Origin of the sequence: Roseivivax isoporae LMG 25204, from assembly GCF_000521865.1 — a bacterium.
In the GTDB taxonomy this organism is placed as follows: domain Bacteria; phylum Pseudomonadota; class Alphaproteobacteria; order Rhodobacterales; family Rhodobacteraceae; genus Roseivivax; species Roseivivax isoporae.
This window is the reverse complement of sequence record NZ_JAME01000012.1, coordinates 55,357-111,189: the sequence shown is the minus strand read 5'-3', so window position 1 is coordinate 111,189 and position 55,833 is coordinate 55,357. Positions and strand designations below refer to the sequence as shown.

Genomic DNA, 55,833 nt, shown 5'->3' with positions numbered 1-55,833 from the left:
GGATGGCCGAGTTCCGCACGCCGTTCTTCCGCTCGTTCCTCGTGAACCAGCCCGACCTCGTGCGCACCGTCCTGCGGGAGCGCCCGGCGGATTTCCCGAAATCCAACCGGATCGGTGAAGGCCTGCGGCCGCTTCTCGGGGACAGCGTGTTCCTGACCAACGGCGCGACGTGGGAGCGTCAGCGCCGCATCATCGACCCGGCCTTCGAGGGCGGGCGGCTGCGCGACACCTGGGCGCCCATGTGGGCCGCGGGCACCGCAGCCGCCGCGCGGCTCGGCGCCCGGGCCGGCCGCGCGGTCGAGATCGAGGCCGAGACGAGCCACGCCGCCGCCGACGTGATCTTCCGCACGCTCTTTTCGCTGCCGATCGAGGACAGTCTCGCGCAGGCCGTCTTTCGCGAGTTCCGCGCCTACCAGCGCAGCCAGCCGATCCTGAACATCGCGGCCTTCGTCCGTCTGCCGCGGATCTTCCCGCGCTTCTTCCGCCGCGACACGCGCGCGGCGGCCCGGCGGATCCGCGCGCTCATCACCGACCTGACCGAACGTCGGCGGGCCGAGATCGCGGCGGGCACAGCGCCCGACGACCTCGCCACCAAGATCATGACCACGGCTGATCCCGAGACCGGCGAGACGTTCTCGACCGCCGAGATGGTGGACCAGGTGGCGATCTTCTTCCTCGCCGGGCACGAGACCTCGGCCTCGGCGCTGGCCTGGGCGCTCTACCTGCTGGCCACGCGGCCCGACTGGCAGGGCCGCGTGGCGGCCGAGGCGCAGGACCTGACCGGCGCGGCGACGGACATGTCGCGGCTCAAGGTGGCGCGCGACGTGTTCCGCGAGGCGCTGCGCCTCTACCCGCCGGTGCCCATGATGGTGCGCGAGACGACGCGCCCCGAAAGGTTCCGCGACCGCGACCTGCCGTGCGGCGCGCAGGTGGTGCTGAGCCCCTGGCACCTGCACCGGCACGAACGTCTCTGGCACGACCCCGACGGCTTCGACCCCGGGCGCTGGGGCACCGAGGCGGGCCGCGCCTGCGCGCGCGACGCCTTCATCCCGTTCTCGGCCGGGGCGCGGGTCTGCCCGGGCGCCGGATTCGCCATGGTCGAGGGACCGCTTCTCCTCGCGCTGATCCTGCGCGACCTGCGGGTGGCGCCGGTCGCCGGGCGTGTGCCGCATCCGGTCGCGCACCTGACGGTTCGGGCGCGGGACGGCATCTGGCTGGAGCTCTCCCGCCGTTAGCGGAAACGGCGCATGCCGTTAGCGATAAACCTCGGGCAGCGATCTATCTTCGCTCCGCGCTCTCGACTAGAGCTTTGGCGCACAGGAAATCTGCCGGGAAGGGAGCGCAGTCATGGCCAAGGATACCGCCGCATTCGCCGAGATGGCCCGCCGCATGGAAACCGGCGCGGGCTTCATCGCCGCCCTCGACCAGTCCGGGGGGTCGACCCCCAAGGCGCTGCGCCTCTACGGTGTCGAAGAGAGCGAATATGACGGCGAGGAGGCCATGTTCGCCGAGATACACGCCATGCGCGCGCGCATCGTGACCGCGCCGGTCTTCACCAGCGAGAAGGTGCTGGGCGCGATCCTCTTCGAGCGCACCATGCGCGGCACGATCGAGGGCAAGCCCGTGGCCGAACTGCTCTGGCAGGACCGCGGCATCGTGCCCTTCCTCAAGATCGACAAGGGGCTCGAGGACAAGGTGAACGGCGTCCAGCTGATGAAGCCCATTCCGGGGCTCGAGGCGCTGCTCGAGGAGGCCGCGGGTTTCGGCGTCTTCGGCACCAAGGAACGCTCGGTCATCCACGAGGCCAATGCGGAGGGCGTCCGCGCCATCGTCGCGCAGCAATTCGAAGTGGCCAAGACGGTGACGAACGCCGGTCTCGTGCCGATCATCGAGCCCGAGGTCGACATCCATTCCGCCACCAAGGGCGAGGCGGAGGAGATGCTGCGTGACGTGATCCTCGAGCATCTCGACGCGCTTCCCGAGGACGAGACCGTGATGCTGAAGCTCACGATCCCGAGCGTCGACAACCTCTACGATCCGCTCGCCGATCATCCGCGCGTCCTGCGCGTGGTGGCGCTGTCGGGCGGCTATTCCACAGACGACGCCTGCGCGCGCCTCGCCCGCAACGGCAAGATGATCGCCTCGTTCAGCCGCGCGCTGACCGAGGGCCTGTCGAAGCAGCAATCGGACGCCGAGTTCAACACCGCTCTGGGTTCGAACATCGACAAGATCTACGCGGCCTCGGCCTGACAGCCCGCCCCGGGCGATCCGCCATGGCGCGGGCCGCCCGGGGCGCGCGGGGCACGTCCCTGGTCCGGGGATGTGTCCTCCCGTCGGCTCATGGCGGATGGTGCGCGTCGCCCGATCCCTTCAGCCGGCCCGCTTCACGCGGCCGGCCGCGTGGCCACCGGCGGTGACGCCACGGGCCGGAGCGAGCAGAACGTAGACCAGGACCGTCAGCAGGCCCATCATGACGGCGGCGGTGGTCAGCAGCACCGAGTGGGTCACAGAGAACGCCGCCTTGCCGGCAGCGATCACTGCTGCCCCCTGGTCGGCCGCGAGGTTCCGGCCTACGACGTAGACGTCCCCGATCGAGCGCGACGCCTGCTCGGCCAGACCGTCCGACAGCCCTTCGGGCGGGACGAGATGGTGACCGAACACCACCGACATGAAGACGCCGAAGAGGGTGATGCCGAGCCCCGTGCCAAGCTCGTATCCCGTCGCCTCGAGCGAGCCCGCGGCGCCCGCTTCGCTCGGATCCGCTGCGCCCATGATGGCGATGGACGAGGCGGTGAGCCCGATGCTGAGGGCAAGCCCGAGGACCGCGAGGAGCACCGGCACGATCGGGCCCGGATCGTGGAACTCCGTCACGGCAAGCCCGGCCAGCGCAGCCGCCGAGATGGCGAGCGACAGGCAGGCCACCGGCCTCAGTCCGAAGCGGGTGGAGAGCCAGCCCGCTACCGGTCCGCCAAGGGCGGCCGCGGCCATGATCGGGATCATGAAGATCCCGGCCTCGAGGGGCGTCTTGCCCAGCACGTATTGCAGTTCCTGCGCCAGCGTCAGCTCGACCCCGGCCAGCGATCCGCTCGCCACGATGGCCATGACGATCCCCGCGACGATCGCGGGGCGCGCGAACAGCGCGAGGTTGAGCATCGGCGCGGGACTGCGCAGCTGCAGGCGGACAAAGAGCGACAGGAGGCCCACGCCGATGGTCAGGACCAGCACGACGACGGCCGGCGACTGCTTCGCGGCGAAGCCGGCCTTGATCGCGTAGACCGCGGAGATCATGCCGAGGATCAGCAGCACCGCCTGCCCGATGGGCCAATGCCCGTGCGTGATCTCCTCTTTCCGGGGCAGCAGGAGCCAGCAGGCGGGCAGCACGACCAGCATCACCGGGACGTTGATCAGGAAGACCGACCCCCACCAGAAATGCGCGAGGAGCGCGCCGCCGATCAGCGGTCCCACGGCCGCACCCGCCGCGCCGACGGTGCCCCAGAGCCCGAGCGCCAGTCCGCGCTCGGCCTCGTCCTCGAAGCTGCGGCGGATGATGCCCAGCACGCAGGGCAGGATCATCGCGCCGCCGAGCGCCAGCAGCATCCGTGCAACGATCAGCAGGGGCGCGGTCGGCGCAAGCCCCGCGAGCGCCGAGGCGATGCCGAAGACCGCCAGCCCGGTCAGAAGGATGCGCCGGTTGCCGACCCTGTCGGCGAGGGTGCCCATCGGTACCAGAAGGCCGGCCATGAGCAGCGGATAGATGTCGATGATCCACAGCACCTGCGTGTTCGATGCCGCGAGCGCCTGGGTGAGCGTCGGCACCGCCACGTGCAGGATCGTCATGTCCAGCACGACCGGCAGGAACGCGAGCATCACCGCCAGCAGCACCAGCCAGCGCTTCGGATCGGGTGGACGGGCGGACATGTTTCACCTTGGGTCTCGTTGCAGGTCCGGATATAAATACATACGTATGGATTTCAACATCCGGATGACCGGACCGGGAGACCCCATGGGAAGAAAGCCGACGATTTCGCGCGAGGCCCTTCTGGATGTCGCCGAGGACATCGTGCGCACAGGCGGGGGCGCGGCCCTGACGATCGGGGCGCTCGCGGAGGCTGCCGGGGTGTCGAAGGGCGGGGTGCAGTACTCCTTCGCCAGCAAGGACGACCTCGTGCGCGGCCTGGTCGACCGCTGGACCGGCCAGTTCGATGCCATGCTGGGCGATCCGGCGGGTGACGATCCCGTGGCCTATGTCAGGCGTTACATCGCGGCGACGCGGGCCTCGCAGCCGGCTATGAAAGCCAAGATGGCAGGGCTGATGGTCAGCTATCTTGAGAACCCGGCCAACCGGCGGGAGACGCGGGAGTGGTATCGCGGCATCTTCGATCGGCTCGGCGGCAGCTCGGCTTCGGCGCAGGCGGCGCGCGTGGCCTTCCTGGCGGTCGAGGGGCTCTTTCTCATGCACATGAACGGGATCGACGAGGACGGCGAGTGGACCGCATTCCTCGACGATGTGGAGGCGGTCCTGGCGCGCCTGACCTCCTGAGGACGCGCGGCGCCGACGCGTCCTGCGCGCCGTTGCCGGTCGCACTCCTTCCGCGTCGGGCGGTCGAGGGGGTCAGAGAAAGGCGGTCGAGACCGCGGGAATCCAGACGACGATCAGGAGCACCGCGAGCATCACTGCGATGAAAGGCAGCGTGGCAAGGAAGATCTGTTCGACCGTGGTGTTCGGGTCATTCAACGTGTTGTGTACCGTGAAGACCGATATCCCGAAGGGCGGTGTGAGCAGGCCGATCTCGACCGCGATCACCGTGATGATCCCGAACTGGCTGAGGTCGATCCCGAGGCCCGCGGCGATGGGCGCGGCGATGGGCACCATGATGAGCAGGATCGACGTCGAATCGAGGATCATGCCCATGAGCAGCACGATCCCGGCATAGAACAGCACGAAGCCGACCGGCCCGAACCCGGACTCGGTGACAAGCCCCGAGATGGCGTTGGGCAACCCCGCGATCGAGAGCATGCGGCTGTAATAACTCGCGGCGACGAGCAGAAGCAGGATCGAGACCGAGATCACGCCGGTCTGCTTCATCACCTGCCACAGCCGGTGACGGTCGAGGCTGCGGCGCGCCAGCGCGAGCACGAAGGCCCCGAACGCGCCGATGCCGCCGGCCTCGGTGGGGGTGAAGAAGCCGGAATAGAGACCGCCGAGGACGAGGATCACCAGCAGGACGATGGGCGTCATCTTCGCCGCGATGACCGAGAGCGGCATCTGCAGGCCGGTTTCGCGGCGCCGGTCGCGGGCGGCGTCCGGATCCGTGAACACGAGGCGCGGCGCGAGCACGGACAGCACCATCAGCATGACGATGAATCCGCCCGCAAGCAGGAGCCCCGGGATGATGCCCGCCAGGAACATGCCCCCGATCGAGACCTCGGCCAGGACGCCGTAGATGATGAGCAGCAGCGACGGCGGGATCAGCATCCCGAGTACCGAGGATCCCGCGACCGTGCCGCTGGCAAAGGATGCGCGGTAGCCGTGGCGCTCCATCTCGGGCACCGCGACGCGGGTGAAGACCGCGGCCGAGGCGATGGAAACGCCGGTGACGGCGGCGAAGATCGTGTTCGCGGCGACGGTGGCGACGCCGAGACCGCAGAGCACGCGGTGCAGCAGCGCCTCCGCCACCTCGAACGTGTCGCGCCCGACATTCGAGACGCTCACGAGGAGCCCCATCAGCACGAAGAGCGGGATCGTCGCGAAGAGGTAGTCGGAGATGCCGCTATAGGCGGTCAGTTCCAGCATCCGCAGCGACAGCTCGAAATTGTCGCGGATGAGCCAGATGCCGAGGAAGGCCACGCCGAAGAGCGCGTAGGCGATCTGCATTCCGAGGATGACCAGCACGACGAGCAGGCCGATGAGCAGGAAGCCGATGGCGAGGGAGGTCATGCGGCGTCACCGTGAGGCAGGGGGGTGCGGTTCACGGCGCGGTAGAGCGCCGCGGCCGTCGCGAGCAGGGCGCCGATCACGATGATCAGCCGGAAGGGGAAGGTCGGGATGGTGAACACGCCCTGCACGCCGAAGAATTCGCCCGTCATCCAGGCGTCGATCATCTTGGGCCAGGAGGCGTAGGCGATCAGCGCGAAGACTGCAGCGCCCGCGAGGCAGAAGAGCGATTCGATGGCGCCGGCGACGCGGGCGCTGCCGCGGGCGATGCGGCGGAACAGGAAATCCGCGCGGGTGAGACGGCCCTGCATGATGGCGGCGGCAGTCTGCAGGAAGACGATCGCCACCACCGAATGGCCGGCGATCTCGGCCACGCCGGTGATCGGCGCATCGAAGAAGTTGCGGCCGATCACGTCGGCCACGATCAGCAGCATGAGGAGCCCGATCCAGACCACCCCGACCGAGGACAGGACGGCGCAGGTGGCGCCGAGCACGGCGCCCACCGGCGCGGTCGCGAACGGGGGAACGGCCTCGGGCGTGGCCCTCCGCCCGACGGGATCCGTGTCGCTGTCACTCATCTGGCCTCACCTTTCCATCGCGCCCGGGCCGCCGCGTCACCGCGGCGGCCCGGGTCGAGTCAAAGGCGGTCGCGCGCGGGCGCGACCGCGTGCCTCAGCGGCCCTCGTCCCAGGCGCGCAGCGGCTCCGCGCCACGCTCGCGCAGCGCGTCGAAATAGGCGGACAGGACACGCGTGCCCGCCTCGCCGGTCTGGTCGAGCCAGGGCTGGACGATGTCGGGCAGGCCCTCGACCCAGGCGGTCTTTTCGGCCTCGGGCAGCTCGTGGACCGTGAGGCCCGCCTCCTGCATCTCGGTCATCGCGCGCTCGGCCAGTTCGGCCACGTAGTCGCCGTGGGCGACGGAGGTGGCCGCCGAGGCGTCCTTCATGGCCTCCTGCACGGGGGCGGGCAGGCCGTCGAAGAAGTCCTTGTTCGCGGCGATGGAACCGAAATACATCGAGCCGATGCCGACCCGCGTGAGTTCGGGCGCGACCTCGTAGACCCGCGTCGGCAGGATGCCCGACGCGAAGGACAGGGTGCCTTCCGTCACGCCGGTCTGGATGTTGGTGTAGTAGGTGGTCAGTGCGCCGTCGACGGGCGTGGCCCCGGTGCCCTGAAGCCAGTTCGCGGAAGTGCCCGGCGCGTTCAGGCGACGGTTCTGCAGGTCCCCGAGCGTGCTGATCGGGAACGTCGCGTAGACGTCGTAGCTGTCGGTGATCAGCGACGAGAGCGGGACCATGTTCATGTCGGCCCAGCTCTGCGCCAGGTCCTCCTGGGTCACGTTCAGGTCGTCGAAGATCTCGATCAGCATCCGGTGGTCGGCGGTGGCGAAAGGCGTGAAGTAGGTCACGTTCTGCAGCGGCATGGTCGAGCCCTCCCAGACCGTGCCGACCATGCCGATGTCCACGATGCCGTCCTGGACCGCCTCGGCGGTGTCGGTGAACTTGTAGAGCGTGCCGGCATAGGCCTCGTTCCAGCTCACTTCGTATTCGCCGCCGGCCTCCTCGAGGATGCGGTTCACCTCCGGCTGAAAGGTGTTCTTCATCGCGTAGACCCAGATGTTCTGTTCCGGGTGCGAGGAACCGATATTGACGGTGATCGTTTGCTGCGCCTGCGCCGCGCCGGCCGTGATGGCGGCCGCGGCGACAAGCGTGAAGGTCGTGTAGGTCATGTCTCTCCTCCCGTTATCCGGGCGCTTCATGTCGCGGCGCCCGTCGCGTGTCTCAGTCCCTGATCCGGCCAAGCGCGCGCAGGATGCGCTCGGGCGTGAACGGCATCGCCGTGACCTCGCCGCCCAGGGGGCGGATGGCGTCGTTGATCGCGTTCATGATGGCGGCCGGGGCGCCGGCCGTCCCTGCCTCGCCTGCGCCCTTGGCCCCGAGAGCGCCTTCCTCCGTCGGCGTCTCGATGTGGCGAATGACCATGTCCGGCATCTCGCCCGACATGGGCACGAGGTAGTCGGCCATGGAGCCGTTGAGCATCTGCCCCTCCGCGTCGTAGCAGACCTCCTCGAACAGCGCGCCGCCGATCCCCTGCACGATGCCGCCGCGGATCTGCTCGTCCACCAGCTGCGGGTTGATGATCCGCCCACAATCCTCGACGCACCAGTGCTTGAGCAGCTTCACGAATCCGGTGTCCGGGTCGACCTCGACGAGGCTCGCCTGCACGCCGTTGGTGAAGGCGTAGGGGTAGTTCGACGTGATGTAATGGCGCGTCTGCATGAGCTCGCGCGGCAGGTCCGGAGGCAGCGTGTCGCCGCGGAAATAGACGATCCGGCCGACCTCCTCGATCGGCAGGCGGTCCTCCCCGGTCTCGGCGTCGACGATGACGCCGTCGCGGATGTCGAGCGCCGCGGCCTTGCCCTGCAGCATCGAGGCGGCGACCTCGAGGATCTGGTCGCGGAGCGCGCGGCCCGCCCGCAGCGCGGCCTCGCCGCCGATCCCGGCCCCGCGCGAGGCCCAGGTTCCGCCGCCGAAGGGCGTGACACGGGTGTCGCCGGTCACGACGCGGACCATGTGCGGCCGGATGCCCACGGCCTCGGCCACGATCTGGGCCATGATCGCCTCGGTTCCCTGGCCCTGCTCGGTCACGCCGGTCAGCGCCACCACCGAGCCGTCGGGGTCCATGCGCACCGTGCAGCCGTCCTGCGCCGAGATGCGTGCGCCGCCGATGCCGTACATGAAGGGCGAGGGGTTGGTGAGCTCGATGAAGCTCGCGATTCCGATGCCGCGATGGATGCCCTTGGCGCGCAGCTCCGCCTGCTCGGCGCGGAGCGCGTCGTAGTCCATCGCCTCGACCAGCGCATCGAGCGACTTCTCGTGGCTCAGGCCCTCGAGCTTCAGCCCCGCGACGGTCGACACCGGGTAGGCGTCGTCGCGGATCACGTTGCGGCGGCGGAACTCGACCGGGTCGATCCCCATCTCGTGCGCGGCCTTGTCCACGAGCCCCTCGGTGATCGCCACCGCGACCGGGTGGCCGACCGCGCGGTACTGCGCGCAGATGCCCTTGTTCTGGAACACCGTGCTGGAGCGCACCCGGTAGTGGTCGAAGGCGTAGGGCCCGCCGATCAGGTTGGTGACCTGAAGCCCCTCGACCGCCGAGGTGCGGGGATAGATCGAGTAGGGCCCGATCGCCGCCCAGTCGTCGACGTCGAAGCCGAGGATGCGCCCGTCGGCATCGAGCGCGATCCGGCCCGTCGCCTCGTGGTCGCGGGCGTGGATGTCGGAGAGGAAGCTCTCGAGCCGGTCGGCGGTGAACTTGACCGGGCGGCCCAGCATCTTGGACAGGGCGGCGGTCGCCACCTCGTCGGGATAGACGTGCACCTTGACCCCGAAGGAGCCGCCCACGTCGCCGCAGACCACGCGCACCCGGCTCTCGGGCAGGTCGAGATGCTTGGCGAGCAGCACCTGCAGCATGTGCGGCGCCTGGTTCGAGACATGGGCGGTCAGCTCGGCCTCGCCCGCCTTCCAGTCGGCGACGATCGCACGCGGCTCGAGCGTGACGCCGGTATGGCGGCCCGACTTGAACCAGCCTTCCACGACCTTGTGCGCGCCGGCAAAGGTGCCGTCCACGTCGCCGGCCTCGTTCGTGCGGCGAAAGCAGAGGTTGTCCTCGTAGCCCTCGTGGATGATCGGCGTGTCCGCGTCGAGGGCGGTCATCAGGTCGGTCACGGCAGGCAGCGGATCGTAGTCCACGACCACGAGATCGGCGGCGTCCTCCGCCTCGGCGCGGGTCCGGGCGACCACGGCCACGACGGGCTCGCCCAGATACCGGACCCGGTCGACGGCAAGCGCGTGCTGCGGCGGCGTCTTCATCCCCTGCAGGTGGGCGAGCTTGCCCTCCCACGGGGTGCAGATCGTGGCCATCTCGGTCCCGTCCACGATGCGCACCACGCCCTTCGCCGCCTGCGCGTCGCCAACATCGATCGAGACGATGCGGGCATGGGCATGGGGCGAGCGGACGAAGGCCACGTGGACCATGCGGGGCAGGGTGATGTCGTCGACATAGCGCCCCTGTCCGGCCACCAGCTTGCCCGCGTTGGGGCGGGGGACGGTGCGGCCGATATAGCTGTTCGGGCGGTTGGGATCGTCGAAGCGGATGGTCATTCTGTGGCCTCCCCGGCGCGGGCGCGAGCCGCGGTCTCGATCGCGTCCACGATCGCCTCGTAGCCGGTGCAGCGGCAGTAATTGCCCGACATGTGCTCGCGGATCTCGGCGCGGCTCGGCACCGTCTCGCGCTCGACGAGCGCCTTGGCGGCGACCAGCATCCCCGGCGTGCAGTAGCCGCATTGCAGCGCGTTGCGCGCCACGAAGGCCGCCTGCAGGTCGGCCACGGCACCGGTGTCGGTCAGGCCCTCGACGGTCCAGACCTCGGCCGCCTGCACCTGCGCGGCGAGCGTCAGGCAGCCGCGCACCGGCGCGCCGTCGACCAGCACCGTGCAGGCGCCGCAGACCCCGTGCTCGCAGCCCGCATGGCTGCCGGTCAGTCCGAGGTCGAGGCGCAGCACGTCGATCAGGTGCCGGCCTGCCGGGACGGTCGCCTCCACCTGTTCGCCGTTCACGGTGAAGGTCAGGTCGATGCGGTTGCGGAACGCGTCGGTCATGATGGGTCTCCCAGTTGGGCAGCGAGCCGTCCGAGCAGCACGCCCGCGAGGTGGCGGCGATAGGCGGCGGAGCCCTGCGTGTCCGAGGGCGGGTCGAGCTCGCCCCCGATGGCGGCGCACGCCGCGTCGAGATCGCCCGCGTCCAGCGCAGCCATGGCCGCGCCGCAGAGCATCGGGCGCGGCCCGGCGCCGAAGGCGACGATCCGGTGGCCCGCGGCGCGGCGCACGCCGGCCAGGCCCACGATGGCGTAGTCCCCGGCCCGGCGGGTCGCCTCCTCGATCCCGTGCCGCTCGTCTGCCGCGATGCACGGGACGGCGATGCCGGTGAGGATGTCGCCCTCGTCCAGCGCTGTCTCGAAGACATCGACGAAGAAGTCCGCCGCCGGCACCTCGCGGCGGCCGGCGGGACCCTCGACGATCAGGGTGGCGCCGAGGGCGAGGATGCAGGCGGGGAATTCCGCCGCAGGATCCGCGTGGGCGAGGGAGCCGCCGATCGTGCCGCGGTTGCGGATCGCGTCGTGGGCGATCAGCGGGACCGCCCGGGCAAGCAGCGGCGCATGTTCGGCGACGAGGGGATCGGAGCCGATGTCGACGTGGCGGGTCAGCGCGCCGATCAGCAGGTGGTCCCCCTCGACGCGGACGCCGCGCAGATCCGTGATTCCGGTGATGTCCACCAGCAGGTCACCCGCGGTCAGGCCGAGGTTCAGCGCCGCCACGAGGCTCTGTCCGCCCGCGATCACCCGTCCCATGCCGTTCGCCGCGGCGAGCAGGTCGAACGCGTGCGCAAGGTCGCGCGCCCGCGCATATCCCCCGACCGAAGCCTTCATCGATGTTCCTCCCCTGTGCCGAAGCACTGTTGAGCATGTGATCTTGATGATCTAATGCTCATTTAAAGGCTTAACTTACGATCGGGATTCGGATCAACTAAAAAGCGCTCGCCCGACCGGAGGACCGCCATGCCATCCCTTCCCGAGGACAGTCCCGACGCCGCAGCCGAGGCCGACGGGCCCCGGAGACGCCTTCCGCCAGAGGAACGGCGCGAACAGATCATCGATGCGGCGGTGCGGTTCTTCGCGGATGTCGGGCTCGACGGGAACACGCGCGACCTCGCGAAGCGGCTCGGCGTCACCCAGTCGCTGATCTTCCGCTATTTCGACAGCAAGCAGGACCTGATCGAGGCGGTCTACGGCCGGGTCTACCTCGACCGGATCTCGCCCGGCTGGGCCGCGCTGCTGCGGGACCGCTCGCGTCCCGTGAAGGAGCGCATGACGACTTTCTACCGGGAGTACGGCGAGCGCATCTTCGACCACGACTGGATGCGGATCTTCATGTTCTCGGGGCTTGCCGGGGCGGACCTGAACCGGCGCTACCTCGACCATCTCGGGCGGACGCTGCTCCTGCCGATGCTGGACGAGATCGAGGCGGAGCTTGGCTTCGCCCCGTCACCCGAGGATCTGTGGAACCTGCACGGCGGCATCGTCTACATCGGCATCCGAAAGCACATCTATCAGATGCCCGTTCCCGACGACCCGTATCCCGGGATCGAGAGGGCCATCGACAGGTTCCTCCGCGTCTGACCTTCCCACGGGCGACCGGCACCTGCGGTGGCGAGCTGCAGGTCGGTCGCGGGACGCGGCCCGGCGCAGGCTCTGCACGGTCGGGAAAATCGCAGCGCCCGGCCCGCCACAGCGCCGCGGCGGGCGCGAACCCTAGAGCGGGAACATGCAGCGGTGGCCGCGATCCCCTTCGGGAACCCAGTCCGGGACCGTTTTGCCGCATTCGGGGCGGGACCATGGGCAGCGGGGGTGGAAATCGCAGCCGGAGGGCCGGTTGACCGGGCTCGGCACTTCGCCCGACAGCGTCACCCGCGCGCCCCGGGCATCGGGGTCGGGTTCCGGGTTCGCCGACAGCAGCGCCGCGGTATAGGGATGATGCGAGTGGTCGAAGATCCGATCGGTCGGCCCTTCTTCGACGAACCGGCCCAGGTACATGATCGCCATGCGGTCGGTCACGTGGCGCACGAGGTTGAGGTTGTGCGTGATGACCAGCACCGCCACACCCGTGCGCTTCTGCACCTCGTTGAGCAGGTTCAGGACCTCGCCCTGCACCGACATGTCGAGCCCCGCCGTCGGCTCGTCGGCGATCAGGAGTTTCGGGTCGAGCGCGAGGGCGCGCGCCACGCCGACCCGCCGCGCCTGTCCGCCCGAAAGCTGGTGCGGATAGCGCGAGATGTATTCCGCGGGCAGACCCACGAGGCCCAGAAGCCGCTCGGCCTCGGCCCTGTCGCCGGTCATGCCGTGGATGCGCAAGGGTTCGGTCACCAGCGACCCGACCGTCAGCCGGGGCGAAAGCGATCCGACCGGGTCCTGCCACATCATCGACATCTGGCGCCTCAGCCGGGCCCAGTCGCGGCGCGACGCGGCCGAGATCTCCTGGCCGTCGAACCGGATGCTGCCGGAGGCCGGTTTCTTCAACCCGATCAGCGTGCGGGCGATGGTCGACTTGCCCGATCCGCTTTCGCCGACAAGTCCCAGCGTCTGCCCGGCGTCGATGCGGAACGACACGCCGCTGACCGCCTCGAAATCGTGCGGCTCGCGGCGAAGCGCGGCACGCACTCGGCCCTGCCGGGCATAGCGGATGCGCAGGTCGGTGACCTCGAGCAGGCTCATGCCGCGTCCTCCGCCGGGTCGGACAGGTGGCAGCGCACCCGCTGCCCGGCCGCTCCGGGATAGAGCGGCGGATGATCCCGCTCGCAGCGCCCCCAGGAGCGCGGGCAGCGCGCGCGGAAGGCGCAGCCGGCGGGCGGCTGACGCAGGTCGGGCAGCGTGCCGGGGATCGTCGGCAGGGTGCGGGTTGCGACCTTGATCCGGGCCGGGTCGCAATCCAGCAGCGCCTGCGTGTAGGGGTGCTGCGGATCGTGGAACAGGGCCCGCGCCGTTCCGCGCTCGACCACTTCCCCCGCATACATCACCGCCACGTCGTCACAGAGTTCCGCCACCGTGCCGAGGTGGTGCGAGACGAAGACGACCGAACAGCCGAATTTCCGTTGCAGGTCGCGCAGCAGCGCGACGATCTGCATCTCGAGCGTCGCGTCGAGCGCGGTCGTCGGTTCATCCGCGATCAGCAGATCGGGCTGCGTCAGCAGCGCCATGGCGATGCACACCCGCTGGCGCATCCCGCCCGACAGCTGGTGGGGATACGCGGCGAGCTTTGACGCGGCATCGGGGATCTGGACCTGTTCCAGGAACTCGATCGCCCGCGCGCGCTTGGCGTTGCGCCCGATACGGTCGCGGTACTGGATGTCCAGCATCTGCTGGCCGATCGTGGTCACGGGGTTCAGGGCCGTCATCGGGTCCTGGAAGATCATCGCGATCCGCGTTCCGCGGAGATCCCGCCAAGCCGAGGGCGCGAGCCGCGCGAGGTCGTGGTCCCCCATCCGGATCGCACCGCTTGCGACGCGCGCGTTTTCTGCCAGGAGCCCGATCAGCGAATAGGCGAGCGTCGATTTCCCGCAGCCGGATTCCCCGACGATCCCCAGCACCTTGCCCTTCGGCACGGTCAGGTCGATGTCGCGCAGCGCATGGATCGTGCCGCGCGGCGTCTCGAAATCCACCGACAGCCCTTCGACGGCCAGCAGCGTGTCGTCGGCCGGGGCGGCTGTTGATTGCGTGGACATCAGCCGCCCTTCCTGAGCTTGGGATCGAAGATGTCGCGCAGGGCCTCGCCCATGAAGGTGAACCCGAGCGTGACGAGGATGATCGGCACCGAGCCGCCGATCACCGGCCAGGGCGAGTTGCGGATGAAATTGTAGCCGTCGTTCAGGATCACGCCCCAGGAGGGCGTGGGCGGCCGCACCCCCATGCCGAGGAAACTCAAGCCGGCTTCGGTCGCGATCACCAACGGCACGTCCATCGAGGCGAGGATCAGCAGCGGGCCCAGCACGTTGGGCAGCACATGGACGAACAGCAGCCGCGGCATGCCGACCCCCATGGCGCGTTCGGCGAGGATGAACTCCGCGTTCTTCAGCGCCAGGGTCTGTGTCCGCACGATCCTGGCGTAGATGGGGACCGAGGTGATGGTGACCACCAGCACGACGGTGAACAGGCTGGGCCCGATGATCGTGTCGACCGCGAGGCCGAACACGATGACGGGAAACGACCGCACCGCGTCGAGGACGAGCAGCAGCAGGTTGTCCAGCCACCGCGGCCCCAGTCCCGCGATCAGTCCCAGCGCCAACCCCGCCGTCAGGGCCGCCGAAAGCGATGCGGCGGCCACGAGCATGGCGATCCGCCCGCCCGCGATGACCCGGCTGAAGATGTCGCGGCCGATATTGTCCGTGCCCAGCCAGTGGTCCGCCGACGGTGGCGCCATGCGCGGGCCAACCATGATCGCCGCCGGGTCGTAGGGCACGATCCACGGGGCGAGCAGGGCCGATCCGACGATCAGCGCGACCAGCACGACGCCGATCGCGCCGGTGCGGTTGCCCGACAGCACGCGCAGGCTGCGCGCGAGCAGCGTGGGCTCGGGGAGTGCCGCGTCGCTCATGTCAGATATCCTCGCGTTGACGCGGATCGAGCAGCGCGACCACCAGGTCCGAGATCAGCGTCGCCAGCACGATGATGCAGGTGGTGATCAGCACGGCGCCCAGAACGATGGGGTAGTTGCGTTCGTTCACCGCCCCCACCAGCAGCGCACCGATGCCGGGGCGGGCAAAGATCACCTCGACGAAGACCGCCGCCGAGAACAGGTGCGCCACGCCGGTGCCAATCAGCGTCACGGCGGGCAGGACCGCGATCTTCAGGATGTGCGACCGGGTGATGCGCCGGTCCGGCAGGCCGAAGGCGCGCGCCATGCGGACATGCGGCTGGGTCATGACCTCGAGCATCGAGGCCCGCACGATGCGCGCGATGTAGCCCACCCACGCGACGCCGATGGCGAAAGCCGGCAGGATCAGGTGCACGATACCGTCCAGAAAGCCGTCGCCGGCGCCGATCGCGGGCAGCCAACCCAGCCAGACGGCAAAGATCAGCACGGAATAGAGCGCCATCACGAAGGCCGGGATCGAGATCGTCCCGACCGAGACGACGCCCGACAGGGTGTCGAGCCAGGTGTTGCGCCGCAGCGCCGAATAGGCGCCGAGCGCGATGCCGCACGCCGCCGACCAGAGGATCGCCACTGAGATCAGGATCATCGTGTAGGGCAGCTGCTCGAACACGATCTGCGACACGGCCCGGCCGGTAAAGACGTCCTCGCCCAGATCACCGCGCAGGATGTTGGCGAAGAACATCAGGATCTGCACCGGCAGCGGCCGGTCGAGGCCCATCGCCTCGCGCGTGCGCTCGATCAGTTCGGGCGTCGCTCGGGGCCCGAGGATCATCACCGCCGGATCCCCGGGAACCACGTGCAGCATCAATGTCAGGATGGAGACCGCGACCATGACGATCACCACCGACAGGACCAGCCGTTGTGCGGTGTAGAAAAGCACGGTCGCGGTCTCCCTTGCGCTCAGACCGTGCCGTCGAAGTCGATGAACAGCGGGCGTCCGTCCGGGCGCAGCGCCGGTTCCAGCCCTTGCCGGTACATCACCGGGCTGCCTTCGTGGGTGATGAACTTGTAGGCGCCGGTCGCCTCCATGAGGTCCTGCATCTTGCGATACATCTCGGCGCGCGTGTCGGCGTCCGTCTCGCTCAGCGCGAGCTTGTGCAGCTCGTCGAATTCCGCGTTCGAGAACCGCTCCCAGTTCCAGATGCCGACCTGGTCGGACACGAACCAGCTCGACGCGTAATACGGGTCGGGCAGCATCGAGAACCGGTTGAGAACGAGCTGCATGTCCTTCCAGCGCTCGCCTTCGCTTTCCATGCCGAGCGTCCAGAACGATCCGGAATCCTGCACGTTGATCTGCGTCTGGATGCCGATCTGCGCGAGTTGCGCCTGGATCACCTCGGCCATCGTCTTCCAGACGGTGGCGTTCAGCGCGTCGATCGTCAGCGGCTCGGACGGCGGGCCGCCGGCGGCTTCGAGATATTCGCGCGCCTTGTCCAGATCGCCTGTCACGGGCACCGACGGGGTTTCGCGGTGGCCCGGCAGGCCCGGCGCGATCATGCCCGTCGCCGGGGCCGCTTCTCCGAAATACGCCGCGTCGATGATCTGTTCGGAATTGATCGCGTACTGGATCGCCTTGCGCAGGTTCTCGTCCTGCAGCGCGGGATTGTCGAGGTTCATGCCCAGCCACACGTAGTAGAGCGAGGGATACTCCTCGATCACCGTGTTCTCGGGTTCGTTGCCGCGGTAGTCCGCCAGCGAGGACAGCGTGATCTCCGTGTAGTCCAGATCGCCCGCCTCGTAGGCGCGCTCGGCGGTCTTGGTGTCGTCCATCGGCAGGATGCGGATTTCGTCGAATCCGGGCGCCTCGCCGGTCCAGTCCGGGTTCCGGACGAGGTGGACATACTGGTTGGGCCGCCATTCCTGGAGGATGTAGGGGCCGGAAAAGGCGGGGGGCGTCATGCCGAAGTTGCCGCCGTCGCCGGTGGCTTCCATCACGGCCTTTTTCGACACGATGTGCCCGGTGCCATAGGGCAGGGTGATGGTCCAGAGGGGCTGGAACGGCTCGTTCAGGACGATCACGCCCTCGTACTTGCCGGTGACGTCGACCTTGTTCAGCGGACCCCAGTCGCTTTTCACCGGGCTGTCGTGCTCCAGCACGCGCTCGAACGAAAACTTGACGTCCTCGGCGGTCATCTCGCCGTAGCCGCCGGTGAACATCAACCCTTCCTTCAGCTTGAAGCGGATGTGGGTATCGTCGACCTGCTCGATCTCTTCGGCGGCTTCCAGTTCCCAGTCCCATTCGCGGCCCGGCGTGTAGCGTATCAACTTCGAGTAGATGCAGTTCATCACGTCGACGTTGTAGCCGTTCTGGTAGAACCCGGGGTCGAGCGCATCGAGATCGGCGTAGGAGCTGACGCGCAGCACCTTGCCCGACTGCGCCCATATGCGCGAGCCGAGCGGCATCGTGGCGGCAGCAAGACCGGTCGCCGCTGCGGTTTTCAGGAACGCCCGGCGGCCGAGGTCATTTCGGAAGGCGGTGTCGGTCATGGTTGTCTTCTCCCTGCAGGGCCGTCACGCGGCCGCTCTTGTTGTTCTGGGCGCCGCGCCAAGGCGAACAGCGCGTGGCCCTATGATCCGTCCCGGAATCGCTCCGCGCAACTTCGCAAAGACCGCCGAAAGACGCAGTTCATGCGTCACTCTGCGAATGATTACCCGAGGTCACGCGGGATTTCGCAATCCCAGCTGTCCTCGTGGGCGATCCGGTCGCCCTCCTTGGCCACCAGCCGCGCCCTGACGATGAAATGCGTGGCGGTCGCGGTCATCTCGGTTTCGGTGCGGCTGGTCATCCGCCAGTCGCCGCGCGACATCTCGAGATCCCAGACGACGTGTCCCTTGAACGATCGCCAGTCGTCGCCGGTGAAGGAATAGGTCTCGACGCCGGCCGCGCCGGTGGTGATGCCGTTGTCTGCGATGCGGATGCGGCCCGAATCGTCGGTGACCGTGATGCGGGTCTCGCCCGTGGCAAGGCTCTCGGTCACCACCCAGTCCGCGCGGGCCGGCGACAGGGTCTCCGCCTGCATCGGCGGGGCGCCCCTGGGCGTGCCGAGGTCGCGCGGCGTCGGATCGTCGGTCGCCTTGCGCACCGGCAGGATCAGACGGGTATTCGCGGTGTCCACCGTCAGTTCGACGGGTTCCGGTGCGGGCCAGGCGACGGGGAAATAGCTGGTCGAGAGGGACAGCCGTAGGCGATGGCCGGCGCGGAAGGTCTGCGCCACGTGCTTGAACGGTACGGTCGCGGTATAGGTCTCGCCCGGAACCAGCGCCTCGGGCGTCTCGTGGCTGTCACGATGTGTCAGGTTCAGCAGGCCGTAGCTGACGCGCGTGGCCGCGCCGTGCGGCGCCACGTCGACCAGACGCGCAGCCACCTGCGCCACCGGTCGGTCCACGCTGAACGTGAGCTCGAGAGCCGCATCGCCCGCGATGTCCAGCGGTGCATCGAGGGGCGCGGTCTCGAACACGAGGCTGCCGGCATCGTCGCGTCGCTGGTCGACCGGCTGATCGCCGGGCATCGCATAGGAGCACCATTTGCCGCCCGCGATCCCTGTCCCCAGCGGCGACAGGATCCGTCGCGTGCCTGCGGGCCCGGCATCGAGCCCGAGCGACCCGTCGGCACCGAGGGCATACGCCGTCCGCTCGACGTTTGGCGATGGCCAGGACGGCTCCTCGATCCAGCGCCCGTCGCGGTGGGCGTAGTGGCTGGCCGGCTCCGCGTGATCCTGCAGGTACAGCCGCAACTGGGGCTCATCCATGATGCCGGTATCGATCCCCTTCAGCCAATGGTCCCACCAGCGCAGCTCCTCGGCCGCCCAGTCGATCGCGGGACCGGGCACGCCGATATGCGGGTACTTGTGCGACCATGGACCCACGAGGCCCTTCTTCGGCCCCTGCAGCGTTTCCATCAGGCGAAAGACGGTGCGGCAGTAGCCGTCTGCCCAGCCCGAGACCGCGTAGACCGGCACCTCGATGCGGGAGATGTCCTCGCAGACCGAACCGTGCTTCCAGAAGGCATCGCGGCGCTGGTGCTCGAGCCAGTTCTTCAGCCACAGGCCCGAGCCCCGGAGGCGCTGCATCCACATCTCGCGCCACTTGCCGCCGACAAGGTCGGGGTCCGGCGGCAAGGTGTTGATCGCGAACATGTTCGACGCCCACGAGATCTGATCGACCACCATCGTCCCGCCCATGTAATGGACGTCGTCCGCGTACCGGTCGTCGGTCGAGGCGATGGACACCACCGCCTTGAGTGCCGGCGGCTGAAGCGCGGCGATCTGAAGGCCGTTGAAGCCACCCCACGAGATACCGACCATGCCGACCTTGCCGTCGCACCAGTCCTGCGCGGCGATCCAGTCGATCACGTCGCAGCCGTCCTGAAGCTCCTGCGCGGTGTATTCGTCGACCATCAGCCCTTCGGACTCACCGGTGCCGCGCAGGTCGACGCGGACATAGGCATAGCCGTGCGCGGCCAGGTGGGGCGCGCGTACCGCGTCCCGCGCCAGCGTGCCGTCACCCTTGCGGTAGGGGAGGTATTCGAGGATCCCCGGGACCGGCGCCGCATCCGCGGGGCGCCATATGCGCGCGGCAAGGACGCAGCCATCGGGCAGCGTGATTTCGACATGCCGCTCTTCGATGACGTCGTGATGGCTGGTCGGTCGCTGGTCCATGCAGAGGCGCTCCCTTGACGGTGTCGGCGCCAACCTGTCATGCGCCTGCTTGCGTCACAACTTCGCGGCGCGACGCAGGTTGACATGAAAAGTGCGTCGGATAGCGTCAGATCATGATATCCGATCCGCTTCCTGCCAACCTGTCCTATGCCTGCAGCCTGTTTCCCTCGATCGCGCATGTCTGCCGTCGGATCGGGATCAACCGGCAGCAATTCAACAAGTACCTGGCTGGCGCGGTGCGTCCGTCGCGGCACAACACGCGCAAGATCTGCGATTTTTTCGGCGTCACGGAAGCGGAACTGCTGATGGAGACGCCCCGTTTCGTCGAGCTGATCTCGCTGCGGCGGCGCCCCGTGCCCGAGGCCGAGTCATCGCCGATCGGTCCCACGCTGAAACGCCTGAACCAGTTTTCCGCGCCGCTCGACCGCTATTGCGGCGCCTACTTCCGCTACTTCTTCTCCTACAGCACGCCCGGTCAGATCATTCGGTCCTTCGCGCTGCTGACCCGGCGCGACGGATACTACCTGTGGAAGAACATCGAGCGCGACAACAGCGGGCCGGCCGGGGCGCGGGACGTCTACAAGTACGAAGGGCTGGCGTTCTACCTCGGCGAACGGATCAACGTGGTGGAAAACGAGTGCCTGCTGTCGTCATCGGTGACGCAGATGATGCTCTACCCGTCCTATTCGGCCGGGATCGACTACCTGCTGGGCATCCAGACGGGCGGCCCGTTGAAGCGCGGCCGCAAACCGGCCGCCTCGCGCGTGCTGCTCGACTATCTCGGGCAGAACGTGGATCCGAAGCGCGCGCTGGCGCAGTGCGGTACCTTCGATCCGCAGACGCTCGATCCCCGGATCGTCGCGCTGGTCCGGCACGACGGCCCCCTGCACGATTCGATTTTCGAGGTCGAACAGCTGTGAACTCCGAACGCTGCGGACCACGGCGGTCTGCAGCGTCCGCCGCATTCCGAGGGCGATGAGGCTCAGAGCCCGAACGCGGCTGCCTCACCGGATTGTCGAGGTCCCACCGGAACATCGAGGCAACGGCCAGACCATTGAGACACCGGTATCCGTGCGGTTGCCGGAGGCGCGAGCGCGGCCGGTGCCGATCCATCCGAACCGATTGCTTCCGGCCGGTGCCGATGCCGGCAATCGGCCATTCGCGACGGGACTCGAGCCAAAGTGGTTGACGAAACCGGTTTCGGTGCGTTCAATGGACCCCATTGGAAGGAGAGACGGGATGACCCGCCGCATCACGCTGCGCGATCTGGCGACCGAGACCGGCCTGTCGAAGGGCACGGTGTCGCGTGCGCTGAACGGCTATCCCGACATCAGTCCTGCCACTGTCGCGCGGGTGCGGGAGGCGTCCGAGCGGATCGGATACCGTCCCCTCGCGCTGGCGCAGTCGATCCGCACGGGCCGGTCCCGTTCGATCGGACTTGTCCTGCAGATGGAGCAACACGACGCGCAGCGTCCGTTCCTTGCCGAATTCCTGCGGGGCATCACCCGGGCGGCCTCGGCGCAGGACTGGACGCTCACCGTCGCGACCGCCGAAAGCGAGGACGAGGGCCTGGAAACCTATCTGCGCCTGATCACCGAGCGGAAGGCCGACGGCTTCATCCTGCCGCGCACCCTGCGTCAGGACCCGCGCGTCGCGCTGCTGCGCGATGCGGGCTTTCCCTTCGTCCTGTTCGGACGCACCGAGGACAGCACGGAGTGCGCCTGGTTCGACATCCGCGGCGAGCGCGCCATGCAGCAGGCGGTGACGCGGCTCGCCACGTTCGGCCATCGGCGCATCGCGTTCATCGGTGCGGATTCGATCTATACCTACGCGACGAAGCGCCTGGACGGCTACCGTACGGGCATGACCGAGGCCGGCCTTTCGCCCTGCATCACGACGGGTCACGCCACGGCCGAGGACGGGGCGGCGGCGCTCGAGGCGCTGCTGGACGGTGACGCGCCGCCGACCGGCGTGATCTGCGCCACCGATCTCCTGGCCGTCGGAGCCGTGCGGAGTTGCCGGGCGAGGGGCCTCAAGGTCGGGCACGACATCTCGATCATCGGCTACGACGGCAGCCGCGAGGGACAGGCGATGGAGCCGCCCCTGACGACGTTCGCGGTCGACCAGGTCGCCGCGGGCACGCGGCTGGCCGAGATGCTGATCGCGCGGATCGGCGGGACCGATCCCCACGAACTGCGGGAGACGGCCGACGCCGTCCTGCGGGAAGGCGGCACGGACGGACCGCCGCCAGGAAATTGAAGCCATTTTTGGGAGGAAGACCATGACCACCACGACCCTTGCCCGGGCCCTGATGGGCACCGCGCTGACGGTGCTTGTCGCGGCACCGGCCACCGCCGACATCCGGTTCTGGACGACCGAGGAGCAGCCCGAGCGCCTCGAGCGGCAGCAGCAGCTTGCGGCAGATTTCGAGGAGGCGTCGGGAATCGCGGTCGAAGTGATCCCGGTGACCGAGAGCGATCTCGGCACGCGTGCCACCGCGGCCTTCGCGGCCGGGGACCTGCCCGACGTGATCTATCACACCCTGCAATACGCCTTGCCCTGGGTCGAGGCCGGGATCCTCGACGTCGAGGCCGCGACCGAGGTTATCGAGACGCTCGGTCCCGACACCTTCGCGCCGGGTGCGCTGGAATTCGCGTCCACCGAAGACGGCTATGCGGCCGTACCGGTAGATGGCTGGACGCAGATGATCCTCTACCGCAAGGATCTGTTCGAGGAGAACGGGCTCGAGCCGCCGAACAGCTATGCCAACGTGACCGCCGCGGTTGAGGCGCTCCACAACCCGCCGGAGATGTTCGGATTCGTCGCCGCCACGAAGGTGGACGACAACTTCATGAGCCAGGTCCTGGAACACGTGTTCCTGGCCAACGGCGCGAGCCCCGTGGGCGAGGACGGCTTCACCGGGTTCGACGAGGAGCGCACCGTCGAGGTGCTGGAGTTCTACAAGACCATCGCCGACGCCTCGCCTCCGGGCGAGCTGTTCTGGGAACAGTCGCGGACGCTCTACTTCTCTGGCGAGGCGGCGATGATCATCTGGTCGCCATTCATCCTCGACGAGCTGGCCGGGCTGCGCGACGACGCGCCGCCGACGATCAACGACGATCCCACCTCGGCCGAGCTGGCATCGAAGACCGGGATCGTCACCAGCTTTTCGGGTCCGTCCAACCCGGACGGCGCGGCCTGGGCCGATCTGCGGTATTTCGGGATCACCGTCGATGCCGACTTCGACGAGGCGCAGCAGTTCCTCGAGTTCTCCATGAGCGAGGGCTACACCCAGACGCTGGCCATCGCGCCGGAAGGCAAGTTCCCGGTGCGCCGGGGCACGCAGGAAAACCCCGAGGAATTCATCGACGCCTGGTCGCAGCTGCCCGTGGGCGTGGACCGCAAGGCGCCGCTGTCCGAGCTCTACGATCCGGCGATGATCGAGGAGATCGTGGCGGGCCTCGACACCGCGCAGCGCTGGGGCATCGAGGACGGCCAGCTGGCGCTCGCGTCGAAGATCGTCAACAGCCAGGTCATCAACCGCATCGTCCGCCAGTACATCGACGGCACCATGGATGCCGCGGCGGCCGTGCAGCAGATGAACGACGAACTCGGCTCGATCGAGTGACCGACACCATGCGCGCCGGAGCGATCCGGCGCGCATGAACCGGGCAGGGAGGACCACATGAGTAACGCCATTCCACCGAGGGGACCCGGGGCGCTGGGTCGCCGCGAGGCACGACTGGCCTGGGGGCTGCTCCTGCCGACGCTGGCCATCGTCTCGGCGGTCGTGGTGCTGCCCTTGCTCGCGATCTTCTGGATTTCCTTCAAGCCCGTGGGCCTGGCCGACCTGAGGCCGCCCGCGCCGGTCGTGCGTGAAAGCCTGCGCGGCGAAGGCGAGGATCTGCGCCTGCAATACCGCCTGCGCAATTCCTCGCGGGATGTGCCCATCACGGCCGTCACCATGAGCGACACAGTTCCGCCGGGACTGACCATCCGGCAGGCCGACGACCGCTGCGAGGTGACGGGTGCGGAGATCTTCTGCAACCTGGGGGATCTGGAGGCCGGCGGCCGGGACGAGATCGAGATCCTGGTCTCGGCACAGGGCGATCCGGACGCCTTGGGCGAACTGGCCGAAGCCAGCCCGCCGGTTCTGACCGGCAATGCTCCCAACATCCTGACCAACGCGGAATTCACGTTGGACAATTTCGCCCGCGTCTTCGACGGCGACGAGTTCTGGGGCGTGCTGGGCGTGACGCTGTTCTACGCCACCGTCGGCACCATCGGTGCGCTGGTCGTCGGCCTTTTCGCCGCCATGCTGCTCGACCGGTCGTTCCGGGGGCAGGGGGTGCTCCGCGGTCTCTACCTGTTCCCCTACGTCGCTCCGGTGATCGCGGTTGCCTTCACGTGGGTCATCCTGTTCGACCCGTTCTCTGGATCGGCCAACGCGCTGCTGATCCGGATGGGCCTGACCGACACCGCCATCAACTTCTTCGGCGACCGGCCGCTCGCGCTGATCATGGTGACGCTGTTCGAGATCTGGCGGTACTTCCCGCTGTCCTTCCTGTTCATCCTGGCCAGGATGCAGTCCATCCCCGAGGACATGTACGAGGCCGCCGACATGGACGGCGCGTCACCGTTCCAGAAGTTCTGGTACCTGTCGCTGCCGCAGCTTCTGGGCATCCTGTCGGTGCTGTTCCTGTTGCGCTTCATCTGGACCTTCAACAAGTTCGACGACATCTTCCTTCTGACCGGCGGCAATGCAGGCACGCGCACCCTGACCGTGAACGTCTACGAACAGGCCTTCGCCGTGTCGAATATCGGCGCGGGGGCGGCTGTGGCCGTGGTGATCTTCGGATGCCTGCTGCTGTTCTCGGTCTTCTTCTTCAAGCTCATCAGCCGGGAGGAAGGGCTATGAACCGCCTGCGCACCGGGTACGTTACCGCCGCTGTCCTGGGCATCCTGTGGACCTTCACGATGGCCGTGACCGTCGCCATCGCGATGTCGTTCCTGACCGGCGCGGCGTTCCGGCCCGCGCTCGTCTGGTCAGCCGTCTTCGGCGCGCTGGCCGGGGTGGCGTGCCTCCGGGGCCGGGCGGGTGCCGGGATCGCCGCAACCGGCCTGCTGGTCGCCGGGCTTCTGGGGCTCGGGCCGGTTCAGACGGACGACGTGGGCGCGCTGTCGCGCGTTCTCGGCCAAGCGATCGCGGCGGGTGCCACGGCAGCGGGGCTGCGGGCCTATCTTCGGGACCTGCCGCCGCACCGCCTGACGCGCCACGAATTCGAGGATGCGGTGATCCGCTTCCTGACCGGCTTCGGATACGTCTTCTTCACCGCGATCGTCGCCATCCCGTTCTACGTGATGGTGATGACCAGCTTGAAGAACCAGCAGCAACTCGTTCAGAATCCTCTCGATTTCAGCATCGATCTGTCCCGCGGCTGGGGGCTGTTCGACAGCTATGTCGAACTGATGACCGTGTTCAACTTCGGCTCGTACCTGTGGACCAGCTTCTACGTCGCGGTCCTGACCGTCGTGCTGACGCTGGCCTTCTCGATCCCGGGTGCCTACGCCGTCGCCCGGTTGCGGTTCCGCGGCGCGGCGGTGTTCTCCCGCTCGATCCTGCTGATCTACATGGTCCCGATGATCGTGCTCGCGCTGCCGATCTACATTGGATACTCGATGGTGGGTTTGCGCAACTCGGTGCTGGGCATCGTGCTGATCTACCCCGTGACCACCATTCCCGTCGCGCTCTACATGCTGCAAGGCTACTTCCGCGGGCTCCCGGCCGAGGTCGAGGAGGCCGGGCTGATGGACGGGCTGTCGCGCCTCGCGGTGATCTGGAAGATCACGCTGCCATTGTCGCTGCCGGCGCTGGCCTCCGTCTCGCTCTATGTCTTCATGATCGCGTGGAACGAGTTCCTGCTGGCCTTCATGCTGCTGGACGACCCCTCGAAGTTCACCCTGACACGCGGCATCGCCTCGCTCGACAGTTCGGAAATCCCGCGTCAGCACCTGATGGCGGGGTCGGTCATCGCGACATTGCCGATCATGGCGATCTTCCTCGGGCTAGAGCGGTTCATGACGCGCGGTCTGACCGCCGGGTCGGTGAAGGGATGACGCACGAGGTGATTTCGTGAGCCGCAACACACCGACGGACGAGCAACCGCGCCCGTTTCACTCCGACAGAAAGGCTGGCTGGATGTCAGACAAGGACCTCGACGCAACCGCACGCGACATCCTCGTGTCGAACGACCGCGGCGGATACACGATTCCCACCAAAGGGCTCTATCCCTTCCAGTGGAACTGGGATTCCGCCTTCGCGGCCTGGGGGTTCTCGACCTTTGACGCCGATCGCGCCTGGACCGAACTCGAGACGCTGTTCTCGGCCCAGTGGGACAGCGGCATGGTTCCGCACATCGTCTTCCACAAGGAGGATGACGGCTATTTTCCCGGTCCCGAGGTCTGGGGCACCGGAACGTCGCCGGCGACCTCCGGAATCTCGCAGCCGCCGGTGGCGGCGATCCTCGCGCGGCTGATCCACGACCGGGTGGGCGGGACCGACCGCCTGCGCGCGCTGTATCCGAAGCTCCTGGCCTGGCACCGCTGGTGGCGGGAGTGCCGCACCGTCCACGGCGTCGCCTGCATCACCCACCCTTGGGAATCCGGCCGCGACAATTGCCCCGACTGGGATCCGGGCATGGCCAATGTCGACGGATCGGACGTGGGAGCCTACCAGCGCCGCGACACCGGTCACGTGGACGCGGCCATGCGTCCCGGCAAGGACGACTACGACCGCTACCTCGCCATGGTGCAGTTCGGCCGCGCCTGCGGCTGGGACCAGGCGACCATCCGCGACGACGGCCCCTTCCTGATGGGCGATCCCGCGATCAGCTTCATCCTGATCCGCGCGAACCGCGATCTCGCGGCCATGGCCGCAACGCTGGGCGAGGACGGCAGCGAGCCCGCCCTCTGGGCGGACGAGATGGAAGCGGCGCTGCCATGGCTGTGGAACGCGGACCTTCAGGCCTATGCCGCGCGCGATGCGCGCACGGGCCGCTTTGCGTCGAACATTTCCTCGGGCGCGGCGCTGGCGCTCCTCGCCGGTGTCGAGAACGCCGCGATGGAGGCGAAGCTGGCCGAGATGTGGGACCGCGTGACCTATGGCATCCCGTCGAACGACCCGGCTGCCGCAGGTTTCGAACCCCGCCGCTACTGGCGCGGACCGACCTGGCCGGTGGTCAACGCGCTGATCGCCGTGGGCCTCGCGGATGCGGGACGCCACGAGGACGAGGCACGATTGCGTCGCGAGACCGCCGCCTTGATCCGGCAGGGCGGATTCTTCGAGTATTTCGACCCGCTGGACGGCACCGCCTGCGGTGGCGACAGGTTCACGTGGACGGCTGCCATCTGGCTGGCCTGGGCGAACAGGGAGGCTGCGTGATGGGCGCGATCCGGCTGGAAGGACTGGAAAAGTGGTTCGGCGACGTGCAGGTCATCAAGGGGATCGACCTCGATATCGCGGATGACGAGTTCATCGTCTTCGTAGGTCCGTCGGGCTGCGGCAAGTCCACTCTCCTGCGCATGATCGGCGGGCTCGAGGAAATCAGCCGCGGCAGGCTGGTGATCGATGGCCGGGACGTCACCGCGGACCCGCCGTCGAAGCGCGGGCTGTCGATGGTGTTCCAGAGCTACGCCCTCTACCCGCACATGTCGGTGCGCGAGAACATGGGGTTCTCGCTCAAGACCGGCGGTGCGCCCAAGGCCGAGATCGCCGAGAAGGTTGGCGATGCCGCGCGCATCCTCAAGCTCGAGGACTATCTCGACCGGCGGCCCAAGGTGCTTTCGGGTGGGCAGCGCCAGCGCGTGGCGATCGGCCGCTCCATCGTGCGCGACCCCACGGCCTTCCTGTTCGACGAGCCGCTGTCGAACCTCGACGCCGCCCTGCGCGTCGAGATGCGCTACGAGATCGCCAAGCTGCACCAGGCGCTGGGACGCACGATGATCTACGTCACCCACGACCAGGTCGAGGCCATGACCCTCGCCGACCGGATCGTCGTGCTGGAATACGGGACCATCGCCCAGGTGGGCACGCCGCGCGAATTGTACGAGGAACCGGCGAACCTGTTCGTGGCCCAGTTCATCGGCTCGCCGGCCATGAACATCCTTCCCTGCGCGCCGTCCGGGAACGGCGTCGCACCGCGCGGCGGCCGCCGCATCGCCGGGACCGAGACGCACGGCGGCGCGGCGAATATCGGCGTCCGCCCCGAGAACCTCGAGACGGTGTCCCCGGGCGAGGGCATGATCGATGGTACGGTGGAGGTCGTCGAGTATCTGGGAGCGGATAGCTTTCTCATCGTCCGCACCGAGGAGGCGGGCCAGATCACGGTGCGCACGGACGGCACCACGAGCGTGCGGCCCGGAGACAGGATGGGCCTCGCCGCGACGGGGAAGGTCCACTACTTCGACGAGGCGGGCCGGACACTGCGCTAGGGTCAAGGGTCAGCGGTCAGCCGCGCGTTGCGTGATCCAGCCTCCCCTCGCAGCGCGCCTGCTGCGGATGACCTTTTCTGGCTGACCGACGCGCAGAGGCAGCAGCTGCATGTCCAGGACAGGCACGGCCGCTGAGGCGCGGAACTAGCGGCGCAATTGGAGGCGATGCACACCCCTGGTGGCGATGCCCCTTGTCGTGAGGGGGAATCTGGTCGGATCGCCCCGTGGAATGCGCTCCTTGCCATTCACACCTTGAAAACTGCCGCGCTCATTCCGGTCAAGGCCGGCAGAATGCCTGCCATAGCCTGCTCGTGGAGTGGGCCGTGATGAAGGATGGGCGTCGTTGCGAAACACTGGCTAAGCCGTTCCATGATGTCCGGCGATATCGCCATCGTCCTCTCCGTCACACCGGCGACAGGAAGGTCCGGACGCTGAACGTCGGGATGCGACGGTCTTCCTCAGACCTGTAGCGAAGCGGCCAATTTGCGCCCACGGCAGAGGTGTAGTATTGCCCGGTACAGACACCATCGACGAGTGTGCCGTGGTAGCTGCGCACATCGTCGGTATTGTCCTAGGTGGTGCGCAAGATCGCGAGCGCTTCGCGGTCGATCTGACCAAGCATGTTCCCCAGCGCGCATTCGGACCTTTCAACAAGGCGTTGCAGCGCGTGACCGGAGAAGGAAACGCGCTTCATGGTGGATTTCCATGCCGCCCTTGATCCTGGGCGGCGGCCTCCCGACTGCGGGGAGCGGCCACGGCGCGCATACGCTCAAGGGCCTCGATCTCGAACCGAGCGAGGCTTTCCAGCAGCCTTTCCTGAACTTCGGGCGCAATCGCCATGGTCGTCTCCGCGTCTGCGGCGAAGACCAGGTCGCTCATCTCGGTGAGGCGGCGGGCCAGGATCTTCGCGTCGCGGAGGACATGGCTACGAAGGGAAAAGCACAGAAAAACTTTTTTCGGCCGCGTCGCGCTTTGTTTGTCCGGCCGGTCGGAGACAGCCTCGCCCCGGTCCCGTAGGGACCGGGGCAGGCGTCTGCGCCAGAAGAAGCCGGCGCGGCGGATCTCGAGGTGGGGCGGCAAGCTCCGATTCCGGGGCATGGAGATGCCCTCCCGTGCACACGTTGTGCACCGCCGTGTGCACCAGGTTGTGCACCTCGTCGTCGAGCTCCGAGTCCGGGCCTCGAAAATTCAATGATTTCAGGGGGTAGCTGGTTTTTTGGCTCCGGCGGTAGGGATCGAACCTACGACCAATTGATTAACAGTCAACTGCTCTACCGCTGAGCTACGCCGGAACACGGCGCTGCGTATAACAACCCTCTCAGGGGGCGTCCAGTGGGTCCGGTGAAGAAAATCCCGAAATATTCCGGGGCGGTTCAGACCGGCCGGAAGGGGCTCTCGGGCGCGGGGGAGCCCGCGGTGTGCACGAGGCCGCGGCCGTGGAGGTCGATGAGGTGGGCCAGCACGTTGCGCTCTGCCGCGGGCAGGAGGGCGGGGGCGGTGTCGGTGTAGACGGTGCGGGCGATGGCAGCGGCGTCGGCGGCGCCGGCGCGCAGGGCTGCGAGAATCGCGGCCTCGCGGGCGCGGCGGTGGGCGATGAGCTCGGCGAGCCGGGCGGCGGGATCGGTGACGGGCGCGCCGTGGCCGGGCAGGAAGGACGACCAGGTCCGGGACGCGAGGCGGTCGAGCGAGGCCATGAAGTCGGTCAGGTCGCCGTCGGGCGGCGAGACCAGGGAGGACGCCCAGCCCATCACGAGGTCGCCGGTGAAGAGCGTGTCGCCCAGGGCGAAGCCCAGGTGGTTGCCGAAATGGCCGGGCAGGTGCAGCGCCTCGATCTGCCAGCCGTCTCCGGCGACCAGGGCCCCGTCCGGGAGCTCCGCGTCAGGCACGAAGGCCGCGTCGACACCTTCGCCGCCGCCGAGCGTTCCGGCCGCCGCCAGCCGACGCATGGCGGCGCTCCGGCCGGCGCGGGCGTCGCCGAAGGCGAGGATCGGGGCGCCCGTCCGCGCGGCGAGGGGCCGGGCCGCGGGGGCGTGGTCGAGATGGGCATGGGTGACGAGGATGTGGGTGATGTGCTGCCCGGGGCCGAGGCTCGCGAGGATCGCGTCGAGATGCGCGGGCAGGTCGGGCCCGGGATCGATCACGGCGAGCCCGCGGGTGCCCACGAGGTAGGTGTTGGTGCCCCAGAAGGTCATGGGCGAGGGGTTCGGCGCGAGGAGGCGCACGAGCCCCGGCGCCAGCGTCTCGGGCCGCCCGGCCTCGGGCGCAGTCATGGCACGGCGGCCGGCGCGCGCGCAAAGGGCGGGCAGGCGGGTCGGGCGACAAATGCGTGTTTCCTCCGGGCGCGCATGGCCATAGCCTTAGCGCATGTCGTTCCAGTGGCTCAAACGCTATGTTCCGCGCGGTCTCTACGGCCGGGCGATCCTCATCCTGGCGCTGCCGGTGGTGGTGCTCCAGCTCGTCGTCTCGGTGGTGTTCATCCAGCGCCATTTCGAGGGCGTGACCGAGCAGCTGACCGGGCAGACCGCGCAGTCGCTGAACGCGGTGATGGCGCAGCCCGAGGATTCCGCGCTGGCCACCCGTCTCGACCTCGTGCCGGTGACCGTCGACCGGGCGGAGGTGCCGCAGAGCGATCAGCGGCGCTGGTACGATTTCTCGGGGCGGGTGGTGGTGCGCACGCTGCACGAGGAGGTTCCGGGGATCCTGCGGGTGATCCTGCCGACCGACACCGCGGCGACGATCTTCGTGGCGGATCCGGAAGGCGAGGCGATCCGGCGCTTCGACTTCCACCGCGACCGGCTGTCGGCGCCGAACCCGCACCAGCTCCTGGTGAACATGGCGGTGTTCGGCGGGCTCATGACCTTCATCGCCTATCTCTACCTGCGCAATCAGCTGCGGCCGATCACGCAGCTTGCCCAGGCGGCCGAGGCGTTCGGGCGCGGGCGGCACGTGCCCTATTCCGCCGCGGGCGCGGTCGAGGTGCGGGCGGCCGGCAACGCCTTTCTCGACATGCGGGCGCGGATCGAGCGGCAGATCGAGCAGCGCACGCTGATGCTGTCGGGCATCAGCCACGACCTGCGCACGCCGCTGACGCGGATGAAACTCGGCCTGTCCATGCTCGACGACGCGGACCGCGAACCGCTCGAGCAGGACGTGGAGGACATGCGCCGGATGGTCGATTCCTTCCTCGACTTCGTGCGCGGCAACGCCGAGGCGGGCCAGCCAGAGGAGGTCGACGTGGCCGAGTTCCTGCGGGCGGTGGTCGAGGACGCGCGGCGCGGCGGGCGCACGGTCGAGATCGGCGAGATCGAGGGCATGGGGCGCGCGACCATGCGGCCGATGGCGATCCGGCGCGCGCTCGAGAACCTGATCGGCAATGCGGTGCGCTACGGCACGCGCTGCGAGGTGTCGGTGCGGCTGAGCGAGCGGTCGCTGCGGTTCCGGGTCGAGGATGACGGGCCGGGCATCGCGCCCGAGGCGCGCGACGAGGCGTTGCGACCTTTCGTGCGGCTCGACGTGGCGCGGAACCAGGATCGCGGCACCGGCGTCGGGCTCGGGCTTGCCATCGCGGCAGACATCGCGCGCGCCCATGGCGGGGTGTTGCGGCTCGGGGATAGCCCGCGGCTGGGGGGCCTGCAGGCGGACATCGTCATCGCGCGCTGAGGCGCGGGCGCGTCACGCGCGGGTGGCGGCCGCCTTGAGGAACTCGGCGAGGGCGCCGCGGTCCACGGGCTTCTGCAGGTGCGCGATCCCGAGCGCCGCGCAGTCGCGCACCAGCGTGTCGGACCGGTCGGCGCTGACGATGGCCGTCGGGATCGCGCCGAAGCGCGCCGTCAGCAGGCGCGAGAGCTCGGTGCCCGCCGGACCCGATCCCAGCTGCTGGTCGAGGAGGGCCGCGTCCGGCACGATGTCGAGATCGTCGAGCAGCGCGAGCGTGCCGGCCGCGTCCTCGGCCTCGATCACGCTGACGCCCCAGCGTTCGAGGAGGAGCGTCATGGCGCGGCGCAGGTCGGCGTCGTTCTCGACGAGGAGGACGATGAGCGCCGCATGGGCGAGCGAGACGGGCCGCGCGGGGCCGACGGGCCGTGCGGGCGTGCCGCGCTGGCGCCCGGCGATGGGCACCGTCACCATGAAGCACGAGCCGAGGCCCGGCTGCGACCAGAGGCCCAGCGGGTGGCCGAGGCGCGCGCAGGCCCGCTCCACGATGGCGAGCCCTAGCCCCAGCCCGTCATTGCGGCTCGCGGTGCTGTCGAGGCGGCGGAACTCCTCGAAGATCGCGCTCTGGTCCTCTTCGGCGATGCCGGGGCCGGTATCCCAGACCTCGATGCGCGCGGAGCCTCCCTGCCGGCGCACGCCCACGAGCACGCGCCCGCTCTCGGTGTAGCGCACCGCGTTCGTCATCAGGTTCTGCAGGACGCGGCGCAGGTAGGAGGGATCGCTCTCCACCGTGAGCGTCGAGGGCACGATCGACAGCCGCAATCCCTTGCGGCCTGCCAGCACGCCGATCTCGTCCCGCAGCGGCAGGAGAACCTCGTTCAGCGACAGCGCCCGGATGTCGAAGCTCAGCCAGTCGGATTCGAGCTTCGAGATGTCGAGCAGGGCGCCGATCAGGTCCTCGGCGCTGTCGAGCGCCGACATCGCCTTGTCGAGGATGGCGCGGTCGGCGGGCTGGCCGATCCGGTCCGACAGCGAGGCGAGGAACAGCTTCGCCGCCGACATGGGCTGGAGGAGGTCGTGCGACGCGGCGGCGACGAAGCGGTTCTTCGAGGCGTTGGCGCGTTCCGCCGTAGCGAGCGCGTCCTCGAGTTCGAGCGTGCGCTCCATGACCCGGCTCTCGAGCGCCTCGTTCATCTCGGCGAGCCGCGCGGCGGCCTCGCGTTCGGCGGTCACGTCGGTGACGGAGATCACGAAACCGCCGTCGGGCATGCCCTGCCCGAAGACGTGCAGGACGCGGCTCGTGCCATGCCGGACCTCGAGCGAGAGCGCGCCGCCCCGGCCGCGGGTCGCCGCCCAGTCGCGGAACCCGTCGCGCGACGCGACCCCGGTAAAGTCGAAATCCGGTGACAGCCGGTCGAGCAGCGCGTCGAAGCTCGCACCGATCTGCAGCCACCGCGCGGGTACCGACAGGAGCACGCCGATGCGCCGGTTCCAGCCCACGAGCCGGCCGCCCTTGTCGAAGATCGCGACGCCCTGGTCGAGGTGGTCGAGCGTTGCGCGCACCATCCGGGCCTGGCTGTCCTTCAGGCGCTCGCGCTCCTGCCGCTCAAGCTGCACGATGTCGGTCACGTCGGTCTGCAGCACCACTGTGCCGCCGTTGCCGGTGCGGTGTTCGCTGACCTGCAGCCAGCGTCCGCCGCGCAGTTCGACGTTGAACATCACGTGGCTGTCGCGGTGCCGCTTCATCCGCTCGACCGCCCAGGCGTCGGCGCCCTGGCCCTCGGGCAGGGCCAGCACGCGGGAGCGGCTGACATGCGCCACGTAATCCTCGAAGGACAGGCCCGGCTGCAGCACGGGCACGGTGTCGCGGAAGTCGCGGCAAAAGCGCGAGTTGCTCATCACCAGGACATCGTCGGGGTCGAAGAGCGCAAAGCCTTCTCGCACCGTCTCGATCGCGTCGGCGAGGTTGCGGCGCGCGGCCTCGGCGGCCTCGTTGGCGCGGGCGAGCTGCGCGTTCGATTCGTGCAGGAGGTCGAGGGTGCGCTCGAGCTCGAGCGTGCGTTCGCGCACCCGCTTCTCGAGCAGCGCCGCGCGTTCGAACTGCGCGTAGGCCGCGCCCGACTGCGCGGTCTGGTGTTCGACCCGCGCCATGAGGGCGGCCGCGATCTTCTGCAGCTTCTCGTTCTGGCGCTCGATCGGATCGGCGGGGTTCACGAGCGACATCAGTCGAGGTCCGGCGGGTAGATCGCGACGCCGGTCAGCGTCTGGTTCACGTGCAGCGCCCCGAACTGCTCGCCGTAGGTCGAGAAACCCACGACGTTGTGCCGTCGCAGGAGGGCCGAGATCTCGCGCGTCGTCTGCACCTGTCCGGCCTCGATCCGCCGCAGGATGCAGTCGCAGCCCAGAATGTGCGCGGGCGCCTGCGGCCGTCCGAGCCGCGCGAGGCTCGTCTCGAGGTGGCGCGCCATGTCGTCATGCGTGGCCAGCGTCAGGACCATGCCCTCGTTGATCGCCGAGAAGAACACCAGCTCTCCGGTCTCGTTCACCCGCTGGATCGCCCGCACGTGGTGGCTGTCGCCGAGCCGCACCACGACCGGGTGCGCGGCAAAGGTGAACGGATCGAGCTGGTTCGGATCCTTGCCGAGCAGCCGGGCGTATTCCTGCGCGGCGGGTTCGGCGTTGATCTCCTGCACGAGGCGGCGTTCGGGATCGGCGGCGGTCACCACCATGCGCGTGTCCGTGGGTTTCAGGTGGTCCAGGCTGAAGACCTCGACCGGGCATCGGCTGCGCACAAGCGCCACGAGCGCGGCGTTCCTGTGGACCGTGCCGTTGCGCGACACGAAGGTACGGTCGAACCGCGTGCCGTCGCCCGCCGAGCCGCCGAAGAGCGGCATCGACCCGAGGCCCGAGGCCAGCATGGCCGTCAGGTGCTCCTCGCGCATGGACAGGCCGTCGACCAGCAGGAACGCGAATTCCGATCCCATGTCCGGGGCCGCCCGGTGCAGCGCCATGCGCGTCTGGATCAGCGCGTCGATCGTCTGCTGCTCGTCGAGCGCGTCAAGCGGCCCGATCACGTAGCTTCGCACCGAAAAGAGGGACGCGGGAAAGCCCACGGCGACGATCTGACCCTCCTCGTAGCCGCCCCGCCCGATCTCTCCGGCGGTGGTGCAGGCCACGACGTCGGTGTCCGGATAGCGGAAGGCCGCGGCGGCGGAGAGGGCGGCAAAGTCGCTGTCGGGCGAAGCGAAGATCGCGACGAGCGCGAAGGGACCCTCGCCGAGATCCGCGGCGAGCGTCGTCACCGGGTCGGGCTTCGATGCATCCGTCTGCGCGGTTTCGAGCGCACGCGCAGACGCCGCGGATATGTGCCGCGCGTCCTTCACGAAGTGGCCTGTCCTCCCTTGGCTGCCGCACACGATAGGCGCCGCTTGCAGCGCTTGGCAAGGCGGCGCGGGGCCGTGGTCACGACGGAGTTGGCATCATCTTCGTGAAGCGGGCGTTCTGCGCGATCAGCACCGCCTGAGTCCGGCTCTGCACCCCGAGCTTGCGCATGATGGCGGTGACATGCGCCTTGACCGTGGTCTCGGCGATCGACAGCTCGAAGGCGATCTGCTTGTTGAGCTTGCCCTCGCAGATCAGCGCCAGGATCCGTGCCTGCTGGTTCGTCAGGCTCGACAGCCGCGACAGCGCGTCGGAGGGTGCCGTCGCGTCGCCCTCGGGGTCGATGTAGCTCTCGGGGACGAAGCCGCGCCCGGCGACCACCGCCTCGAACGCGCGGCGGAAGGTGGCCTGCGGCGAATGCTTCGGCACGAAGCCGTCCGCACCGGCCTTGAGCGCGTAGGAAATCATGCGGTTGTCGGCCATGGACGAGGCGACCAGCAGCCACGCCCGCGGCGCGGCCGTGCGCAGCCGCACCAGCCCGTCGAGCCCGTTCACGTCCGGCAGGTTCAGGTCCAGCACGACGAAGTCGGGCCCGTGCGCCGCCACGAGCGCAAGCGCCTCGGCGAGCGTGCCCGCGGTGTCGATGCGCTCGAACTCCGCCAACGAGGTCAGCGTGAGCGTGAGCGCGTCGCAGAAGAGCGGATGGTCGTCGACCACCAGCGCCGAGGCTGGCATCGAGGGCGCGGACGTGGGGGCGGTTCTGCTCATGATCGGTCGGGTCCGTTCCGGCACATCGTCCTCCGAACATAGCCGCAGGTCCGCGCCCGGTCTCTAGCCGAAAGGTCGGAGGACCGGCACGGGCCTAGCGTTCCGGGATGAGACCCCGCGGGCTGAAGCGCAGCACCAGCAGCAGGATCAGTCCCATGGTCAGGAGCCGCATGTGCTGCACGCTGTCGAGCAGGTGCGCCTTGAGCCAGCCGTCCGACATGGGCGCGGTGATCAGCCCCATCAGCGCCTGTCCCATCGGTTCGACCTGCACCCAGAGGAACCAGATGATGAAGCCGCCCGCGACCGCACCGTAATTGTTGCCGGAGCCGCCCACGATCACCATCACCCAGATCAGGAAGGTGTAGCGCAGCGGCTGGTAGGTCGAGGGCGTGAGCTGTCCGTCGAGGGTCGTCATCATGGCGCCGGCGATGCCGCAGATGGCCGAGCCGAGGACGAAGACCTGCAGGTGGCGCCGGGTCACGTCCTTGCCCATCGCCCGCGCGGCAGTCTCGTTGTCGCGGATCGCGCGCATCATCCGGCCCCAGGGGCTCCGGAGGGCGAGCTGCGCGAGCACCAGCACCGCGATCAGCACGGCCGCGAAGAGGAGCGCGTAGCCCGCCTTGACGTAGAGCGTCGAGGCGGTGGTGGGATCGAGCCCCCAGCCGGCGGCGCTCTCGACGAAGCCCGGATCGCGCTGCAGGTCGATCTCGTTGGGCACCGGGCGCGGCAGGCCGATCACGTTCTTGACGCCGCGCGCCAGCCAGTCCTCGTTCTTGAGGATCGCGATGACGATCTCGGCAATCCCGAGCGTCGCGATGGCGAGGTAGTCCGAGCGCAGCCCGAGCGCGGTCTTGCCGATGATCCACGCCGCCCCGGCGGCGAGCAGCCCGCCCACCGGCCAGGCCAGCACGACCGGCAGGCCGAGCCCGCCGAGATAGCCGGAGGTCGCGGCGTTCACGCTCTCGACCGCCGCCGCGCCGGGGGCGAAGACCGCGCGGTAGAGGACGAAGCCCGCGACGAGGATCGCCGCCACTGCCCAGCCGCGCCAGGCGCGCGGCGCGCGCGTCCATGCGAGGACAGCGCAGGCCACCGACAGTGCGCCGAGCGCGAGACCCGCGAGGATCCGCAGGCCGCCCGCGGCCCAGGCCTCGCCGACGGGCGGCATGGACACCAGCACAACCGACAACCCGCCGAGCGCCACGAACCCCATGACGCCGACGTTGAAGAGTCCCGCGAACCCCCATTGCAGGTTCACTCCGAGCGACATGATCGCGGAGACGAGGCCCATGTTCAGGATCAGCAGGGCCGAGTTCCAGCTCTGCAGGACCCCCGTGCCGAGGATCAGCACGGCGACGAGGCCGAAGACGGAGACGGTGCGCAGGCTCTGGGTCATACCGATTTCCCCCGGAAGAGGCCCGTCGGCCGGAAGAGCAGTACGATCACGAGGATCATGAAGCTGACCGCGAACTTGTAGTCGGTGGCAAGGAGCTGCACGAGGCCGTCGGGTTCGAGCGGCCCGGGCAGCAGGTAGGTCAGCACCTTCTTCCACGCATAGGTCAGCCCGACCTCGGAAAAGGCGATCACGAAGCCGCCGGCGATGGCGCCGAGCGGCGAGCCGAGCCCGCCGACGATGGCCGCGGCGAAGATCGGCAGCAGCAGCTGGAAGTAGGTGAATGGCTTGTAGGTCTTGTCGAGCCCGTAGAGCACGCCCGCGATGGTGGCGAGCCCGGCGACGATGATCCAGGTCACGCGCACCACCCGCTCGGGGTCGATGCCGGACAGGAGCGCCAGGTCCTCGTTGTCGGAATAGGCCCGCATGGACTTGCCGGTCTTGGTGCGGTTGAGGAACCAGAAGAGCGCCGCGACCACGATCAGCGCGGTCACGAGCGTGATCGCCTGGGTCGACCGGATCGCCAGCGGCTCCGCGAGGCCCGTCATCTCGCGGAACTGCCGCGCGTTGATGAGAAAGCGCGCGCCGTCGGCGAAGGCCTGGTCGTCGGGTCCGATGATGAACCGCGTGATGCCGTTGTAGATGAACATGACGCCCATCGAGACGATGACGAGGATCACCGGCACCGCCTTCTGCGCACGGTAGAAGCGGTAGACCAGCCGGTCGGTGGCGAGCACCAGCGCCGCGCAGCCCAAGATGCCCACCGGGATCGCGAGGAGCGCGGTCGGCAGAGGCCCGAGCGTTACGCCCGCGGCTTGCAGCCCCCAGGTCGCGAGGATCGCCACCATGGTTCCGAAGGCCATGGTGTCGCCATGCGCGAAGTTCGAGAAGCGCAGGATGCCGTAGACCAGCGTCACCCCGAGTGCGCCAAGCGCCAGCTGGCTGCCATAGGCGATGGCCGGGATCAGCACGAAGTTCGAGAGCGCCACGAAGGCGTTGAGGAAGTCCATCAGACCTGTCCCCCGGGTTGGCCGGCGCGGGTCCCGCGCGGCTGGGTCGCGAGGCGCGGACGGCAGAAAGGCATCGCCATGGTCCTCACCCGCCCAGGAAGCTGCGGCGCACGTCGGGATCGGCCAGCAAGTCCCGGCCGGTGCCGGTGTGGGCGTTGCGCCCCTGCACGAGCACGTAGCCCTTGTCGGCGATCTCGAGCGCCTGGCGCGCGTTCTGCTCGACCATCAGGACCGGCAGGCCCGAGCGCGCCACCTCGATGATGCGGTCGAAAAGCTCGTCCATGACGATGGGGCTCACGCCCGCGGTGGGCTCGTCGAGCATCAGCACCTTGGGTTTCGTCATGAGCGCGCGGCCCACAGCGACCTGCTGGCGCTGGCCGCCCGAAAGCTCGCCCGCGGGCTGGCGGCGCTTCTCCCTGAGGATGGGAAACAGGTCGAAGACCTGCTCCATGGTCTCGCGGATGTCGTCGTCGCGGATGAAGGCGCCCATCTCGAGGTTCTCCTCGACGCTGAGCGAGGTGAAGATGTTCGAGGTCTGGGGCACGAAGCCCATGCCCTTCTTCACGCGGTCCTGCGGGCTCAGCGCGCTGATGTCCTCGCCGTCGAGCCGCACCGCGCCCTCGCGCAGCGAGAGCATCCCGAACACGGCCTTCATGGCGGTGGACTTGCCGGCGCCGTTCGGGCCGACGATCACCGCGATCTCGCCCCGGTCGACGGCGATGGTGCAGCCGTGCAGGATGTCGGCGCCGCGCCCGTAGCCGCCGGTCATGGCGTCCCCGATCAGGAACGGGCCGCCCGGGGCGGGGCGCGCGCGGCCGCGGTGGCCGGGCAGGGGCGCGCCCTGGCCTGCGGGGTTGGTGATCGAGCGGTCGCGGTTGCCGCGATCGTCGTGCAACGGATCGCTCATGCCCAACCCCATGTTTCTTCTTGGCAAAAATATCCCGGGGGGTGCAGGGGGCAGAGCCCCCGCTGGCGCGGCGCCGGCATCATCACGCCGTCTCCTTGTTCTTGAGACCGGTGCCCAGATAGGCCTCGATCACGCGCTCGTCGGACTTGATCTCGGCGATCGAGCCCTCGGCCAGCACCTTGCCTTCGGCCATGACGATGACCGGGTCGCAGAGGCGGGCGATGAAGTCCATGTCGTGCTCGATGACGCAGAAGGTGTAGCCGCGTTCGCGGTTCAGCCGTTGGATCGCGTCGCCGATCGTGTTCAGCAGCGTGCGGTTCACGCCGGCGCCGACCTCGTCGAGAAAGACCACCTTGGCGTCGACCATCATCGTGCGGCCAAGCTCGAGAAGCTTCTTCTGGCCGCCCGAGAGGTTCCCCGCGAGCTCGTCCTTCAGGTGGGAAATCGTCAGGAAATCAAGGACCTCGTCTGCCTTCTTAAGCAGCGCCGCCTCCTCCTCGCGGATGCGGGCGCGGTGGACCCAGGCGGACCAGAGCGACTCGCCCGACTGCGCGCCCGGGACCATCATCAGGTTCTCGCGGCAGGTCATGGAGGAGAACTCGTGCGCGATCTGGAACGTGCGCAGGAGGCCCTTGTGGAAAAGCTCGTGCGGCGCGAGGCCGGTGATGTCCTCGCCGTCCATGGTCACGCGGCCGGACGTCGGTGGAAGAGCGCCGGCTATCACGTTGAAGAGCGTGGACTTTCCCGCGCCGTTCGGCCCCACGAGCCCGGTAATCGAGCCGGTGGCGATCTCGAGCGAGGCGCCGTCCACGGCCCGGAAGCCGCCGAAGTGGCGGTGAAGGTTTTCGACCCGGATCACTGCGTCATCCCTGTGCGGCGCGGCGTTCCGACTGCGCCGCGTCCAGATTTCTTGGCGTTCGGCACGCGGGCCGGCATGCGTGTGGCATCCGTATGGCTCGCGACCGGCTTGGACGCCGGGGGCCCGGACCGGATCCGGGCCCCCGGCCGTGTCGATCAGGCGATCAGCGGAACTCGACGGTCTCGAACGCGCCGCCGGTGATCTGGTAGTAGCGATAGGTGCCCGCGGCCTCGCCCGGTCCGATCAGCTCGACATTGGTGGCGCCCACGTAGTCGATGTCGCCGCCCTCGGCGAGGATGTCGAGGGCGCGGCCGAGTTCGCCCGGAAGGATCGGCTCGCCCGGTGCGTTCGCCACGTCCATGACGTTCGCCGCCGCCGCGGAGGAGGTCGCCTCGCCGCCCTTCGCCATGGCGAGGATCAGCAGCGCCGCCGCGTCGTAGCTCTCGCGGGTGTAGGAGCCTTCGGGGTTGAAGTCGGCCTTTTCGCCCACGAGGTCGGCGAAGGCGGTCGCGCCGTCGCCCTCGGACCACGGCACTGCGCCGTAGGAGCCCTCGAGCACGTCGCCGAGATCGGCGAGCAGCGCGTCGGAATACATCCCGTCGCCCAGCATGAAGGTCGAGAAGGCACCGGTGTCGGCGGCCGCCTGGATGATGCCCTTGCCGCCCGAATCGGCGTAGCCGAGGACCACGAGGACGTCACCGCCGGCCGAGGCCAGCGAGCCGATCTCGGCCGAGTAGTCGGCCTTGTTGTCCTCGTGCGGGGCGACCAGCGTGACGCTGCCGCCCGCGGCCTCGAAGGCGGCGACGAAGCTGTCCGACAGGCCCTTGCCGTAATCGTTGTTGGTGTAGGTCACCGCGACCGAGCTCACGCCCTCGTCCCCGAGGATGCTCGCGAGCACCTCGCCCTGGCGGGCGTCGGAGGGCGCGGTGCGGAAGAACAGGTCGTTGTCCTCGGCGTTCGAGAGACCGGGCGAGGTGGCCGAGGGCGAGATCATCGGTACGCCGTTCGGCACGGCCACGTTCGACAGGATCGCGCCGGTCACGCCCGAGCAGTCCGCGCCCATGATGGCGACGACGCCGTCGGTGGTCACGAGCCGTTCGGCCGCGGCGGTCGCGGCGGCGGAATCGACGCAGGTGCTGTCGGCCTGGACCGCGCTCAGGGTGGTGCCGCCGAGGAACTTGCCGGTCTCGTTGACTTCGGCGATGGCGAGCTCGGCGCTGGCGCCCATGGCCGGGGTCAGCGATTCGATCGGTCCGGTGAAGCCGAGGATGATGCCGATCTTCGCCTCTCCGTCCTGGGCGAATGCCGCACCTGCGGCGAGCGCGGCGACGGCGCTGGCCGAAAGAAGTCGTTTCATTGAAAGTCTCCCTGTTGGACTGCTGTCCTGGCGCGAAGCCTATGCGGCGCCTCCAGAAAAGGGAAGAGGTGTCCCGGCGGCAGAGCGTGCCGCGGCGGCACCCCCCGGGCCTATTCCTCCTCGTCCGCGCCGTCGCGGCCCGCCTGGCTGCCGCGCTCGCGGTAGGGCGTCGTGTCGTAATGCGCACGGTAGCATTTCGAGAAGTGCGAAGGGCTCGCGAAGCCGCAGGCCAGTGCCACGTTGATGACGCTCATGTCGGTCTGCATCAGGAGGTTGCGGGCCTTCTGCAGCCTGAGTTCCATGTAGTAGCGCTTGGGCGAGCGGTTGAGGTAGCGGCGGAACAGCCGTTCGAGCTGGCGCGTCGACATGCCGACGTCGCGGGCAAGGATCGCGGGGCTGATCGGCTCCTCGATATGGGCCTCCATCCGGTGGATGACCTGGCTGAGCTTGGGGTGGCGCACGCCGATGCGCGTCGGCACCGACAGCCGCTGGGTGTCCTGGTCGGTGCGGATCGCGGAATAGATCAGCTGGTCGGCCACGGCGTTGGCGAGGTCGGGCCCGTGGTCGTCGGCGACGATCTTGAGCATGAGGTCGATCGCGGCGGTGCCGCCCGCGGCGGTGAGCCGGTTGCCGTCGGCCACGAAGACCGATTTCGTCAGCGTCACCTCGTCGAATTCCTCGGCGAAGCTGTCGTGGTTTTCCCAGTGGATGGTCGCGCGCTTGCCGTCGAGAAGCCCGGCCTGCGCGAGGGTGAAGGCGCCGGTGCAGAGCGCGCCCATCTTGGGCCCGTTGCGCGCCTCGCGCCGCAGCCAGGAGAGCACGCGCCTGGTCGTGGCCTCGCGCACGTCGATGCCGCCGCAGACGAAGATCGTGTCGTCGCGCGTCGTCTCGACGAGGTCGCTGTCGGGCTGGAAGGCGGTCCCGGCCGAGCAGCGCACCGGCTGGCCGCCCTCGGACACGATGCGCCAGGCGTAGAGCGGACGGTCGGCCATGCGGTTGGCGATGCGCAGCGCCTCGACCGCGGCGGCGAAGCTCAGCAGCGTGAACTTGTCGAGAAGCAGGAACACGAAGCGGCGCGTCCGTGCGGGCGCGGCCACCTCGACGATCTGGCGCTGGCTGTCCATGGTCCTCCTGCTCCGGCCGGGGGTGGTTTGCCGCGGCGCGCCGCGGTCGCCGGCCCGTGGACCGGGCGATTCCGCCACAATCCAGAAAGCGCTACCGCCGTCAAGCCAACCACGGGATTTCGACTATGGCCAGCCCCCGGCCGGTTCTGTATAGACCTCGGACGCGTCCGCGGGGGGTGGGCGCGGGCATGATCGACCGGAGAGGACAGATGAGCGATTGGCAGAAGACGACGTGGCGCACGAAGCCCCGGGTGCAGATGCCGGACTATACGGACGCCGAGGCGCTGAGTGCCGTCGAGGCCCGGCTGTCGAAGTATCCGCCGCTCGTCTTTGCCGGTGAGGCGCGGTCGCTGAAGAAGGCGCTTGGCGCCGCCTCGCGCGGGGAGGCGTTCCTGCTGCAGGGCGGCGACTGCGCGGAGGCGTTCGACCAGTTCTCGGCCGACGCGATCCGCGACACCTTCAAGGTGATGCTGCAGATGGCCATGGTGCTGACCTACGGCGCCAAGGTGCCGGTGGTGAAGGTCGGCCGGATGGCGGGCCAGTTCGCCAAGCCCCGCTCGGCACCGACCGAGGCGCGGGACGGGCTCGAGCTGCCGTCCTACCGCGGCGACATCATCAACGAACTGGCCTTCACGCCCGAGGCGCGCATTCCCGACCCGGCGAAGATGCTGCAGGCCTACACGCAGGCGGCCGCGACGCTGAACCTGCTGCGGGCCTTTTCGACCGGGGGCTACGCGGACGTGCACCAGGTGCATGCCTGGACGCTCGGCTTCACCGAGGGCGAGAAGGCGGCCAAGTACCGCGACCTCGCCAACCGGATCTCGGACACGCTCGACTTCATGAAGGCGGCGGGGCTCGAGAGCGACACCAACCACAACCTGCGCACGGTGGACTTCTACACCAGCCACGAGGCGCTGCTGCTCGAATACGAGGAGGCGCTCTGCCGGGTCGATTCGACCTCCGGAAAGTGGCTCGCGGGGTCGGGGCACATGATCTGGATCGGCGACCGCACGCGGCAGCCGGACGGCGCGCACGTGGAATTCGCCCGCGGCGTGCTGAACCCGGTGGGGCTGAAATGCGGCCCGACGCTGTCGGCAGAGGACCTGAAGGTGCTGATGCGCCGGCTCAACCCGTCGAACGAGGCGGGCAAGCTGACGCTCATCGCGCGGTTCGGCGCGGGCAAGGTGGCCGAACACCTGCCGCGGCTCGTGCGCGCGGTGCGCGAGGAAGGCGCCCACGTCACCTGGGTCTGCGACCCGATGCACGGCAACACGATCAAGTCGGGGTCGGGCTACAAGACGCGGCCGTTCGACGCGGTTCTGCGCGAGGTGCGCGAGTTCTTCTCGGTGATGAACGCCGAGGGCGCGATCCCGGGCGGCGTGCATTTCGAGATGACCGGGCAGGACGTGACGGAGTGCACGGGCGGCGTCTATGCGGTGTCGGACGAGGACCTGTCGGACCGCTACCACACCGCCTGCGACCCGCGGCTCAATGCCTCGCAGTCGCTGGAACTGGCCTTCCTCGTGGCCGAGGAGCTGACCGCGCTGCGCGCGAAGCAGGCGGCGACGGGCTGAGGGTCGCGCCCCTCACCGGGTTCAGGGCCCGCCGCGGGGGATCGCGGCGGGCCTTTTTCGTTTCACTCGGGCCGTTCGGTAAGGAAGGCCAGCACGCGCGAGGACGCGTCGAGCCCGAGACGGTCGCGGAGGTCGGCACCGGCGGCGAGGAGCCCGGCGAGCCCGGCGGCGCCCGAGGGTGTCGAGGCGAGGCCGTGGGCGGCGGCGCGGGCGACGGCCGTGGCCGCCTCGTCCTCGGTGATGGTGGCGAAGGCGCAGGCGTCGCGGGCGAGGCCCTTCAGGGCGACGAGCGAGGGCGTCTTGCAGTCGAGCCGACCCATCGCCGACACCGGGCCCGGCGCGGTGACGGGCGCGCCCGCGGCGATCGAGGCGGCGAGGGCCGGTGCGGCCTCGGGTTCCACCACGACGATGCGGGGCGTGTCGCCCCAGAGCGCGCGGGCATGCGCCGCGACCGCGGCGGCGAGCCCGCCGACACCGGCCTGCACGAAGACGTGCGTGGGCGGCGCGGGAAGCTGCGCCGCCGCCTCGTCGGTCAGGACGAGGTAGCCCTGCATCAGGAGGTGCGGCAGGTCCGCGTAGCCGGGCCAGGAACTGTCGGACAGAAGCACATGGCCGTCGCGCCGCGCGGCATCCTCGGCTTCCTGCATGCTTTCGGCGTAGTCCGCGCCCGCGCGCACGACCTCGGCGCCTTCGGCCGCGAGCCGGTCGGCGAAGGCCGAGGGCACGGCGCGGGAAAGGAAGATGCGGGCACGGGCGCCGAAGGCCCGGGCGCCCGCGGCCACGGACAGGCCGTGGTTGCCCGCGCTCGCGGTGACATAGGTGGCGCCGCGCGCGCGGCCGCGTTCGGCGTCGACCGCGATGACCGAGGCCGCGCCCAGCGCCTTGAAGCTGCCGAGGCCCATGCGGCCGCGCTCGTCCTTGACGTGCAGCGCGGCGATGCCCGCCTCGGCGGCAAGCGCGCGCGCCTCGGCGAGCGGGGTGGGCGCATGGGCGGGACAGCGGGCGAGCAGCGCCCGCGGCGCCGCGGCATCCGCCGAGGGCCAGGGCATGGCGGCGAGATCGGGATGGTCGATCCCGCGGGAGCGGTGGGGGTTGTCGAGGATCTGCATGTCCCCGATGAGGCCCCCCGCGCGCGCCGGCGTCAATGCCGCGCGCGATGCGGGGCCGGACCCGTCAGGGGATGATGCGCGTGTACTTCGTGCCCTCGAGCGTCGCGCCGACGCGCAGGCCCGACTGGCCGAACACCACCGCGATGATCGGCGCGGTCGAGGTCGTCGTCTCGGCCGCCAGCGTCTCGCCGCCCTCGGGGATCGCGTACTCGACGTTCGCGCCCGCGGCCCAGCCGGGCGAGCGGCGGAAGTTCATGAGCGCGCTTTCCGTCATGAAGAAGAGGACATGCGCGTATTGCTGCGCGCCGATCTGCAGGCCGGCGCTGGCGCGGGTGGTCGAGTAGTAGTCGACCGTCGCGCCGTTCACGCGCAGCGCGCCGCGCCCGTAGGCGCCGCCGATCCCGAGGCCCGCCTCGGTGACGAGCGGCATCACGAGGATGCCGGTCGACTTGTCCGCGAGGCTGCGCGTCCCGGGATACTGGTTGTAGAGGGAGGCGAGCGTGGCGTCCACGCGCGCGTCGATCCGTGCCGGTCCGGCGCTGCCCACGCCGTTGTTGCAGGCCGCCAGAAATGCGGTCGCGCCGAGCGCCGCAAGCGCCGAGCGTCGGGAAAAATACGTCATGAATTCTGCCTGTCCGTTGCCTGTTCCGCCCGTCATGCCGGTTTTCCCGGCCCGGCTGTATCCCGCCGGTTGACAGGCAGGATAGGCGCGGACGTGCCAAATGTCACCCGCGATGTGCCGCTCTGGGCGGCAAATCGCTGTCGTCGGGTGGCCCGGATCGGTGTCAGCCGTTGAGGAGGCGCGCGGCCTCCGGGGCGAAGTACGTGAGCACGCCGTCGCAGCCCGCGCGGCGGAAGGCCATCAGGCTTTCGAGCATGACGCGCTCGCCGTCGACCCAGCCGTTCCGCGCCGCTCCGGCGAGCATCGCGTATTCGCCCGACACCTGGTAGGCGAAGGTGGGCGCGCCGAAGGCGTCCTTCACCCGCCGGCAGATGTCGAGATAGGGCATGCCGGGCTTGACCATCACCATGTCCGCACCCTCGGTCAGGTCGCGGGCCACGAGGCGCAGCGCCTCGTCGGTGTTGGCGGGGTTCATCTGGTAGCCCTTCTTGTCGCCCTTGAGGGCGCCCGAGGCGCCCACCGCGTCGCGGAAGGGCCCGTAGAAGGCCGAGGCGTATTTCGCGGCGTAGCTCAGCAGCACCACGTTCTGGTGGCCCTCGGCCTCGAGCGCGGTGCGCAGCGCGCCGATGCGGCCGTCCATCATGTCGGAGGGCCCGATGATGTCGGCGCCGGCGGCGGCCTGGCTCAGGGCCTGCCGGACCAGAGCCTCGACGGTCTCGTCGTTCACCACGTAGCCGTCGCTGTCGCGCACGAAGCCGTCATGGCCGTCGCTGTTGTAGGGATCGAGCGCGACGTCGGTCATCACCGCGAGGTCGGGCACCGCGTCCTTGATCGCCCGCGTGGCGGTGTTCGACAGGTTGTCTGGGTTCCACGCCTCGGCGCAGTCGCGCGTCTTCTTCGCGGGATCGGTGTAGGGAAAGAGGCAGATCGCCGGGATCCCCAGGTCGTGCGCCTCGCGCGCCGAGGCGACCACCCGGTCGACCGATTGGCGGAACACCCCCGGCATCGACGGGACCTCGTCCATCACGTTGTCGCCGTCGCAGACGAAGACCGGCCAGATGAAGTCCGACGGCGCGAGCGTGGTTTCCTGCACCAGCGCGCGCAGCGCCGGCGTGCGGCGCGGGCGGCGGAACCGCGTGGCGGGGAAGGGGGCCTGGACGGGCTGCATGGGGGGCGTCTCCCTCGTGTCGTGTCCGCCATGGATTGCACCCCGCGCGAGGCGAAGTCCAGCCTCGGGCGCGCGCAGGCGCGTGCGACGGGACACAGCACGGCAGCACCGCCACGGGTCTTGCTTGTCAATGCCCTCGGGCTCGGTCACGGTCGCGCACGCGCCGCATCGGGCGCGGTGTCAGCGATCGAGGGCGTTGGTGGACTGGTACGGGATCGTCTTCGAAGTCATCGACCTTCGGTCGTTCTCGAACCTGTGGTTCTGGATCGCGCTCGCGGTCATGTGGTCGACCACCAGCCACTGGGTCCTGGGCGTGCCCTTCGACATGGTGGGGCGCGCGGCGCGGCGCGGCGGCACGGCGCAGGACGACCTCGAGGCGCTGGTGCGGATCAACACCGCACGCATCCTCTACATCGCGCGCGAGAGCGGGCTGATCCTGACCGCGGCCGGGTCCTTCGTGCTGACGCTGCTCGCGGTCCTCGGCTTCTGGTTCCGGATCGAGTTCGCGCAGGCGCTGTTCCTGCTCGGCCTGCCCATGGCGGTGGTCGCGCTCATGTCGGTGCGCACCGCCGCGCGGATCCGCGGCCGCGACCTCCATGGCGAGGCGCTGCGGCGTGCACTCACCCGGCACAGGTTCGCGGTGCAGGCGGTGGGCGTGACCTCGGTCCTCGCCACCACGCTCTGGGGGATGTACGTGAACTTCACCGTCGGGCCGCTCGGCGGTTGACGCCGGACGGCCGGCGCGCCATGTGACGCGGGCCATGGCTCCCGACCGCAACAAGCTGACCCACCTGACCCTCGGCGGAGCGCCGGAAGGGTTCGACGCAACGCTCGTGCTGAACGAGGTCGCCCGCGCGGAGGGGCCCGTGATCCACGTGGCCCGCGACGACAAGCGGCTGCAGCAGATGCGCGACGCGCTCGCCTTCTTCGCGCCCGACATGCCGGTGGTGCACTTCCCGGGCTGGGACTGCCTGCCCTACGACCGGGTGTCGCCCAATGCCGACATCTCCTCGGCGCGCATGGCGACGCTCGCGGGGCTCGTGCACGGGATGCCGGGACGCTTCGTGCTGCTGACGACGCTCAACGCGGCGACGCAGCGCGTGCCGGCGCGGGCGACGCTGCGCGAGGCGGCGTTCACCGCGACGGTGGGCGGGCGCATCGACGAGGAGGCGCTGCGGGGGTTCCTCGTGCGCATGGGCTTCACCCAGGCGCCGACGGTGATGGAGCCCGGCGATTACGCGATCCGCGGCGGCATCATCGACATCTACCCGCCGGGCGAGGGCGGTCCGGTGCGGCTCGACCTCTTCGGCGATGTGCTGGACGGTGCGCGGCGCTTCGATCCCGCAAGCCAGCGCACGACCGAGAAGCTGTCGGTGGTGGAGCTTGCGCCGGTATCCGAGGTGATCCTCGACGAGGACGCGATCCGGCGGTTCCGGCAGAACTACCGCATCGAGTTCGGTGCCGCGGGCACCGACGACCCGCTTTACGAGGCGGTGAGCGCGGGGCGCAAGCACCAGGGCATGGAGCACTGGCTGCCGTTCTTCCACGAGGAGCTCGAGACGCTCTTCGACTACCTGCCGGGGGCGCCCGTCTGCCTCGACGACCGGGCCGAGGCGGCGCGCACCGCGCGCTGGGAGGCGATCGAGGACCAGTACGAGGCGCGGCGCCTCGCCATGGCCGACAAGGCCCGCATGGACAGCGTCTACAAACCCTGTCCGCCGGGGCTTCTCTACCTCGACGAGGCGGCCTGGACGGGGGCGCTCGCGCATCGCCGGGCGGTGCGGTTCCACCCGCTGCCGCAGGCCTCGGGGCCCGGGGTCGCGGATGCGGGCGGGCGGATCGGGCGCAACTTCTCGCCCGAGCGCCAGCAGGAAAGCGTGAGCCTGTTCGGGTCCCTGGCGCAGCACCTTCGCGCCAAGATGGAGGCGGGGCCGGTGGTCGTCGCCTCCTATTCGGAGGGCGCGCGCGAGCGGCTGTCGGGGCTCATCGAGGACGAGGGGCTGGCCGAGACGATCCCCATCGCGGACGGCACGCGGATCGGCAAGCGCGGGCTGCACCTCGCGGTCTGGGCGCTCGAGCATGGCTTCGAGGGGCCGTGGGGGCCGAGGGGCGAGTCGCGACTGACGGTCGTGTCCGAGCAGGACGTGCTGGGCGACCGGCTGATCCGGCAGCCGAAGAAGCGGCGCCGGTCCGAGAACTTCCTGAGCGAGGTGCAGTCGCTGACGCCGGGGGATCTCGTGGTGCACGTGGACCACGGCATCGGGCGGTTCCAGGGGCTCGAGGTCATCACCGCGGCGGGCGCCGCGCATGAATGCCTGACGCTCGAATATGCCGAGGGCGCGCGGCTCTACCTGCCGGTGGAGAACATCGAGCTCCTGTCGCGCTACGGCCACGAGGAGGGGCTGCTCGACAAGCTGGGCGGCGGCGCATGGCAGGCCAAGAAGGCCCGGATGAAGGAGCGCATCCGCGAGATGGCCGACCGGCTGATCCGGATCGCGGCCGAGCGCGCGCTGCGGAAGGCGCCGATGCTCGAGCCGCCGCCGGGCGCCTGGGACGCCTTCTCGGCGCGCTTTCCCTACGAGGAGACCGACGACCAGCTGCGCGCCATCGAGGACGTGATGGCCGACCTGCAATCGGGCCACCCGATGGACCGGCTGATCTGCGGCGACGTGGGCTTCGGCAAGACCGAGGTCGCCATGCGCGCGGCCTTCGTGGCGGCCATGTCCGGCGTGCAGGTGGCGGTGATCGCGCCGACGACCCTCCTGGCGCGCCAGCACCTGAAATCCTTCCGCGACCGGTTCCGCGGCTTCCCGCTGGAAGTGCGGGGCCTCTCGCGCTTCATCGGCGCCAAGGAGGCGGCGCAGACCCGCGAGGGGCTGGCCAAGGGCACGGTCGACATCGTCGTGGGCACCCATGCGCTCCTGTCGAAGAGCGTGAAGTTCCGCAACCTCGGGCTACTCATCGTCGACGAGGAGCAGCATTTCGGCGTGACCCACAAGGAACGCCTGAAGGCGCTGCGCTCGGACGTGCACGTGCTGACGCTGACCGCGACGCCGATCCCGCGGACCCTGCAGATGTCGCTGACCGGCGTGCGCGACCTGTCGATCATCGGCACGCCGCCGGTCGACCGGCTGTCGATCCGCACCTACGTGTCGGAATTCGACGCGGTGACGATCCGCGAGGCACTGCTGCGCGAGCATTACCGCGGCGGGCAGAGCTTCTACGTGGTGCCGCGCATCTCGGACCTCGCGGAGGTGGAGGAGTTCCTCAGGGAGCAGCTGCCCGAGCTGAGCTACGTGGTGGCGCACGGCCAGATGGCGGCGGGCGAGCTCGACGACCGGATGAACGCCTTCTACGACGGCAAGTACGACGTGCTGCTGGCGACCACGATCGTCGAATCGGGGCTCGACATCCCGACCGCGAACACGATGGTGGTGCACCGCGCCGACATGTTCGGGCTCGCCCAGCTCTACCAGATCCGCGGCCGGGTCGGGCGGTCCAAGACGCGCGCCTATGCCTACCTGACCACCAAGCCGCGCGGCAAGCTGACGGCCACCGCGGAGAAGCGCCTGCGCGTGCTGGGCTCGCTCGACACGCTCGGCGCGGGCTTCACGCTGGCCTCGCAGGACCTCGACATCCGCGGCGCCGGCAACCTGCTCGGCGAGGAGCAGTCGGGGCAGATGAACGAGGTGGGCTACGAACTCTACCAGTCGATGCTGGAGGAGGCGATCTCGAAGATCCGCTCGGGCGAGACCGAGGGGATCGCCGAGACCGACGAGCAATGGGCGCCGCAGATCAACCTCGGCGTGCCGGTGCTGATCCCCGAGGATTACGTGCCCGACCTCGACGTGCGGCTCGGCCTCTACCGGCGGCTGTCGGCGCTGACCACGAAGGTGGAGCTCGAGGGCTTCGCCGCCGAGCTCATCGACCGTTTCGGCAAGCTGCCGCGCGAGGTGAACACGCTGCTTCTCGTGGTGCGCATCAAGGCCATGTGCAAGCGCGCGGGCATCGCCAAGCTCGACGGCGGGCCCAAGGGCGCGACGATCCAGTTCCACGAGGACCGCTTTGCCAACCCCTCGGGGCTGGTGGAGTTCATCAAGGCGCAGGACGGCCTTGCCCGGGTGAAGGACAACAAGATCGTGGTCCGCCGCGACTGGGGCCGCGACAAGGACAAGATCCAGGGCGCCTTCGCCATCGCCCGCGACCTGGCCGAGAAGGTCCGGGAAGGGCGCGCGGAGGCGAAGGCCGGGGCGGAGCGCGCGCGGGCCTGAGCGGGGCGCGCCGCCGGCGCCCGGGGCGGGGAGCGGGCGCCCGCGACCGCGCGGCGGCCTGCCTCCGGCGGGGATATTTCCGCCAAGAAGAAGTCGGGGACGGGGCGCACACCCCGCCCTGCGCGCCTCAGCGCGCGGGGCGGTCCGCGCGCAGCGCCGCGAGCAGGCGGTCGAGCGCGGGGTCGGTGAAATCCGCGATGCTGTCATGCGCGCCCGCCTCGAGCAGCGCCTCGTGCCCGAGGCTCGAGCGCAGGCCCATCACGTGCACGCCCGCCGCGCGCGCCGCGCGCAGGCCCGAGGGACTGTCCTCGAAGGCGATGGCGCGCCCGGGCGGCGTTCCGAGCGCCGCGAGGGCCGCCAGGTAGGGATCGGGATGCGGCTTGGCACGGGTGCATTCGTCCCCGATCACCACAACCGGGAACCGGTCGCGCACGCCGATCGCGTCGAGCATCGTCTCTGCGTTGCGGCGCGGCGCGTTGGTGACGAGCGCGGTCGGCCAGCCCGCATCGCCGGCGCGGTCGAGGAGCGCGCCGAGGCCCGCGGTGGGCGTGACCCGCGCCGGCAGCCGCTCGCGGAAGCGCGCCTCCTTCTCCTCGCTCAGGGCGTGGGGGTCGGCATCGGGGAAGTCGCGCGAAAAGATGTCCGGGTTGTGGCGGCCGTGGATGTTGGCGAGGTAGTAGGCCGCGTCGATCTCGCGGCCGCGCTCGGCGTAGAGGTCGCGGAAGACCCGTTCGTGCAGCGGGTCGGAGTCGAGGAGCGTGCCGTCGAGGTCGAAGAGCAGGGCGAGCGTCATCGGGCGGCGCGCCCCTCGGTGCAGGCTGTCATCGGGTTCTCCGGGAAGTCGGGGTCTGGGGGATCATGTGCGGGCACGCGAGGATCGCCCGGCGCGCCGCCGGGCGCAAGCGGAGGATCGCCCGATCGCGCGCCGGGGTGTCGCGTTTGTGCCCCGGGGGCGCGGGCGGGCCCGCACCCTGCCGCCGCGTCCCGGGGCGCCCCGGTCCCGGTGCCCTTGCGCGGTGCCGCCCGCACGCGTATCCTGATCCCAAGTTGATATCGGAAAGGCGCACGAACATGGCGCCAAAGCGTCCCGGAGGTGCGGGCGCTTTCCCGAAACCGGTCGAGAGTCCCGCGCCCGAACGGCCGGATCCGGGCGAGCTTTATGCCGCGCTGGATCTCGGCACCAACAGTTGCCGCATGCTGATTGCCCAGCCGAAGGGCAGCCAGTTCCATGTGGTCGACAGCTTCTCGAAGTCCGTGCAGCTCGGCCAGGGGCTCGAGCACACGGGGCGGCTGTCGCGTGCCTCGATGGGACGCACCATCGCGGCGCTGCGCGTCTGCCAGCAGAAGCTGCGGCGGCACGAGGTGGCGCGCATGCGGCTCGTGGCGACCGAGGCCTGCCGGCGGGCGCAGAACGCCCGCGCCTTCATCAACCAGGTGCGGCGCGACACCGGGCTCGCGCTCGAGATCATCGAGCCCGAGGAGGAGGCCCGGCTCGCGGTCATCTCCTGTGCGCCGCTCGTGTCCACGAAGACCGAGCAGCTGCTCGTCGTGGACATCGGCGGGGGGTCGACCGAGCTGGTCTGGATCGACCTCTCGAGCGTGCCGCACCGGGACCGGCCGCGGGCGATCATGCGCCTGCACGCCGGGTTCCACACCGCCGACAGCCCGTTCCCGGCCGCGAAGGTGGTGGACTGGATCTCGGTCCCGCTGGGGGTCGCGACGCTGCGCGACCAGTTCTCGGACGTGGAGGACGACGCGGCGCGCTACGCGCTCATGTCGTGGTTCTTCGAGGAGAACCTGGCGGAGTTCGCGCCCTACAAGGACGAGCAGACGCGCGAGGGGTTCCAGATCGTGGGCACGTCGGGGACGGTCACCACGGTGGCGGCCTCGCATCTGGGGCTGAAGCGCTACGACCGCACCAAGGTCGACGGGCTGCGCATGACCTCGGACCAGATCGAGGCGGTGATCCGCCGCTACCTGGAGCTCGGGCCCGCCGGGCGCAGGCGGGACCCCCGGATCGGGCAGGACCGGCAGGCGCTCATCATGTCGGGGGCGGCGATCCTGCAGGCGCTCCTGCGCTGCTGGCCGACCGACCGGCTGTCGGTGGCCGATCGCGGCCTGCGCGAGGGGCTGCTCTACGCGCAGATGACCGCGGACGGGGTGCTCGAGGACGGCCCGTTCTGACGCGGGCCGGGCGCGGGGTCGGGCGCGGCGCCCGGGCCCTGCCGCGGAGCGAGGGCGCCGCCCTCGCGCTCCCGGGATATTTCTGCCAAGAAGAAGCCGAGACGGACGGGATCCCCCCGGGCTGCGGCGCGCGCCGCGCCGCGGGGTCCCCTGCACAATGCGAGAACGGGATGATGGCGCGGAAACCGGGTGACAGGAAGAGTTCGGGGCGCGGGCAGCGCGACCTGAAGGTCAAGGTGAAGACCGCGCGCGGGCGCAAGCTGTCCTCGACCCGCTGGCTGCAGCGGCAGCTGAACGACCCCTACGTGAAGCGCGCGCAGGCCGAGGGCTATCGCGGGCGGGCGGCGTTCAAGATCCTCGAGCTCGACGAGCGCTACCGCTTCCTCGTGCCGGGGGCGCGGGTCGTGGACCTGGGCTGCGCGCCGGGCGGCTGGTGCCAGGTGGCGGTGCCGCGGGTCAACGCGCTCGGGGAGAAGTCCGGGAAGGCGGTGGGCCGGGTGATCGGCATCGACCTGCAGGAGGTCGAGCCCATCGCGGGGGCCGAGCTGCACGTGCTCGACTTTCTCGCCGACGGCGCGGACGACCAGGTGAAGGCCTGGCTCGGCGGCCGGGCGGACGTGGTGATGTCGGACATGGCGGCCTCGTCCTCGGGGCACAAGCAGACCGACCACCTGCGCATCGTGGCGCTGTGCGAGGCGGCGGCGGAGCTGGCCTTCGACGTGCTGGAGCCGGGCGGCACCTTCGTGGCGAAGGTGCTGGCGGGGGGCGCCGAGGTGGGGCTGCAGACGCTGCTCAAGCAGCGGTTCGACAAGGTGGCGAACGTGAAGCCGCCGGCGAGCCGGGCGGATTCCTCGGAGAAGTTCGTGGTGGCGACGGGCTATCGCGGCCGGCCGGTCAGCGACCCCGGGACGGCGGAGCCGGAGGCGTGAGCGAGGCGAGGGCGGCGGCGAGGAAGGCCTGCGCCACTTCGGGCGGCGGCGGCGCGTCCCGGTCCGCGGGCGCGCGGCACGGCTGGGCGAGGAGCGCGAAGAGGCGGGCGCGGGGCGTCGTGGCCCGGGTCTGGGGGGCGGCGTGCTGCATGCCACCGTCCTGGCGCGCGATTGCGGCAGCGCCGGACCGGATCCGCGGCGGGTCCGCGGCGTTTTCGGCGCTGGCGCTGGTCCTCGCCCTGGCCGGCTGCGGCGCGCGTGGCCCCGGGCCCGAAGCCGCGGCGCCGCTGCGGCAGGACGGGGCGCCGGTCGCGGCGCAGGTCGATGCCGATGCCGCGCGGCTGCAGGGCGACTGGGTCGTGGTCGCGGGCGCGGGCGTGCCGCAGGGCGCCGCCGTGCGGTTCCTGCCCGGGGCGGTGGAGATCGCCGGGACGCGGCATCCGCTGGTGGAGACCGGCCCCGGGCGGTTCTCGGCCGGGGGGCGGGCGCTCTGGGTGCACTGGCTCGATGCCGACGCGCGCACCGCGGCGCTCGGGGACCCGGAGGGGGGGTGGGTCTTCGTGATCGACCGCACCGGCGCGCCGGGGGAGCGGCTCGCCGCCGCGCGCACCATCCTCGACTGGTACGGCTACGACCCGCGCGCCACCGGCGGCGCCTGAGGGCGATCAGGCGGTGCCGTCGCCCAGCGCCTCGGCGAGGGTGGCGAGCACCTGGTCGGCGGCGGGTTCGGCATCGACCACCCGGCGGTTCAGCGCGAAGCGGAGGTAGGTGCCGTCGATCTGCCCCGCGAGCCGTGCCGCGACCGCATCGGTGCGCGCGCCCACGAGCGGGCGCAGGTCGTGGGCCAGGTTCGAGTGCAGGCGCCGGTGGTAGAGCGTGAGCAGGCGGCGCGCCTCCTCGGAGGTCTGTGCGAGCACGTAGAAGTTGAGCCAGGCCGCGACCGCGCCGCCCTCGAACTGGTTGTCGGCGAAGCTCGCCCGCACGATCGCGGCGAGGCGCGCGCGCGGGTCGCGGCCCGCCGCCCTGAGCGCGGCCGCGACCCCGCGGCCGTAATCGCGCAGGATCGAGCGCATGGAGGCGAGGAACAGCGCCTCCTTGTCGCCGAAGTAGTGGAAGGCGAGGCCGGGCGAGACGCCGGCGCGGCGGGCGATCTGCCCGACGGTCACGTTGAGGGTTCCG

49 protein-coding genes and 1 tRNA gene (2 of these 50 cut by a window edge) are annotated in these 55,833 nt (G+C 69.6%); 18 read left to right on the top strand and 32 right to left on the bottom strand.

What is annotated here, in order from left to right; genetic code table 11:
* Both RISW2_RS09790 and RISW2_RS09785 read left to right on the top strand, forming a co-directional pair.
* Positions 1-1,235 carry the 3' portion of a cytochrome P450 gene (locus RISW2_RS09790; RefSeq protein WP_051491909.1) on the top strand. 145 nt of this gene lie to the left of the window's left edge, so the window shows 1,235 of its 1,380 coding nt (coding positions 146-1,380); the start codon falls outside the window, past its left edge; the stop codon is at positions 1,233-1,235.
* Between the two features lie 112 nt (positions 1,236-1,347).
* On the top strand, positions 1,348-2,250 hold the full coding sequence (locus tag RISW2_RS09785; RefSeq protein WP_043769768.1) for a fructose bisphosphate aldolase: 903 nt from the start codon (positions 1,348-1,350) through the stop codon (positions 2,248-2,250).
* Positions 2,251-2,370: 120 nt separating this feature from the next.
* Here the strand turns inward: RISW2_RS09785 and RISW2_RS09780 are convergent, their stop codons facing one another.
* Positions 2,371-3,918 (bottom strand): MFS transporter, encoded by a 1,548-nt coding sequence (locus tag RISW2_RS09780; RefSeq protein WP_043769764.1) that lies wholly within the window; start codon positions 3,916-3,918, stop codon positions 2,371-2,373.
* Positions 3,919-4,003: 85 nt separating this feature from the next.
* Here RISW2_RS09780 and RISW2_RS09775 point away from each other — a divergent pair, with 85 nt between their 5' ends.
* Positions 4,004-4,540 carry a TetR/AcrR family transcriptional regulator gene (locus tag RISW2_RS09775; RefSeq protein ID WP_043769855.1) on the top strand — a complete coding sequence of 179 codons (537 nt, stop codon included), beginning with the start codon at positions 4,004-4,006 and terminating at the stop codon, positions 4,538-4,540.
* A gap of 72 nt (positions 4,541-4,612) precedes the next feature.
* Here the strand turns inward: RISW2_RS09775 and RISW2_RS09770 are convergent, their stop codons facing one another.
* The 6 genes from RISW2_RS09770 to RISW2_RS09745 all read right to left on the bottom strand — a co-directional run bounded on the left by RISW2_RS09770 (position 4,613) and on the right by RISW2_RS09745 (position 11,421).
* A complete protein-coding gene (locus tag RISW2_RS09770) occupies positions 4,613-5,938 on the bottom strand; it encodes a TRAP transporter large permease (protein ID WP_043769761.1) in 1,326 nt (441 codons plus the stop codon).
* Complete coding sequence (locus tag RISW2_RS09765) at positions 5,935-6,513, bottom strand: TRAP transporter small permease subunit (RefSeq protein WP_051491908.1); 579 nt, start codon at positions 6,511-6,513, stop codon at positions 5,935-5,937. Before RISW2_RS09765 ends, RISW2_RS09770 begins: the two co-directional genes overlap by 4 nt.
* A 94-nt stretch (positions 6,514-6,607) precedes the next feature.
* Positions 6,608-7,663 carry a C4-dicarboxylate TRAP transporter substrate-binding protein gene (locus tag RISW2_RS09760; RefSeq protein ID WP_043769758.1) on the bottom strand — a complete coding sequence of 352 codons (1,056 nt, stop codon included), beginning with the start codon at positions 7,661-7,663 and terminating at the stop codon, positions 6,608-6,610.
* A 52-nt stretch (positions 7,664-7,715) separates the two neighbouring features.
* Positions 7,716-10,097, bottom strand: a complete 2,382-nt coding sequence (locus RISW2_RS09755) for a xanthine dehydrogenase family protein molybdopterin-binding subunit (protein WP_043769753.1) — start codon at positions 10,095-10,097, stop codon at positions 7,716-7,718.
* Complete coding sequence (locus RISW2_RS09750; protein WP_043769750.1) at positions 10,094-10,594, bottom strand: (2Fe-2S)-binding protein; 501 nt, start codon at positions 10,592-10,594, stop codon at positions 10,094-10,096. Before RISW2_RS09750 ends, RISW2_RS09755 begins: the two co-directional genes overlap by 4 nt.
* The gene (locus tag RISW2_RS09745) at positions 10,591-11,421 is read right to left on the bottom strand and encodes an FAD binding domain-containing protein (protein ID WP_043769748.1); all 831 of its coding nucleotides are present in this window, start codon (positions 11,419-11,421) and stop codon (positions 10,591-10,593) included. Before RISW2_RS09745 ends, RISW2_RS09750 begins: the two co-directional genes overlap by 4 nt.
* Positions 11,422-11,550: 129 nt before the next feature.
* Between RISW2_RS09745 and RISW2_RS09740 the strand changes: the two genes are divergently transcribed.
* Complete coding sequence (locus tag RISW2_RS09740; RefSeq protein ID WP_043769745.1) at positions 11,551-12,171, top strand: TetR/AcrR family transcriptional regulator; 621 nt, start codon at positions 11,551-11,553, stop codon at positions 12,169-12,171.
* A gap of 132 nt (positions 12,172-12,303) precedes the next feature.
* Here the strand turns inward: RISW2_RS09740 and RISW2_RS09735 are convergent, their stop codons facing one another.
* The 6 genes from RISW2_RS09735 to RISW2_RS09710 form a co-directional block, all read right to left on the bottom strand.
* Positions 12,304-13,263 carry an ABC transporter ATP-binding protein gene (locus tag RISW2_RS09735; protein ID WP_043769742.1) on the bottom strand — a complete coding sequence of 320 codons (960 nt, stop codon included), beginning with the start codon at positions 13,261-13,263 and terminating at the stop codon, positions 12,304-12,306.
* Positions 13,260-14,270, bottom strand: a complete 1,011-nt coding sequence (locus RISW2_RS09730) for an ABC transporter ATP-binding protein (RefSeq protein ID WP_043769739.1) — start codon at positions 14,268-14,270, stop codon at positions 13,260-13,262. The genes RISW2_RS09735 and RISW2_RS09730 overlap by 4 nt, the downstream gene beginning before the upstream one ends.
* Positions 14,270-15,139, bottom strand: a complete 870-nt coding sequence (locus RISW2_RS09725) for an ABC transporter permease (protein WP_043769737.1) — start codon at positions 15,137-15,139, stop codon at positions 14,270-14,272. Before RISW2_RS09725 ends, RISW2_RS09730 begins: the two co-directional genes overlap by 1 nt.
* Position 15,140: 1 nt before the next feature.
* Positions 15,141-16,079: an ABC transporter permease gene (locus tag RISW2_RS09720; RefSeq protein WP_043769734.1), complete on the bottom strand. Its 939-nt coding sequence runs from the start codon at positions 16,077-16,079 to the stop codon at positions 15,141-15,143.
* A gap of 20 nt (positions 16,080-16,099) precedes the next feature.
* Positions 16,100-17,686: an ABC transporter substrate-binding protein gene (locus RISW2_RS09715; RefSeq protein WP_043769731.1), complete on the bottom strand. Its 1,587-nt coding sequence runs from the start codon at positions 17,684-17,686 to the stop codon at positions 16,100-16,102.
* A gap of 161 nt (positions 17,687-17,847) precedes the next feature.
* Positions 17,848-19,857 carry a CocE/NonD family hydrolase gene (locus RISW2_RS09710; RefSeq protein WP_051491907.1) on the bottom strand — a complete coding sequence of 670 codons (2,010 nt, stop codon included), beginning with the start codon at positions 19,855-19,857 and terminating at the stop codon, positions 17,848-17,850.
* A 113-nt stretch (positions 19,858-19,970) separates the two neighbouring features.
* On the opposite strand from RISW2_RS09710, the gene RISW2_RS09705 reads away from it, so the two are divergent.
* The 7 genes from RISW2_RS09705 to RISW2_RS09675 all read left to right on the top strand — a co-directional run bounded on the left by RISW2_RS09705 (position 19,971) and on the right by RISW2_RS09675 (position 28,347).
* On the top strand, positions 19,971-20,777 hold the full coding sequence (locus RISW2_RS09705) for a helix-turn-helix domain-containing protein (protein ID WP_051491906.1): 807 nt from the start codon (positions 19,971-19,973) through the stop codon (positions 20,775-20,777).
* Between the two features lie 319 nt (positions 20,778-21,096).
* The gene (locus RISW2_RS09700) at positions 21,097-22,116 is read left to right on the top strand and encodes a LacI family DNA-binding transcriptional regulator (RefSeq protein ID WP_156943815.1); all 1,020 of its coding nucleotides are present in this window, start codon (positions 21,097-21,099) and stop codon (positions 22,114-22,116) included.
* A 22-nt stretch (positions 22,117-22,138) separates the two neighbouring features.
* Complete coding sequence (locus RISW2_RS09695; protein ID WP_043769725.1) at positions 22,139-23,485, top strand: ABC transporter substrate-binding protein; 1,347 nt, start codon at positions 22,139-22,141, stop codon at positions 23,483-23,485.
* Positions 23,486-23,542: 57 nt separating this feature from the next.
* Complete coding sequence (locus tag RISW2_RS09690; RefSeq protein WP_043769721.1) at positions 23,543-24,775, top strand: carbohydrate ABC transporter permease; 1,233 nt, start codon at positions 23,543-23,545, stop codon at positions 24,773-24,775.
* Entirely contained in the window at positions 24,772-25,974 is a 1,203-nt protein-coding gene (locus tag RISW2_RS09685) for a carbohydrate ABC transporter permease (RefSeq protein WP_043769717.1), read from the top strand. The genes RISW2_RS09690 and RISW2_RS09685 overlap by 4 nt, the downstream gene beginning before the upstream one ends.
* An 82-nt stretch (positions 25,975-26,056) precedes the next feature.
* A complete protein-coding gene (locus RISW2_RS09680; RefSeq protein WP_043769714.1) occupies positions 26,057-27,298 on the top strand; it encodes an MGH1-like glycoside hydrolase domain-containing protein in 1,242 nt (413 codons plus the stop codon).
* A complete protein-coding gene (locus tag RISW2_RS09675) occupies positions 27,298-28,347 on the top strand; it encodes an ABC transporter ATP-binding protein (protein ID WP_043769712.1) in 1,050 nt (349 codons plus the stop codon). Before RISW2_RS09680 ends, RISW2_RS09675 begins: the two co-directional genes overlap by 1 nt.
* Before the next feature lie 571 nt (positions 28,348-28,918).
* Here RISW2_RS09675 and RISW2_RS25810 read toward each other — a convergent pair.
* The 4 genes from RISW2_RS25810 to RISW2_RS09660 form a co-directional block, all read right to left on the bottom strand.
* Positions 28,919-29,041, bottom strand: coding sequence for a hypothetical protein (locus tag RISW2_RS25810; RefSeq protein WP_280113164.1), 123 nt, complete (start codon positions 29,039-29,041; stop codon positions 28,919-28,921).
* The gene (locus RISW2_RS09670; protein ID WP_156943814.1) at positions 29,038-29,427 is read right to left on the bottom strand and encodes a hypothetical protein; all 390 of its coding nucleotides are present in this window, start codon (positions 29,425-29,427) and stop codon (positions 29,038-29,040) included. The genes RISW2_RS25810 and RISW2_RS09670 overlap by 4 nt, the downstream gene beginning before the upstream one ends.
* A gap of 137 nt (positions 29,428-29,564) precedes the next feature.
* Positions 29,565-29,639: transfer RNA gene (locus RISW2_RS09665), tRNA-Asn, on the bottom strand.
* 81 nt (positions 29,640-29,720) lie between these two features.
* Positions 29,721-30,617 carry an MBL fold metallo-hydrolase gene (locus RISW2_RS09660; RefSeq protein WP_043769707.1) on the bottom strand — a complete coding sequence of 299 codons (897 nt, stop codon included), beginning with the start codon at positions 30,615-30,617 and terminating at the stop codon, positions 29,721-29,723.
* Positions 30,618-30,711: 94 nt separating this feature from the next.
* Here RISW2_RS09660 and RISW2_RS09655 point away from each other — a divergent pair, with 94 nt between their 5' ends.
* Positions 30,712-32,007, top strand: a complete 1,296-nt coding sequence (locus RISW2_RS09655) for an ATP-binding protein (RefSeq protein ID WP_043769704.1) — start codon at positions 30,712-30,714, stop codon at positions 32,005-32,007.
* A gap of 12 nt (positions 32,008-32,019) precedes the next feature.
* Here RISW2_RS09655 and RISW2_RS09650 read toward each other — a convergent pair whose 3' ends face one another.
* The 9 genes from RISW2_RS09650 to RISW2_RS09610 all read right to left on the bottom strand — a co-directional run bounded on the left by RISW2_RS09650 (position 32,020) and on the right by RISW2_RS09610 (position 42,797).
* A complete protein-coding gene (locus RISW2_RS09650) occupies positions 32,020-34,224 on the bottom strand; it encodes a hybrid sensor histidine kinase/response regulator (RefSeq protein ID WP_043769701.1) in 2,205 nt (734 codons plus the stop codon).
* Positions 34,224-35,303: an FIST N-terminal domain-containing protein gene (locus RISW2_RS09645; RefSeq protein WP_244437539.1), complete on the bottom strand. Its 1,080-nt coding sequence runs from the start codon at positions 35,301-35,303 to the stop codon at positions 34,224-34,226. Before RISW2_RS09645 ends, RISW2_RS09650 begins: the two co-directional genes overlap by 1 nt.
* A 160-nt stretch (positions 35,304-35,463) precedes the next feature.
* Entirely contained in the window at positions 35,464-36,150 is a 687-nt protein-coding gene (locus RISW2_RS09640) for a response regulator (RefSeq protein WP_051491905.1), read from the bottom strand.
* 94 nt (positions 36,151-36,244) lie between these two features.
* A complete protein-coding gene (locus tag RISW2_RS09635; protein ID WP_211238690.1) occupies positions 36,245-37,543 on the bottom strand; it encodes a branched-chain amino acid ABC transporter permease in 1,299 nt (432 codons plus the stop codon).
* Positions 37,540-38,550 (bottom strand): branched-chain amino acid ABC transporter permease, encoded by a 1,011-nt coding sequence (locus RISW2_RS09630; RefSeq protein ID WP_043769695.1) that lies wholly within the window; start codon positions 38,548-38,550, stop codon positions 37,540-37,542. The genes RISW2_RS09635 and RISW2_RS09630 overlap by 4 nt, the downstream gene beginning before the upstream one ends.
* Positions 38,551-38,635: 85 nt before the next feature.
* Entirely contained in the window at positions 38,636-39,457 is an 822-nt protein-coding gene (locus RISW2_RS09625; RefSeq protein WP_084615317.1) for an ABC transporter ATP-binding protein, read from the bottom strand.
* 82 nt (positions 39,458-39,539) lie between these two features.
* Positions 39,540-40,316 (bottom strand): ABC transporter ATP-binding protein, encoded by a 777-nt coding sequence (locus RISW2_RS09620; RefSeq protein ID WP_043769692.1) that lies wholly within the window; start codon positions 40,314-40,316, stop codon positions 39,540-39,542.
* 163 nt (positions 40,317-40,479) lie between these two features.
* A complete protein-coding gene (locus RISW2_RS09615) occupies positions 40,480-41,673 on the bottom strand; it encodes an ABC transporter substrate-binding protein (protein ID WP_043769689.1) in 1,194 nt (397 codons plus the stop codon).
* A gap of 110 nt (positions 41,674-41,783) precedes the next feature.
* Complete coding sequence (locus RISW2_RS09610) at positions 41,784-42,797, bottom strand: GlxA family transcriptional regulator (protein WP_043769686.1); 1,014 nt, start codon at positions 42,795-42,797, stop codon at positions 41,784-41,786.
* 209 nt (positions 42,798-43,006) lie between these two features.
* On the opposite strand from RISW2_RS09610, the gene RISW2_RS09605 reads away from it, so the two are divergent.
* Entirely contained in the window at positions 43,007-44,371 is a 1,365-nt protein-coding gene (locus RISW2_RS09605) for a class II 3-deoxy-7-phosphoheptulonate synthase (RefSeq protein ID WP_043769681.1), read from the top strand.
* Positions 44,372-44,433: 62 nt separating this feature from the next.
* On the opposite strand, the gene RISW2_RS09600 is transcribed toward RISW2_RS09605, so the two are convergent.
* The 3 genes from RISW2_RS09600 to hemB form a co-directional block, all read right to left on the bottom strand.
* Entirely contained in the window at positions 44,434-45,480 is a 1,047-nt protein-coding gene (locus tag RISW2_RS09600; protein ID WP_043769679.1) for a pyridoxal-phosphate dependent enzyme, read from the bottom strand.
* A gap of 64 nt (positions 45,481-45,544) precedes the next feature.
* Positions 45,545-46,102 (bottom strand): lipid-binding SYLF domain-containing protein, encoded by a 558-nt coding sequence (locus RISW2_RS09595; RefSeq protein WP_043769834.1) that lies wholly within the window; start codon positions 46,100-46,102, stop codon positions 45,545-45,547.
* Between the two features lie 163 nt (positions 46,103-46,265).
* Positions 46,266-47,270 carry a porphobilinogen synthase gene (hemB, locus tag RISW2_RS09590; protein WP_043769677.1) on the bottom strand — a complete coding sequence of 335 codons (1,005 nt, stop codon included), beginning with the start codon at positions 47,268-47,270 and terminating at the stop codon, positions 46,266-46,268.
* Between the two features lie 199 nt (positions 47,271-47,469).
* Between hemB and RISW2_RS09585 the strand changes: the two genes are divergently transcribed.
* Together RISW2_RS09585 and mfd are read left to right on the top strand one after the other, a co-directional pair.
* Positions 47,470-47,997 carry a hypothetical protein gene (locus RISW2_RS09585; protein ID WP_043769833.1) on the top strand — a complete coding sequence of 176 codons (528 nt, stop codon included), beginning with the start codon at positions 47,470-47,472 and terminating at the stop codon, positions 47,995-47,997.
* Positions 47,998-48,031: 34 nt separating this feature from the next.
* The gene (mfd, locus tag RISW2_RS09580; RefSeq protein ID WP_043769674.1) at positions 48,032-51,541 is read left to right on the top strand and encodes a transcription-repair coupling factor; all 3,510 of its coding nucleotides are present in this window, start codon (positions 48,032-48,034) and stop codon (positions 51,539-51,541) included.
* Positions 51,542-51,668: 127 nt separating this feature from the next.
* On the opposite strand, the gene RISW2_RS09575 is transcribed toward mfd, so the two are convergent.
* Positions 51,669-52,334, bottom strand: coding sequence for an HAD family hydrolase (locus tag RISW2_RS09575; protein ID WP_043769672.1), 666 nt, complete (start codon positions 52,332-52,334; stop codon positions 51,669-51,671).
* A gap of 278 nt (positions 52,335-52,612) precedes the next feature.
* On the opposite strand from RISW2_RS09575, the gene RISW2_RS09570 reads away from it, so the two are divergent.
* A complete protein-coding gene (locus RISW2_RS09570) occupies positions 52,613-53,725 on the top strand; it encodes a Ppx/GppA phosphatase family protein (protein WP_043769669.1) in 1,113 nt (370 codons plus the stop codon).
* A 173-nt stretch (positions 53,726-53,898) separates the two neighbouring features.
* On the top strand, positions 53,899-54,654 hold the full coding sequence (locus RISW2_RS09565) for an RlmE family RNA methyltransferase (protein ID WP_051491904.1): 756 nt from the start codon (positions 53,899-53,901) through the stop codon (positions 54,652-54,654).
* Here the strand turns inward: RISW2_RS09565 and RISW2_RS09560 are convergent.
* Positions 54,620-54,805 carry a hypothetical protein gene (locus tag RISW2_RS09560; RefSeq protein WP_043769666.1) on the bottom strand — a complete coding sequence of 62 codons (186 nt, stop codon included), beginning with the start codon at positions 54,803-54,805 and terminating at the stop codon, positions 54,620-54,622. The genes RISW2_RS09565 and RISW2_RS09560 overlap by 35 nt on opposite strands.
* Here RISW2_RS09560 and RISW2_RS09555 point away from each other — a divergent pair.
* The gene (locus tag RISW2_RS09555; RefSeq protein ID WP_156943813.1) at positions 54,804-55,313 is read left to right on the top strand and encodes a lipocalin; all 510 of its coding nucleotides are present in this window, start codon (positions 54,804-54,806) and stop codon (positions 55,311-55,313) included. The two genes, RISW2_RS09560 and RISW2_RS09555, sit on opposite strands and share 2 nt — an antisense overlap.
* Positions 55,314-55,319: 6 nt before the next feature.
* Here RISW2_RS09555 and betI read toward each other — a convergent pair whose 3' ends face one another.
* Positions 55,320-55,833 carry the 3' portion of a transcriptional regulator BetI gene (gene betI / locus RISW2_RS09550; RefSeq protein WP_043769664.1) on the bottom strand. Its footprint extends 65 nt past the window's final position, so only the last 514 of its 579 coding nucleotides appear in the window; the start codon falls outside the window, past its right edge; the stop codon is at positions 55,320-55,322.

Excerpts from the sequence above, each read along its gene's own strand:
- RISW2_RS09610 (WP_043769686.1), bottom strand. The coding sequence starts at position 42,797 with ATGGACAGCCAGCGCCAGATCGTCGAGGTGGCCGCGCCCGCACGGACG.
- RISW2_RS09750 (WP_043769750.1), bottom strand. The coding sequence starts at position 10,594 with ATGACCGACGCGTTCCGCAACCGCATCGACCTGACCTTCACCGTGAAC.
- RISW2_RS09710 (WP_051491907.1), bottom strand. The coding sequence starts at position 19,857 with ATGGACCAGCGACCGACCAGCCATCACGACGTCATCGAAGAGCGGCAT.
- RISW2_RS09560 (WP_043769666.1), bottom strand. The coding sequence starts at position 54,805 with ATGCAGCACGCCGCCCCCCAGACCCGGGCCACGACGCCCCGCGCCCGC.
- RISW2_RS09625 (WP_084615317.1), bottom strand. The coding sequence starts at position 39,457 with ATGAGCGATCCGTTGCACGACGATCGCGGCAACCGCGACCGCTCGATC.
- RISW2_RS09685 (WP_043769717.1), top strand. The coding sequence starts at position 24,772 with ATGAACCGCCTGCGCACCGGGTACGTTACCGCCGCTGTCCTGGGCATC.
- RISW2_RS09640 (WP_051491905.1), bottom strand. The coding sequence starts at position 36,150 with ATGAGCAGAACCGCCCCCACGTCCGCGCCCTCGATGCCAGCCTCGGCG.
- RISW2_RS09690 (WP_043769721.1), top strand. The coding sequence starts at position 23,543 with ATGAGTAACGCCATTCCACCGAGGGGACCCGGGGCGCTGGGTCGCCGC.
- RISW2_RS09715 (WP_043769731.1), bottom strand. The coding sequence starts at position 17,686 with ATGACCGACACCGCCTTCCGAAATGACCTCGGCCGCCGGGCGTTCCTG.
- RISW2_RS09770 (WP_043769761.1), bottom strand. The coding sequence starts at position 5,938 with ATGACCTCCCTCGCCATCGGCTTCCTGCTCATCGGCCTGCTCGTCGTG.
- RISW2_RS09755 (WP_043769753.1), bottom strand. The coding sequence starts at position 10,097 with ATGACCATCCGCTTCGACGATCCCAACCGCCCGAACAGCTATATCGGC.
- RISW2_RS09735 (WP_043769742.1), bottom strand. The coding sequence starts at position 13,263 with ATGAGCCTGCTCGAGGTCACCGACCTGCGCATCCGCTATGCCCGGCAG.
- RISW2_RS09785 (WP_043769768.1), top strand. The coding sequence starts at position 1,348 with ATGGCCAAGGATACCGCCGCATTCGCCGAGATGGCCCGCCGCATGGAA.
- RISW2_RS09740 (WP_043769745.1), top strand. The coding sequence starts at position 11,551 with ATGCCATCCCTTCCCGAGGACAGTCCCGACGCCGCAGCCGAGGCCGAC.
- RISW2_RS09595 (WP_043769834.1), bottom strand. The coding sequence starts at position 46,102 with ATGACGTATTTTTCCCGACGCTCGGCGCTTGCGGCGCTCGGCGCGACC.
- RISW2_RS09605 (WP_043769681.1), top strand. The coding sequence starts at position 43,007 with ATGAGCGATTGGCAGAAGACGACGTGGCGCACGAAGCCCCGGGTGCAG.
- RISW2_RS09780 (WP_043769764.1), bottom strand. The coding sequence starts at position 3,918 with ATGTCCGCCCGTCCACCCGATCCGAAGCGCTGGCTGGTGCTGCTGGCG.
- RISW2_RS09760 (WP_043769758.1), bottom strand. The coding sequence starts at position 7,663 with ATGACCTACACGACCTTCACGCTTGTCGCCGCGGCCGCCATCACGGCC.
- RISW2_RS09765 (WP_051491908.1), bottom strand. The coding sequence starts at position 6,513 with ATGAGTGACAGCGACACGGATCCCGTCGGGCGGAGGGCCACGCCCGAG.
- RISW2_RS25810 (WP_280113164.1), bottom strand. The coding sequence starts at position 29,041 with ATGAAGCGCGTTTCCTTCTCCGGTCACGCGCTGCAACGCCTTGTTGAA.
- RISW2_RS09655 (WP_043769704.1), top strand. The coding sequence starts at position 30,712 with ATGTCGTTCCAGTGGCTCAAACGCTATGTTCCGCGCGGTCTCTACGGC.
- RISW2_RS09615 (WP_043769689.1), bottom strand. The coding sequence starts at position 41,673 with ATGAAACGACTTCTTTCGGCCAGCGCCGTCGCCGCGCTCGCCGCAGGT.
- RISW2_RS09725 (WP_043769737.1), bottom strand. The coding sequence starts at position 15,139 with ATGAGCGACGCGGCACTCCCCGAGCCCACGCTGCTCGCGCGCAGCCTG.
- RISW2_RS09675 (WP_043769712.1), top strand. The coding sequence starts at position 27,298 with ATGGGCGCGATCCGGCTGGAAGGACTGGAAAAGTGGTTCGGCGACGTG.
- RISW2_RS09730 (WP_043769739.1), bottom strand. The coding sequence starts at position 14,270 with ATGTCCACGCAATCAACAGCCGCCCCGGCCGACGACACGCTGCTGGCC.
- RISW2_RS09660 (WP_043769707.1), bottom strand. The coding sequence starts at position 30,617 with ATGACTGCGCCCGAGGCCGGGCGGCCCGAGACGCTGGCGCCGGGGCTC.
- RISW2_RS09575 (WP_043769672.1), bottom strand. The coding sequence starts at position 52,334 with ATGACGCTCGCCCTGCTCTTCGACCTCGACGGCACGCTCCTCGACTCC.
- RISW2_RS09570 (WP_043769669.1), top strand. The coding sequence starts at position 52,613 with ATGGCGCCAAAGCGTCCCGGAGGTGCGGGCGCTTTCCCGAAACCGGTC.
- RISW2_RS09775 (WP_043769855.1), top strand. The coding sequence starts at position 4,004 with ATGGGAAGAAAGCCGACGATTTCGCGCGAGGCCCTTCTGGATGTCGCC.
- RISW2_RS09565 (WP_051491904.1), top strand. The coding sequence starts at position 53,899 with ATGGCGCGGAAACCGGGTGACAGGAAGAGTTCGGGGCGCGGGCAGCGC.
- RISW2_RS09705 (WP_051491906.1), top strand. The coding sequence starts at position 19,971 with ATGATATCCGATCCGCTTCCTGCCAACCTGTCCTATGCCTGCAGCCTG.
- RISW2_RS09680 (WP_043769714.1), top strand. The coding sequence starts at position 26,057 with ATGTCAGACAAGGACCTCGACGCAACCGCACGCGACATCCTCGTGTCG.
- RISW2_RS09650 (WP_043769701.1), bottom strand. The coding sequence starts at position 34,224 with ATGTCGCTCGTGAACCCCGCCGATCCGATCGAGCGCCAGAACGAGAAG.
- mfd (WP_043769674.1), top strand. The coding sequence starts at position 48,032 with ATGGCTCCCGACCGCAACAAGCTGACCCACCTGACCCTCGGCGGAGCG.
- RISW2_RS09745 (WP_043769748.1), bottom strand. The coding sequence starts at position 11,421 with ATGAAGGCTTCGGTCGGGGGATATGCGCGGGCGCGCGACCTTGCGCAC.
- RISW2_RS09635 (WP_211238690.1), bottom strand. The coding sequence starts at position 37,543 with ATGACCCAGAGCCTGCGCACCGTCTCCGTCTTCGGCCTCGTCGCCGTG.
- RISW2_RS09700 (WP_156943815.1), top strand. The coding sequence starts at position 21,097 with ATGACCCGCCGCATCACGCTGCGCGATCTGGCGACCGAGACCGGCCTG.
- RISW2_RS09600 (WP_043769679.1), bottom strand. The coding sequence starts at position 45,480 with ATGCAGATCCTCGACAACCCCCACCGCTCCCGCGGGATCGACCATCCC.
- hemB (WP_043769677.1), bottom strand. The coding sequence starts at position 47,270 with ATGCAGCCCGTCCAGGCCCCCTTCCCCGCCACGCGGTTCCGCCGCCCG.
- RISW2_RS09555 (WP_156943813.1), top strand. The coding sequence starts at position 54,804 with ATGCCACCGTCCTGGCGCGCGATTGCGGCAGCGCCGGACCGGATCCGC.
- RISW2_RS09630 (WP_043769695.1), bottom strand. The coding sequence starts at position 38,550 with ATGGACTTCCTCAACGCCTTCGTGGCGCTCTCGAACTTCGTGCTGATC.
- RISW2_RS09695 (WP_043769725.1), top strand. The coding sequence starts at position 22,139 with ATGACCACCACGACCCTTGCCCGGGCCCTGATGGGCACCGCGCTGACG.